This is a genomic window from Candidatus Eisenbacteria bacterium (assembly GCA_018831195.1).
In the GTDB taxonomy this organism is placed as follows: domain Bacteria; phylum Eisenbacteria; class RBG-16-71-46; order CAIMUX01; family JAHJDP01; genus JAHJDP01.
In genome coordinates this window covers 1-47,772 of the sequence record JAHJDP010000116.1, presented here as the reverse complement: position 1 = coordinate 47,772, position 47,772 = coordinate 1, and the positions used below count along the sequence as shown (strand labels likewise).

The window sequence follows — 47,772 nt, the reverse complement described above, 5'->3', positions numbered from 1 at the left end:
TCCTCGAATTGCTTTAAAAGCCTCTGGCTTGGTAGTACTTTGGACATGATGTGTGGTTCCTTTCTGTCCCGTCCGGGACCGGTTTTGGGTTACCGAGGAACCATACATCATTTTCTTCTACAGGAACTTTAAGACATCACCTTCTTGTACTGGCTCTGCTTGTACTGGGTCTGCTTCGGCTGCTTCTGCTGAGGCTTCGAATACTGCTGCGTCCCAACCGTTTCCTTCCAGGCCTGACGGAAGCTCTGAGGGTCAACCATCAAGATCTTCCGGTTATCAGCCTTCCACCACACACAGTTAATCGAACTCTTGTTCTTCTGACAGAAATTGACAACGCCCTGCACTGTCTTGCAACCTTGGTATCCCCAGGCGGCAATCTGCGCAGGATGGATCAATTTGATATTAGTTCGTACCATTGTTTTTTACCCCCTTCCGGAACGAAACTTTTAAGAATATCGGTTGGAGGCGCAATGACTTGAGCAATCTATAGCTAAATTTGATTATTTTTTAATTTTTTTTCCGGTTCAGAAGATTCCAAATAGCAAACTCCGTAGACGGAACGGAGCCGAATATTCCGGGCTGGTGGGATCCTTCCACGATTGATTCATTGGGATTTTCATCTGATGAGACATTCCAGACCCGCAGCGATTCCTTCGATCCGTCTGCTTGAGTCACGATAAAGATAAGATCGGGTGTGCGATCAGAGGTGAGATCGTCAGCTTTAATTCGTTCCGGTTCGGCGAACGAGGCGAACCGGAGACGCGAGAGATTGGCGATGGCTGTTGAGAGGATTCTCTTCGGATCGGGAGCGCTAAGATTCAATTCCCCCTTCTCAAGGACCCACATCTCCTCTATCCGGCGAAAATGGATCGGCTCTCCGCCGGGGCGCCTCACCTCGATTTCAACCCAAGTCTTCTCATCGGTTCCAAAGAGAGACCGGTAGCGGAATGATGCCGCGGGCATGGAAAAAACGGCCCAGCTCTCTTCTTGGAGCCATGCCGGCGGGCGCTGATTGACCCAGACAGCGAGTCTTCCCTCCGAAGCCAGGTGCCGTCCAATGCGAAAGGTGTCGATTTTAGAACCGGCTGTCAAAATCCATTGAGCCAGCGGCGGATCAAGATCGAGATCGGCGGGTTCCAGCTCACCGGGCCCGTTGAGAAAGTGAATCGCCCGCATCCGCTGTAACGTGCCGACAGCCTTCTGGCAGAGCAGGGAATCGGCCCGTGACGATTGGGTCCACTGCGAACCGGCCCGTTTCTCTATCCACCAGGCGTGCTCCAAGAAGGTCAACCGGAAGCGGCGCTCGCCCTGGATGATTTCGGCGTGTTCAATCTTGCCGAGGGGGATCCGTCCCAGCTTGGGTTCACGGAGTTGGTCGTCCCGCGACATGACATACTGCTCTACAATATAGGCATCCAGAACAGCGGCGCTGCCCCCCAACCCTGACCAATAGGCGTAACAACCGCCGGCGACCGGCGTCCGGTTGCCGATCCATAATGTTTCAGCAACGGCCGTCGCTTGAATGACGAGCCCGGCCAGCGGACGATTTAAGCCGAAAAGATCACTTTCTTCATCGGGCGTCAGGATTCTCTTTGCCCTGAAGCGATTGAGTTCCTGGAGCATCTGTTTAACAAACCGTTCGTTGGCGAGATCCGTCCGCCACGCGGGTCTGGATGTCGAACCGCAGCGATAGATCCACTCTTCACCGGATCTTTCAATAAGCCTGAGTCCATCATCCCCGATCCAAATCAATGACCGTACCGAATCAGGTTCGATAGAATCAAAGGGACCGGGTTCTGGTAACAAATTGTTCGGGTGGTGCGCAATGTAATACCAGAGAAGCAGGATGCCGCCGGCTAATAAGATCTGTATCCAGATTCTTGATCTCATCCCCTTCCCACCGAGCGCCGTCTCAACCAGATAGTAATTCCCAGAAGGAGAAAGGCCAAAGGAAGCAAAATCATCATGATCAGCCAGAGGGTTCGAATGATGGTTTCATCCAGCAACAGCACCGGCTGTTGCTGTTTCGCCTCGGACCGCAGCAGGATATCTTCCTCGGCCAACCAATGTATAAAGGACATGACAACCTGGCGGTTCCCCTGTCTCTCAAGATAGCGGTTCGTTAAAAGATCGGAGTCACCCACCACAATGAGCCGCGCCCACGGGCGTTCCCGGAATCTGGTGAGATTATCATCGGGCGCATGGATTTGCCAGGCGGAAGCGACGGCGACGCTATAGGACGGATCAGCCGGCGCTTCTCCGCCTTGCCCGGCGAGAGTCCGCAATAATGTAGAAGATTCCGAGATTTGCCGTCCCGGTTCGGAACTCTCGACGGGACGGGCGCCCACAAGCAGGGCCCGCGTTCCGAGATAGGATGAGGCGGGATGGTCATTCGTCGGATCCGCCAGGATCTGGCCCTCATCAAGACCCAGTCGCTTCGACGTCGCTTCCGTCAACTCGATCGGGCCGTCACCCAGGATGATGCCGCTGGAGAGAAAAGGCTGTGAAAGTTCTGTTTTGACGCCCGGATCAAGAAAGATGGCGGCGCGCCCCCCGCGGTCAAGAAACTCCTGGAGATTTCGAATCTCACCGGGTATCAAGTCATGGCGCGGCCCGGCAATGACAACAACCCCCGGGGGATCGGGGAAATGGGCCGGATCAAGGAGATCGGTGACGCCGACCTGGTACCCATCATCGGACAGAAACCGGGTCAGTTTGGAGAGGCCGGTGGGATCGACGGCGCTCGGCGAAAGCTCTTCATGCCCCCGGCTGAAAAGGATGCTTCTCCCTTTGCCGCTGATCAGCCGGATAAGACCAGCGGTCAAAGCCTGCTCAGAGAGATCGGTGACACGCTCCTCGCGATCGCCGCTGCGGAGTAAAATAAGGCCGACTTCACCGACACCATATTTTCTCGCCGTGGCCGGATCCTGGTCAGGATCAACACGCCGCATCTCGATTTTCCGCGATGAAGCAACGTAGATTCCAAGAAGCTCGCCGGCCTCTCTCCAGGTCGAGGTCCCCTCTTTTAAGAAGGCGATCATTTCGACCTTGTTTTGTATTTCGTTCACAATCTCATGGGAGCCCGGTTTCAATGTGTAGATTTTTTGCCGTGTAAGATCCCAGCGCAAACCCGATCTTTCCACCGCGATCGATCCGAGGATGAGAAAACCGCAGGCCAGCAGAAGGGTGAGCATCAGACCAGGTTCGGAGAAGGATCGCAGGTGCAGGATAAAAAAGCGGATCTCATCCCCCGTTCTCACGAGGAAGAAAAGAAAACCTGCGCCGCCGGTGATCCAAAGGAGGCGGCCTGGAAATCCGGGATGGCCATTGTGCAAGGCCGACCAAAGAACGCCCAGCAGAACGATAACGCAGGAAATCAGCAAAAGAACGAAAGGGCGGGTCTGTTTCATGATCCGGCCCCCCGCCATCGAAGCCAATCAACGCCGCGCAGGGCGAAGGCCAGGGCGGCGGCGATTCCCGCGCCGTACGCCAGTAGGGGATCCAGTTTCAGAATCCCGCGACTCAATTCCTGAAAGTGCCCGAGCGGTGAAATGAATTGTAAGATCTGTCGCCAGCCCTCATTCGCCTGGGTGCCGCCGACGAGAACCAATCCGGCCAGCAAACCCAGCGTGAGAACCGCGGCTTCCAATGGGCCTTGGCTTAAAGCCGAAATAAAAATGCCGAGGGCGATCGCGGCGGCCCCCATAAAGAGCAGCCCCAGAAGACTGGCCCCAACCGTTCCCCAACCCGGATCGCGGAAGAGGGCAAAGAGCAGAATATGGATGAAATTCACCGCCAAAAGGCAGGCGAAGACCATCAAGACACCGAGGAATTTCCCCAGAACGATTTCACCGGTTGTCATGGGATAACTGAGAAGAAGTTCCAAATTCCCTGTCCGCCGCTCGCCGGCAATGCTGCCCATGGTAAGGAAGGGAATAAAGAAGATGAGGACTTGTGAAATATTTGAAAGATAGGGCTGTATCAGCCAGCTCTCGGTTGAGATCGGAATCACCGTATCGAGCGTGCCGTATGGGTTTTGTAAGGCCTGGAGGCCGATCGACTGAAAACGGAGAAGAAGGAGGACAAAGACAAAACCAGATATCAGGGAATAGACGCAAAGAAGGATGAACCCGATCGGCGTCCGGAAGGCCAGGGAAAGTTCCCGGCGTGCCAGTGTCCAGATTTTCACGGCTTGCCCTCCTGCGTCAGTTGGCGGAAGAGATCCTCCAATGTGCGGCCGCCGGCGGTCCATTCGACCAACTCACCCTTTGCCGCGATCAGCTCTTGGAGTAGGACATCGCGATCCTGCTCGGGCAAGGTTCCCTCAAGAATCCACTCATGGTCCGGATCTCCTTCCCCCTTGGCCGTTATCTTGAGGCCCCGGCGCCTCGCGATCTCGGCAAGCCTCGCTCCACCGCGGATCACAGCCCGCAGGGACCCCGAATCAGCGACCCTTTGTGTTAAAATCTGCCGATCTCCTTGAGCGACGACTTCGCCTCGGTGAAGGATGACCAGTTGATCGCAAAGGCTGGTTGCCTCCGCCAGAAGATGGGTCGAAATGAGAACCGCGCCGGTGGCGGCATGCCGCCGCAACGTGCCCCTCAGGTCGGCGGCCTGATTGGGATCGAGGCCGGTGGTCGGCTCGTCCAGGATCAGGAGGGGAGGATTGTTCAGGGTGGCCTGGGCCAGGCCGGTCCGCTGTCGGAAACCGCGTGAGAGCTGGGCCACGGGCCGGCGGGCCACTTCCCTCAGATTCCATATCTTAACCGCATTCTGAACCGAAGGCCCTATCTCGTATCCTTTCATGCCCTTGAGACGGGCGACAAACTCAAGATAACTGATCACATCCATCTCCCGGGCCATTCCTGGGTTTTCCGGCAAATAGCCGAGGAACTTCTTTGCTTGAGGCCCCTGGCGAAAAACATCGTATCCGGAAATCATCACTCGGCCCTGGCTGGGGACTTGAGAGCCGACGAGCATCCGGAGCGTGGTCGTTTTCCCCGCGCCGTTGGGTCCCAGAAGACCGACGATTTGCCCCGGGAAGATGCTCAGGGAGAGCTGATGTACCGCGCGAACTGTGCCGTAATACCGGCAAAGCTCGGTTGCTTCGAGAAGGGGTGGTCTAATGGATGTATGATTCGCGGAACCGGTCATAACCGGATGAGTCTCCTAAAGATTTGGGATCACTGAATGTCCCCGGCCTCCACGCCGATAGTGACATCAGAGAAAGAGAACACCAAAGAATTTCCAGAGCGATCTGAGAGAGTGGAGAGAATGAATCGGGGAAAGAGCAGAGCATCATTGATCCGCGCCTTCGGCCTCCCTGGCGACGGCCTCCATGCGGCCATGGGCACCCTCGTGAGCCTTTTTGCGCTGGCCATTTTCTCCATCACGACGCCGGCCATCGGCGCCTATCATAATTGGAATCTTGTGATCGATTCCCAGACCCTCCCCTATCCTGACGGATTTCTGCCCGATGTGGAATTCTGGAAGAGCGTTTTCGCCCATTATTCCACCCAACAAACACTCATCCATGATTCCGATGATCTAGGGATAATCTATGAAGTGCTGGATACATCGAGGACTCCTTCAGAAACGGAACGAACCCGATTGGTCCGTACGCGGATCCGTCATTACCAACATATTTTAAAATCCCTCGCCTCAAAACCATCCCCTCAATGGACGCGGGAAGAAAGACGGGTCGCCCGCCTCTTTGACGGATTGGAGCCCACGCGATTCCAGCAAGCCATCTATTCGGTGCGGGCGCAACGAGGCATGTGGGAGAATTTTAGAGAAGGCTTGATCCGGGCGGGATGCTGGCAGCAGGTCATGGTCGAGATATTCAGGCAATATGGCGTTCCTGAGCAGATCGCTGCTCTCCCCCATGTAGAATCATCGTTCAATCCCGAAGCGCACTCGCATGCCGGGGCTGTCGGCATCTGGCAGTTCACAGGCACAACCGGACAGCGCTATCTACGAATTGGGTATGACATCGATGAAAGAAAAGATGTCTTGATCGCCACACATGCCGCGGCGCGCCACCTCAAAGACAATTACGATACGCTCGGTTCCTGGCCGCTGGCGATTATCGCCTATAACCATGGGGCCGGCGGTATGAGCCGGGCGATTGAGCAGCTGGGGACACGGGATGTGGAGACGATCATCCGCCATTATAAGGGCCGGTCCTTTCAATTCGCTTCACGCAATTTCTATATCGAATTTCTCGCCGCTCTTGAGATTGCCGTCAATCCGGAGCTCTACTTCGGACCCTTGCCTTATCGGCAACCGATCAAGCAAACGAGTTTTATCCTCCCGCAATATGTCAATTCCAGGGCGTTGGGCCGGGCCCTCAAGGTCTCACCCTCCGAATTGGCTGTGCTGAACCCCGGACTCGGTCCTTCCTTCTGGGGCGGCAGACGCGCCATCCCGAAGGGATATGCGGTCAAGATACCGGCGGGGAGTGTTCCGGATCTTTGGGAAGCCTTTGCTGAAATCCCCCAAAACGCCCGATGGGACCAACCCCCGCGGCCGCCGACGTACCAGGTCAAAAATGGAGATACCCTCTCGTCGATATCCAATCGCTTTAAGATCAGCCTGAGCGATCTGAAATCCGCCAACGGCCTTCGGAGTGATCGGATTTACGTGGGGCAGACACTTTATCTACCAGATGACGCATCGCCGCGGCGATAATATTAACCGGCGGCCAAGCTGATTGACACCCTCCCTGTGCCTGTGGCATCCTGCCCACCGGTTCAAGCCCAGAAAAGAGGAGCGGATTATGGCAGAAGAGGGAATCACAAAAAGAGCGGATGACTTCTCCCAGTGGTATCTGGATATCGTTTTAAGGGCCCAACTCGCCGATTACTCGCCGGTCCGCGGGTGCATGGTCATCCGTCCGAATGGGTATGCGGTCTGGGAGCTGCTGCAGAAGGCTCTCGATACGATGATCAAGGAGACCGGGCATAAAAACGCCTATTTCCCTCTCTTGATCCCGGAGTCGTTTCTCAAAAGAGAGGCGGAGCATGTAGAAGGATTCGCCCCGGAGACAGCGGTCGTGACGCATGGCGGAGGGAAACTTCTTGAAGAACCCCTGATCATCCGTCCCACGTCAGAAACGATCATTTACGATATGTATTCGAAATGGATCATGTCATACCGCGATCTTCCGCTCCTCATCAACCAGTGGGCCAATGTGGTCCGTTGGGAAATGAGAACCCGCCTCTTTCTGCGAACGACGGAGTTTCTCTGGCAGGAAGGCCATACGGCCCATGCCACCGCCGAGGAGGGCGAGGAAGAGACTCTGAAGATGCTGGAGGTTTACAAGACCCTCTCTGAGGATGTTATGGCGATTCCGGTCTTGACCGGTCAGAAGACCGAGTCTGAGAAGTTCGCCGGCGCCCTGCGGACTTATGCGATCGAAGCGATGATGCAGGATGGGAAGGCGCTGCAAGCCGGGACATCCCATAATCTGGGTCAAAATTTCTCAAAAGTCTTCAATGTTCGATTCCAGGATGAACAGGGGCAAATGCAGTATTGCTGGCAGACATCCTGGGGTGTTTCGACGCGGCTTATCGGCGCGGTGATCATGGCCCATTCCGATGACAAGGGCCTCATCCTGCCACCCAAGCTCGCCCCGACTGAAGCGGTGATCATTCCAATTTATAAGACGGATGATGAAAAGCGCCTTGTCATGGAAAAGGCCCGGGCGATTGAGGCGGGCCTGAAGCAGCGCTTCCGTCTTAAGGTCGATGACCGCGACCAGTTCACGCCCGGATGGAAGTACGCCGATGCCGAGCTCATCGGCATACCGGTCCGCATCGAGGTCGGTCCGCGGGATGTGGCGAAAGACCAAGCCGTCCTGGTTCGCCGGGATAATCGGCAGAAATCATTCGTCGCCATTTCAGAGATTGATAAAGCCTTACGGGAGACCCTGGATCAATTGCAGGTCGATCTCTTCCAGAAAGCCTTAAAGCATCGGGAGGAGAAGACCCATCAGGTGGAAAGCTGGGATGAATTCCTGAAGACCAACACCGAAAAGGGCGGCTTCATCGAGGGCTGCTGGTGCGGTTCTCCGTTGTGTGAGGAGAAGGTGAAGGAAGAGACCAAGGCGACAATCCGGGTCCTTCCTTTTGGTCAGGACGACAGCAACAAAGGTCCCTGTCTCGTCTGCGGCAAGGATAGCCCCCATCGGGTTGTCTGGTCGCAATCTTATTAGAGAGCGGACGCTTCTATCATTCCAGCCGGGCTCGCGCGATAGCCGGGTGGCCGATGGCGTCGCGGGCGCGTACCGCTATGAAGCGCGGCAGATCCTTTCCGATTGAGATCCTTGCGCTAAACGATTCGATCCGGCTGTCGAGGATACCATCGCTGGGCGCGATCGATTTCCATCCCTTGCCGTCAAATGAGACCTCGAGAGCGGCGATCCGCTGACTCATATCCACGGCCCGCCCGCTGACGAGAATGGCGCGCCCCTCTTGATCAACGATGGATTGTGCCCGGACATTCTCGAGCGCCGGGGGCGTGTGATCTATTTCGAAGGGATGGCTTTCCGCGATTGTCTCCAAAGACCACTGTTCGGGGTTGCCGGGCAGGTCGGTGGCGCGGACCCGAATCTGATACTTGCCCTCCGGCCAAGCTGAGGCATCCCATGTATAAGCCGGCTCCATGACCTCCTCCTCCAGGAGGGTCCACTCATTGTCGTCAACGGGGCGGAAGGATATGTCATAGCTCAGCCGATCCCCATCGACATCATCCGCTTCCCACACGGCGCTTCGATAGATTTTTGCCCATGGTCCCATTAACTTGGCCGCCGGCAGGCTGTTCGTTCGATTCGCCGCTTCTTGGAATGTATAATCGATCTGAACGCCGCCCGGTAGTGTTTGCGAGACAGTGCCCGGACGAACGGAAGTTCCTCCGGTGAACATTGCCTCACTTGGTGAAACAATGATTTGGCGGATACGCGGCGGCCGGTTCGGCCTCAGGTAGGGTGTCCTTACTTCATAAACCTTCGGCCCTGTCTCTCCATAGACGGCCGATGAATTCAATACAATCTTCCATTGAAGAAAACGATTCGGAGGCGAATTGATCGCCGCGCCGGCGGAGCGGTCGATCGCCGACCACTCAGACCATCCGGCTTCGACATTGCTGGTCGCACCCGACCGCGTCAGGAAGGAGAGTTCGGCGCCCGGAGTCAATTCGATATTGAGGAAGGGTGTCCCCCAGGTGGAGGTTGCGCCGGCATCAAGAACTTGGGATGTATAAATTCCCGCGACTATTCCCTTTCCATCGAGGCGATAGATGCCGCCGCCATTCCCCGTCCCCAGAAGCAGGCCGGCGTCGGTGCTCAAAAGCGTGAGAATCTGATTCTGCTCCAGCACCGCAGTGCGCTCAGATGTCCCATCAGGATAGATGCGGTAAAGGACGCCGTTGGATCCGGTGCCGATCCAGACCGATCCCTCACCGGCCGGAGCCAGACTGAGGATGTCATCTTCGGGGCATCGCCAGAGATCGGTGATGAGACCCGATGCCTCCCGGCGGTAGACGACGGGACCCTCGGGTGCCGGACGGATATTTAAACTGAATTCGTTGACACCTTCTTCATCATTTTTCCTGCCCATGGCCGCCCCGCCATTGGCGGCGAAGATAATGTCGCCATTCTCCAGTGTCAAAATTTCGGCGATCTCCTCCTGATGCGCATCATAGAGCACCTCTGAATCACCCGTGGCCGGATCGATGGAGAGCAACAGGCCCTGGCTGTCGGTCCCCGCGATGAGACGACCGCCCGTTCCCCAGGCCATGGAGACGATATGCGTTTCGGGAGCTTCATAGATATATTTTGCGGTGCCGTCCTGCTTAATGGCGTAGATGCGGCCCCGTTCACCTGTCGAGGCATAGATGGTGCCATCATCTCCAACCACAAGGGTCCAAACGATTCCCTCAGGAACGTCGAAGAGGGTTCTGACCTCTTCATTATCCCACATTTGAATCGTGCCATTGGGCGCGCCGGCGAAAATGGGCCTGCCCTTTGCATCTAATGTTAAAGCGAAGATCTCATACTCATGAGAGTTGATCTCTTTCTCGATCTCGCCTTCGGCATTGAGCCGGTATAAAATCCCATCACTGCCCGTAGCAGCGTAAATCCTTCCTTCGGGGTCTTGGCATAGCTTCCAAACATAGGGAGCAAGGTTAACCGCCAGTGTCGTCGTGTGAGGCGCGAGGACCAGATAGTCTTTGGATGAAATTCCAAATCCTTCAGAGGTTCCCAGTAGGAATTCGGCTTCAGCCGAGGTTATAAATTCCAGGGTCTCGACGGCATCGATTGGAAGAGAGCCCAGAAGAAGCAAACCGATGAGGACAAAGACTCCCGGGCCCCAAGCGCGCTTTATTCCAAATCCCTGGAACTCATCCATATTCGCACTCACATGGTGGCTCATTTTACTCCCTTTCGTGTCACTTGCAGGACAACCCCGGATCCACCGAGAAGTTGATATCCCAGGGGAATCCGCTCTTCATAGACCAGCAGGCCGGATATTGGAGAAACCGTTCCCTGTGTTGAGGGATCTTGCAGAATCCGGAGGACGGAGCCGGGAAGGCTGCCGACCTCGCGGCCACGTATTAGAGCCCCCGCCGAGGGAGCATAAACACGGATGATCAAATCTTCTTGCGACGGCAAATCTCCGAGCAGATCGATTAAATGTTCAAAATCCTGGGGACTGTACTTTTCAGGGGCGCGTTCCTGATCCCACGTTAAAAAATCCTGGAATGATGAAGCGATGACGATAATGCGATCTCCTTGCACCTGTTTCGGAATCGGTACGTCATATTCCCGCCATGCAGCCTTCCCCTCATGCTGCCGCATAAAGACACGCAGCCGGACAACGTCGCCGGGTTCAATAGAGGATTGATCCGCCTCGACCTTCTCGAGAACGAGTCTCTTCAATCCCCATTCAATGCCGGCATCAAGGGAGATCGATTCAACGGGGAACGGAGCGAAGGTGCTTTGCAAGAGATACGTCATCATTTGAGTCGCGGAAAGCCCGAGGGACCCGGCGGGTTGTTGGGAGCTTATGAGATCCCGGAAGTGGAGCGTGCGTCCGTCGGTCAGATGAATTTGAATCCGGATATCGGCCGTCACCGCATCGGCTTCGGCCAAATTATAAGTAAAGCTGTTTGAAGCGGCCCAGGCGACAAGAAAGGGTGTCAGGAACTGCTGCCGGACCAGGTCAAAATGATACTCACGTTTCACACCGAGGGGATCGCGTATGGAGACCTCCATGGGAAGCGTCTTCGGCGGAAAACCGAGAACACCGGAGATACCGGCGCGCTGATCCTGGACCAGGGTGCCGACGGTCTCTCCCCCGCTTCCCATTTTGAACGATACATTCCGGCTGGGCATCACACCGTGGATCTCGGCTTGAACCAGCGGCATAAAGAGGGCGCCGCTATTCATCATCGGGTGGCCGAAGGCAAGGATTCGATTGCCGGAACGATAGGTCACCGTTCCTATAGCCGTGAGATCGGCGTCACCTCCCAGAAGCCGGGCGCCGATGGAGCTACCGGGGACAATGGGTCCCGGTCTTCCCTCTGACCCACCGGCGCCGGCGGCCGCGCTCAGAGGATGGGCTTGAGAGTCGCCCAGGCCACATCCGGCGGCGGGCGTCGCGTTTTCAATCAGTCGATCGAGTGTTGTCGATGGAATCGATTCAGAAGGGATCCATCCCAAGGCTTCAAAGAGAGGCGTCATCAGAGTTCTCGCATCAGGAGTCATGGGCGAGATCGATACGGGTGTTTGGATCGGAATCAGCGAAGTCGCGGTTGCCGTCGCCCCGGCGGTGGCGTAGGGGCCGACAAGCTTTTCAGCCCAAGCCTTTGGATCCTCACACAGGGAGCGCCAGGCGATGAGATCCCCCGGTCCCCCGTCCCGGGTCGTTCTGAAGTCGACATCGCCCTTTCTGGGCATCCCCGTTTTGGCTCTCAAGGTATCGGCGGGAAGATCAAGAATCGCCATCATCTCCCCGATCGGCGTAATCGCTCCGATCGGGTCCTTTGCAAATCCATAGGCGAAGGCCGCGGCGCCGACAAGCCGTCCATCAATCAAAACCGGGCTCCCGCTCATTCCGGATACAATGCCGGTCTTTTGGAGAAACTCACCCTCAGCGATGAAAAGAATCCGGCTGGAGTTGGGTCCCGTTCCCTTCATGACGCCAAGGATCTCCACACCGAAACTGTCCGGCTCCGATCCCCTGAAGACGGACCAGCCAACGCCCCTCAGACCGGGTTTAATCTCTTCCAGGGGGAAGATCGGCAGAGGTTTATCACCCCACTCGAAGGGTGTGGAGGCCTCTCCCTTCGCGGCGGCGAAAAAAAAGTGCAATGTAATCAAGCTGCAGAGAAGGCTGTAGTTGAGAGGCGGAATAGACCGCCTTAAGATAGGTCGCATGAAGGTCAGCGGATTTTCCATGGTCAGAAATGCACTCCTCCTTGATTACCCGATTGTGGAGGCCATCTGTTCTATCCTACCCCTGTGCGATGAATTCGTCATCGCGGTCGGCAAGGGGGAAGATGGAACTCTTGAAGCCATACGCGGCATCGGTGATCCCAAGATCCGCATTATTGAAACGGAGTGGGACTCCGCCCACTTCGTGCACGGTAAAATCAATGCGGTTCAGTCCAACATCGCTCTGGATGCTTGCACAGGGGACTGGTGTTTTTATATCCAGGCGGATGAGGTCGTCCATGAAGCGGATCATCCCATGATCCGCGAGGCCATGGAAAGATATCTTGACGATCCCCGAGTTGAAGGCCTGCTCTTCGATTACCTTCACTTCTGGGGAGACTATGACCGGTATCATACCGCTCGCAATTGGTATCGGCGTGAAGTCCGCGTGATTCGAGGAGGAATCGGGATCCGATCATGGAAAAGTGCTCAGGGATTCCGTAAGGATGAGAAGAAAATCCATGTCAAACACTGCAAGGCCCGCATTTTCCACTATGGCTGGGTCCGGCATCCCTCCTTCATGAAGAAAAAGACAATCGCCCTCGATCGGCTTCATCACGATGAGAGCTGGGTCAAGGACCGCCACCCTGATCCCAAGGAAGCCTTCCGCTATGGGACCCTGCAGCATCTAGCGAAATTCCGGGGCACGCATCCTAAAGTTATGTCTGAACGCATCGCCCTTAAAGATTGGAATTCTGATGATTGGGGGACCGATGATGCCGGGCATGAACACAATCGGCTTTCGACGAGAATTTTAACCTGGGTGGAGAACAAAATCTTTCATACCCGGTTCGGCGAATATAAGAACTACAGACTCCTGCCTTGAATTGAGGATTAGAAGAAGTAAAATCTCAACCCCACCTCGAACCGTGCCCCACTGAAATCGAGATTGAGATTGTCGACTACCTTTAGAGTGTTGATCGGTGGTCCATCGGCATTGGCGGCTTCTTCATCGTCCGGATCCGGTCTATTGCCGGGATCTTGAAGAAATGAGTGGAGCAGGAAGGCGTCGATGTCTCTATACGCCCAGAAGAGTTGCTCATCATCAGCGAAGGCATCGATGCCGCGATAGGCCTGATGATCGGCATGCCTGATCGCTATCGACCAATCGTCGTAGTCGGCGGTGGCGAATCGGTAGCCGGCATTCATCATGAATGTCATGTGATCGCCAATGAGGTATTCACCCAATATATCGAACTGGAAACCGCTTCCGGAGCCCTTGAAACTGATGATTTCTTTACGTTCGGGAACCTTTGCCTCTTCATCCCGCTCATGCCCGATCTCAAGAACGGCATCACGCAGTAGGACCCCTCCGCCACCCACAAAAAGGCGGCCATTCTCGAATGGCCTCCATGGAATGGCGTAGAGCAGCCGACCGAAGATGACGGTGGCATCGGCTTTGGCGGAGAGGATCTGGTTGTAAGAGACCTCCGAAAGAGCGGTGAGAGTCCCATACCCTAAAGAAATGTAAAAGGGGTCTTTGAGGGCGGTTTTAAAATCGCCGTAGACGTTGTAACCGGAGCTGAGCCTGTCCATGGTGGTCAGGCCCTTGAATCGCAAATAATCATTCCCGCGATCGATTTCCCGGTTCACATCATCCATGGCCAGGCCGGCGATACCGAAATTGACCCCGATACTGATCCGTCCCACAGGATCTTCCGCCATGACGGGCGAGATCATCAGACCCATAAGAAAAATACCTAGGACAAACCCGACAACTTGATAAGCTTTGGAAAGCAAATACCGCATGCCGTTCTCCACCTCCCGTCCGGACCTCCCCGGCCATTGCCCGCGGATGGGCTGTGCCTTCTGGGCACCGCCGGAAAACTATCATTCACCACGCCCTATGTCAACGAAGGGGCGATTGAATCTCTTATGTAGACCCATCATAGCCCTGGACCTATGGGTTCGGCACCGTCATTCTGTGCTAATCGGTCGCAAACTTATGGAGAGTGTTGCGTGACAGCACATCGGAAACCCACGATTGGCCATTGCGTCTCCCCATATCTTTTCCCCACTGGGAGTTGGGTCCATGGACAGCTCCGGCACGCTCAAACGACCCGGCCCGTCGTGTTGACACAGAGCCTCGAGCACCCCGAGGCTTTTCCCTTCAAGCCTGTCCATAGGGTAACAGATAGAATCTCCTCTGCTGAGAGGATGCTGGGGCGCTTCCAGCGCTGGATGGGATCATACTCGAGCCGGCCTTATCTGGAATTGATCCAGAACGAGAAGATCCGTCTGCTCCATGCCCATACCGGATGGGAGGCGGCTCGTATCGCACCGGTGGCCCAAGCCGCCGGCCTTCCCCTCGTCGCTTCATTCTACGGCCGCGATGTCTCAGCTCTGCCCCGCAGCCCCTACTGGCGCTGGCTCTATCGGCGGCTCTTCAAGATCGCCTCTCTTTACCTTGTTGAAGGTCCCATGCTCGGGAAAAGCCTCCTGTCGCTCGGGTGTCCGGCGGATAAAATCCGCGTCGTTCATCTTGGTGTTGATCTGGACAGAATCCCCTTCCATGAACGGAAACCTCATGAGGGTCCGGTCCGCATCCTCATCAGTTGCAGCTTGAGAGAGAAGAAAGGTGTGACCTATGCCCTAAGCGCCCTCGGGCGATGTCTTGAGACGACACCCTGGGTGCTACGGATTCTAGGCGACGGCCCGTTGCGCGAGCAGTTAACCGAGCAGTCCCGCAGCCTTGGTCTTGAAGAGCGGGTCTCTTTTGAGGGTTATCTCTCCTATACGGAACATTTGCAGGCTCTCGCCGAGGCCGACCTTTTCCTCTCCCCAAGTGTCACCGCATCGGATGGGGATACGGAGGGCGGCGCGCCGGTGGCTTTAATCGAGGCGCAGGCTTCCGGCTTGCCTGCGGTAGCGTCGACCCACTGCGATATCCCAGAAATTGTTAAAGATGGTGTCACCGGTTATCTGTTTGATGAAAAAGATGTCGATGGATTGACGGTTTGCCTCCAGCGATTGTTGGCGGATCAGGAATCCTGGGCTGCTCTCGGACAGGCGGGACGCCGGCATATCGAGCGGGAGTTCAATGTGATTCAGCAGGTCGCACGTGCTGAAGAACTCTATCAGCCTTTATTCCAGGATCTCTTTGAGATATTTCACTAAATCGATTTCTGCGATTTTAACCTGATCGCCGGATTCGAGCCGCTTCACCGAAACAACCTTCTCTTTTTGCTCATCCGGACCTTGTATAAGGACGACAGGAATTCCCTGGCGGTCGGCCCTGGCAAATTGCCTTTTTAACTTCTGCGCTCCATAGGCAATCTCAGTTCGGAAGCCCTGGCGCCGAACGAGACCGGCAAGCCTGCAGGCGCTCCGCATTGAGTCCTCATCAAAAACAGCGACAAAGACCTGTGTCTTGGAGGGGGCCATCTGGAGCCGGTTCGTTTGTTGAAGCGCGGCGAGAATCCTGTCGATCCCAATGGTCGTGCCCGTCGCCGGGATCTGTTCGCCAAGGAATATTCCAATCAAATTGTCATAGCGGCCGCCGCCGGTAAGGCTCCCCATGTGCGGCAGATCGTCATGGAAGGTTTCAAATATGGGTCCTGTATAATAATCGAGCCCGCGCGCTAATGAAGGCCAAAAGGCGATTCTCTTTTCGTCCACACCCAGCGCTTCCAGCAGCTGGAAAATCTCTTTCATTTTCTCCAGCCCTTCCGACCCGCCGAATTTTCTGACAGTCGACTCGAGCTTACCCATACGAGCCAGCGAAGATTCCTTCGGATCTTCATCAACGGAGGCCAGCAGTCGCTGGATCACCGCGGCATCAAATCCCTCGTTTTCCATCTCTGCTCGAACGCCGCCGGCGCCGATTTTATCCCATTTATCCAGACATCGAGAAGCCGTCATAAGGGCGTCATCGGGTATCCCGGCAGCCCGGATGATCGCTGCCAGAAGCTCTCTGTGATTAATACGCACGGTAAAGGGGCCGATATCGAGCCGAGTGAGCGTCTCAACCGTCATGGCAAGGATTTCCGCATCAGCGGCCAGGCTGTCACTGCCGACGATATCGACATCACACTGGTAGAATTCGCGAAAACGGCCCTGCTTGATTTGAGGCCGGTCGGCACGCCAGACCGGTTGAATCTGGTAACGCTTGAAAGGCTTGGGCAGATTGGGATTTTGCGCCGCCACGCGCGCCAGGGGAATCGTGAGATCATATCGCAGGGCGAGGACGTCTCCCCCCTTATAAGCCAGCTTATAGAGGAGTTTCTCCCCCTCATCGCCATATTTCCCCGCGAGGGTCTCCATATATTCGATGGCCGGCGTTTCCAGTGGCGAGAATCCATAGAGCTCGAACGTTCCCCGGATCCGATCGATCAGATCGCTTCGGGCCACCATTACCTCAGGAAGGAAATCACGAGTGCCCCGGAAGGTTTTCGGGGTAATGGGCGGCATCCCAATCCTCCTTAATCCCAGCTCAATCTACTGCTCATGAGGCAAATACTCATGCGGCGCCTCAAAGTACTTATTTACCGGATAGTTGAGAAAATTACTCACCCGGCTTGTATAAATGCAAGCGAAGCTGTGAACTTGCGCTCCAAAATGCGAGTTTTCGCGGCCCGCCTTGAATATCGGGCCCCAATGAGGATTGAAAGCCATGTGAAGATCGGATTCCAGACCTTCGATTTGCTCTTCCAAAGAAAGTATCTCCTTTTGGAGGACGCCAAGGTGGTATTCGAGGCCGCCCCGTTTTTCTTGGGTGGAGATATTAAGCCGGGATAAAATGGCTTCAGCCAGCTTCCGTCCCAGCTGACCCTCCTTTGAGCGCTCCAGGAAATCCCTCCATCCGACAAGCCGGTCTTTCCTTCGTTCCAGTGAAAGGAGTTTTTTCCGCATGGAAGTCGTTTGCTCTACCTTTGCCAGCCCCTCCTCAAGGTCCTGGATGATCATGGCGGTCCTCCATCCGCTGGAGTGTTTGGAACTGAGAATGTCTCCATAAGTGTGGTCGCCGAAATAGAGAACTTGATCGCCCCGGACTTTGAGGAATTTTTGCAACTCCTGAACCGATCCGCCAATGAAGATTCTTCTCCGGTTCTTTATGGGGACCCGGTTCTTGATATCGTTGACCGGCTGGAAGGCGAGCCGGTGCGTGAAGAAATCAGGTTTCCCCGCCTGCAAAACGACGGCGTCAAAATAATCGGTCCAATGCGGCAACCGGCGGAGTTTGTTGGAGAGCAGCTTTGACATGATAACGTCGGTATAGATCGGTTCGGAATTCGTCAGAAGAAACAAACGCTTTCTGTGAGCCCGAATCTGTTGGAGCGTTTGAGGAAGATCTGGGTCAATGTCGGTGTATTGCAGCGGATTTTTTATAATGACCTTTTTAATTGAGTCATCGGCATGCGCCTCATCGACGCAATCCCGGACATGCTCGTACAATCTTCGATATTCCTTACGGCCTCTCTGTCCCTTTTCTCCCTCTGCTATCTTATCGATCAGGTCGACCATCTGCGCGTAGAGACTGATTTCGGGGAGTGAGAAGAGCGTGTCGATAACAGAGTAATTTCCACTGGATAGGCGAATACGCCGATTTGAGTAGATCTGCTTTCTCACTTCATCGGATAGCGGCCTTGTTCCATGAGATGCGATTGAGACATAGCGGTGCTTGTCCATTTTAAGGATGTTTCCCAAGCGCTTGTCAACCACGAGTCCTCGGATTACGAAATCCTTGTCGTATTTCAGATCTTCGACGGATTTTGGATAACCCCATTTCACCATCAACTTCTGTTGTGCCTTCTCAAAGGCTAGCGTCTCGAAAGGTTTGGATTTGTAAATAGCCAGGGTGTGATCCATATCAAAACCGACAGCGGCGATGGAATCCATTCTGAGTGAGCGGTTGACGTAAATCCGGTCGATCGGTTCGACATCAACCTGATGTTGCAGCCACCGGCCGACAGGATTCTTGCGGTGCGACCTCTTTCTTTTTCTCTGCATCTTCATTTCTTTCAGACCTCAATCTGAGGAGACGGGCAGGGCCCGATGAATGACTCGATAAGCATTTTCCCAGCCGACCGCTTCAATATCCGCCTCTTGCCAACCGCGGTCTCTGAGTCGCTGGATCAGGAGAGGAAGATCTTCAACCCCTTTCATCCCTTTGGGGAGATGGGTAATACCGTCGAAATCAGTTCCAATCGCCGCACATCCTCTTCCACCGATTTTGATCATATGTTCGAGATGATCCGCGACGGTATCGAGGGTCACTGAATCCGGGGCGGTTGGGTCCAAAAACTCCGGGCAGAAGATGACACCGATGACACCGTCGGCCTGCGCGATGGCCGCTATTTGTTCATCCGTCAAATTCCGGGGATGATCAGCCAAAGAGGTACAAGCGGTATGACTCACCCAAACCCGGTCCGGCGCCATTGACAATGTCTGCCAGAATGTCTCTTGAGAGGCATGGGCGAGATCGATAATACACCCCCACTCCTCTAGAGCGGTGACAAACTCCCGGCCGAGGGCCGTTAATCCTGATGGCGTTCGGATTTCACTGCATGTATCGGCAAGGGAATTGGCATTATTCCACGTCAAAGTCAATGAACGGACGCCGAACTGGACGAATTCCGCCATGACCTCGAGAGAATCGGCGATGGCATGAGCTCCTTCGATGACGACGAGCAGCCCTACTTTATCCCCCAGATTTTCAAGTCGGCTTTTATCGGTTAGACAGCAGAACTGTTCGGGAGCCTCTTGAAGAAGTTTTTCGGTTTGGCGGATAAGTCTGCGGCAGCGCTCCGGGGCGGGATCCACGGGATCGGTCCAGAGACTCAAGCCTACGCATTGTACGCCTGAGGAGAGCAACCGCGGCCGGTCGATATGAGCTTGTGGCGTTGTCTCGAGGATATTCCAGCCCCCGTCGACCGATCGATGAATAGTATCGGCATGCAGGATCGCTGATCTCATCATGGCTTCCTCTTGGCCGAGCTCAGAATCAAAATCAATAGGATATTAGATGATGAATCAAGGGACGCAGCGCGGCAAGCCTCGTGATGAGTCTGAGGAGTGGGTGGCCCCAAGCCCCGTCAGGCCGCCTGCGAAGGTGTCACCAAGTTATATTGGAGTGGTTGCGATGCCAGAGATTTAAAAACCCAATGAGTCACGGTGGATCCCAAGTCATCATAATTATTTGATCCGCAGGATTCCGCCCGGCCGAGCAGGATCCTCCAACCCGAGGTGGTAAGTTGTTTTAAGCGTTCGATGGAGGGACTTAATGGCGGCTCAATCGCCAAGACCGGGTCATCAAAGGCTGCTCCTTGTTTCAACATCGCATCAAGGCTGTTCGTGTCCGCCCCCGGAACCCAGAGTGTCGGACCCTTTCTCGACTCGGGTCTGGCCGTGGCCCAAGGCGAGAGGAGGGCTCCGGCGTGAGTCCCAAAGGCTTCGGCATCCTGGAAAAGGGATCCCACGATCCGGGACGTCCCGAGTCTCGTGGAGGATTTGATACAGATGAGGTCTGAATCAGGATTTTCGAGATCCGAAAAGGAAAGGCCCAGTTCAGCCAGTGGAGGATATGATTGTTGTACAAATCCCAGTGATAGCAGCGCGGAACCCTTGCCTGATCGATTCCACCAGAGATCGCCCAATTCGGTTTCTACCAAACCGGCCAGCCCTTCCAGCAAGCGATCCTTCCGTGGGCCGAGGAGGCGCTCCAGCATCTTTTCACGGAATTCCAAATCGTGGTTGTATTTGTGGGTATTAGACACCGGTGATTCCAGCCAAACTTCTCCCCGTGGATCGACATGAAGCCGAGCGCCCCATTGATGCAGAATTTTAATCCATTCTTCAAGGGGCTCCGTCCGTTCCTGCAAACTCTGACCGGCATCGTGCCTTCCCAGGAGATGGGCCAGCTCTTCAGCCCTTTTCTGCCGATCTTCCAGTTCCGTTGGACCGGACTCTTGCCCCTCCCCTCTCTCATCCATAAGCCGGATAGCATCCAAGAGCAGCGAATCGGTCGATTCCTGAAAGGTATCGACAGGAGGAACAGGACACGTTTGAAAGCTGAACTCCCCGATTCGGAGGGCTAAGACGCTATGCAACGCCTCAAGACCTTGTTTGAGTGATGGGCCGACGGCTTCCTGGATCTGGCCTTCCAGAAATGTGATTTTATATCGTTCTCCACGAGATTTCGTCGCCAGAGCCCCAGTTCGCCTGTTGATCATGAGGAATTGGCAAACATCAAAAAGACTGATGGTGTCCAACCGTCCTTGCAGATCGGGCGCCAAGGCGTCTGTTCCGTCCCGAGTCTCTTTCATGCGGCGGGCCTTTGTGAGCGGGTAATCGTATTCATGACGCCATTCAGGGCGGCTGTCTCCGGTGAAATCTTCTTCGCCTGCAGGAGTTCCTCGACAGCCATGAGCATAGTCTGCATTCCGCTTTTGCGGCCGGCTTGCAATGTTCCCTCAAGTTGGTGCGTCTTCTTCTCGCGAATGAGATTTGAAACAGCGCGATTGCCGATGAGGACCTCAACAGCAGCGACCATCCCATCCTTGTCGGAACGCGGCAGAAGTTTTTGTGCAATGACGCCGCGCAGGCTCTCCGCCAGCATGGCCCGCACCTGATCCTGGCGATTAGCCGGGAAAGTGTCCAGAATGCGGTCGACGGTTTGAGGCGCACTCGACGTGTGCAGCGTCCCAAGGACCAATTGCCCCGTTTCTGCGGCTGTAATGGCGAGCGCAACGGTCTCTGGATCCCTCATCTCGCCAACAAGTATGATATTCGGATCTTCTCTCAGCGCCGCACGAAGGGCTGAAGAGAAAGTGCTCGTATGGCGGCCTACTTCCCGCTGATGCACCAAAGACAGATTGCTGGTATGCACATACTCCACGGGATCTTCGATGGTGATGATATGGCGGCGCTGTGTACGATTTATATGATCAAGTAAGGCCGCCTGCGTTGTTGATTTGCCTGTTCCCGGTGGACCCGTGACAACAATGAGACCCCTTTGGAATTTTAACAGGTATGAGAGCTGGCGAGGTAGTTCGAGTTCATCCATTGTAAAAACGCGATTCGGGAGAATCCGGAAAGCGCCGTTCATTCCACGAATATCCTCGAAGATATTGGCGCGCACGCGGAGAAGTCCTGGAACTTCATAGGCAAAATCGAGGTCATGATCCTTCTCGAATAATTTTGTTTGTTCGGAAGTTAGGATTTCATAAACCAACTCACGAACTTGGTTGTCATCCATGGGAGGACTGTCAATGGGATGAATTTCGCCATAGACGCGCAGACGGGGCTGGCTCCCCGCACCGACATGAAGATCGGAGGCACCTTGTTCATTGACAAGTTTGAAGATGGAATCAATTCGTGCCACGACGCTTCCTAATCTCCCAAGCTTTCGACCACTCTGCCGCAAACCGAGCCATGTCCCCCACAATAAGGCACATCTCTCTATAGTGATCGACCGCGGAAGCAGAGGTCTTGATCGGGAGTTGGGAATTATAACTAACGGCGAAATAGGCGGATATGGCGATGGGCGGATTGATTTTCCTTTCGCCCTAGAGCCCCAGCGTCTTGATCAACTGCGTAAACCTTCTTTGATCGGGCCGGGTCAGGTAGCCCTGACGGTTCTGGGGGACCTTCAATCCCTCCACGATTCGATTAAAAGTTCTTTGGGCCTGTCGCAGTTCATTGAGGGCGGTGGGACGATCCCCCCGGGTCAGTCGTGCGTGCGCCGAGACATACTCCAGCCGCCAGAGGAGCTCATAGAAACCCAATGTTCTGGCTGCTGTCATCATTCGCTTTAAATCACTCCAAATCATTTGGCCTTCTTGAGTATCCCATCGGTCTGTCGTCGACATCCAGCGCGCCAGGACAAGACCCTTCCAGATATCAACCCGGGGGACCTTGTCGCGTGGGAAATCGGCGGCACGATCCATCCAGATTCGGGCCTCTGCATTGTTCTCAAGCCGGAGTTCCTCCCAAGCCATTTCCAATGCAACCTCCGCTGCGACATCAGACATCCCCGCCTTTTCAAAGGTTTCATACGCCTTTAACATAAGTTCAGGCTCAATCTCCCGGTCGTCATCTTTGAGGTCGAGTGAGGCGCGGGCTGCGGCATCGAACGCAATGGCTCGATCAAAATCATAGTCTGTTTCTTTGAGGAGCGTCAGGGCCTCAGTCGCCGCTGCATGGGCCTCGCTCCGGCGGCCAACCAAAACAAGGGCTGAGGCCAGCACGGGAAGGACGGCGACCTTTCTTTCCCGGTCACTTGTTTTCCTGGCTAAGTCAACGGCCTCCGCCCCCATCTCAATGGCCAAATCGTAGAGAGCTTGAATTTGTCTATTTAAAGATAAATTGCGGAGCGCATTAATTTGCTTGCCAATATGATTGAGGGTGCGTGCAAATGCCAGATACTCCCTGTTGGCTTTAACCGCCTCCTCCCATTTCCCACTTTGAGCCGCAATATTTGCTTGATTTGATAGGGCAACCGTCAACCGATCCACTCGACCGGTACGCCTGGCCGATTCTGTCGCTTGCGAGGCGGCTTTCCATGCTTCCTCGAGATTATTATGGTGATAGTTGTAATAGCCGGTTGCAATTTTTATGGTATGTATAACATGGTTTTTGTAGGATGTGGATTTAAAGGATTTCAGTTGCTCCAGCGATTCCGTCGCCAATGTCTCGTCACCATCCCAGAGAGCGGATTGGACAATCCTCTGTAACAGCAGTGCGCGGAGATCGTCCATCCCCTTGGGTGGAAAAGATTCAAGGGCCTTCAGGGCTTCATCGCAGAAGGCTCTTGAACTCATGACATAATAAGAAACCAGAGCTTTCGCACACAGGACGAAGGCTCTTAATGGAGCTGGATATTCATCACAGGAGTACTCCGCCAGCTGATTCCAAGCTTCTTGTGTTCTCCCCTCCGCCGATAGCCCCCTGGAGTTTAATGAAATAACAATCGGATCCTTTAATGATAGATTCGATATTGTTTCTAACTGCCTGCCTTGCGGCCCTACTTCCCATGAGATCCTATAGTGAAGTCTTTGTGTCCATAAGTGACGTGACAGATCCCTCTGATCAAGATCTGCGTCTATTCGCCTCAGGATGTGCAGCGCTTCATCCTCCCTGCCCATTCGATAGAGCCGCATGGCCATCGCCAATCCCATTCTCGGCGTTTCCGCGGCCTTCCCGGCCAGGAGATGACCGATGATCGGCTTCCAATATTCAACCTGATCCGTCTTCTGTAACTTTTTTAGGACGGATGCCATGCGTATGTGATCCTCTTTCCGTGGAGAGCGGATAAGATAGCGTCCCTGATCGATGAGATCGGCATAATGCGTCTCCCAGCCCTTCAAAGAGCATCCGATGAGACCCAAATTTTGCAATTCGATTGAAATGCTCCGCAGATCCAGATTTCCCCCCTCACATAACTCCTCCCAAAGATCGAGGGTCAATGGAATTCCAGCCATTTCAAGCATCGAGAGGGCTCTCCTTGAGGAATCAGAGAGTATCCTTGTTCGGGCGGCCAGTAGGCCATGCAAAATGCTGAGGGGGCTTTCGATCTTGTCGTCTGAAAGACCGGTAATGGTGGTTTGGTGCCGCCGCTTCGCTTCAAGAAGACCACCCAGAATTTCAGGATAGCCCTGAGATTGTTTGACGATCTTCTCAATATCCTGTTCTGAAGAGAGGTGTCTCGCCGTATATGACCTCAGCGCTTCAGGGGATAGAGGGGCGAGAGAAAAGGATTGGATGTCAGCGGTTCGAAGTGGGATATCCGGCGTCTCAATATGGCTGCATAGAAGAACCAGGCTGGGAGTGCCTCTCCCCTTCTCGGAATGCGCCGAGATGGATGTCAGTTCCAGAGCGAGATCATTGAGCCATTTATTGAGCCAGCCGGGAGGGGTGGTTCCCAAATCCCAAACAAGAATCGGTGACTCATTCCAAAGAAAACCATTCAGTGACTGTTTGCGATTCCTCTGTTCTGAGATGCCGCCCAAATCGGCGGGAGAAAAGAAGGCGCAGAGAGCTGTGTCGGCTTCTTTGGCAGAGGCAAAGTGTCCTTGGGCTCCCATCAGCAGAGAAGCGTTAAAGCCGGCCATGGATAGGATGTCGGCCAAATTACGGGCGAAGGACTCTCGTCCCAATCCGGATGACACCGTCACGGGCAGGATTTTTAACAATGCCTTTGTCTCAGATGACAGAGAATCGACGATCTCTTGAGTCTCGGGCCTGGGAATCGGCGGCCAGGGCAAGGCGTTTTCGCGCTGCCAGCTATTCGGCACAATGGTGGGAGGATCCAAGCCCTCCAGAACGGAAAGCCGTTCCAAGACATTGATAACATCGGCCCCATTTCCAGGTCGTTTTTTAGGATCCGGATCCAGTAGGCCGTTGACAAGCTGGCAGAGCGGGGGCGGGAGACTCGGCTCACAAATTTCAAGGGGGGTAAAGGCTCCTCGAAGTGTTTGATCAATCACCTCATCCAGCGCCGGTCCGGCGAAGGCCGGCCGGCCCGTCAGAAGTTGATAGAAGATCCCTCCAAGAGAGAAGAGATCGGCCCGCTCATCCCACCCTTCCCTTTTCAATATTTCGGGAGCGATATAGCCGGGGGTGCCTCTGGGCTCAATCGAATGACCTGTCGAGGCCATGAGGCCGGCATCGAGAATGCGAAGAGGGGTGCGCCCCGTCTCTTCCCTCTTTTGAGAAGAGATGACAATATTAGCCGGTTTGAGATCGAGGTGCGACCAACCCCGCCGGTGCAGAGCCGAGACGGCGGAGGTCAGGGAGTAGAGGGCATTGAGCGTTGTTTCATTCCAGGGAAGGGGTTCGCTCTTTTGATCCAAGCTTTCTCCATCAATCCATTCCATGATGATGACCGGCCGGAGGTCGACATTTCTCCGAAAGGCATAGACTTCCGGCAGCGCCGGCTCCTGAAGATCCAGGAGAAGCTCATATTCCCGCTGTAGGATATCTTCTTCCGGCGTCCCGAACCGGTCGCGCCGCAGAAGTTTCAGCGCCGCCATCTTCTCCGAGATCCGGTCCCGTGCCTGAAAAACATCGGCATGGGCGCCGGAACCCACATGGCGCAGAATCGAGTATCGCGGCACCTTTAGCAGAGATTCTGTCATCGACTCCGATCGACATCCTTCCCAATGGTCGTGAACTTCCTCATCGTTCTTAGTGCCATCTCAGGCAGCATCTTATCAAGAGCTGATAAGCAATCCAAAGCCGAACGATACCTTGACTGAATTTCAAAAAAGAGGGACCCCCGGAGGGGGAGGACTCCGGGGGTCGGGGGTTTGCCATGGAGGAGCGGTTTGGGGAAGGGAAACTTATTTAATCCTGAACGTCACCTCTATCCTTTCCAAAGTCCAGAGGCTCTTCCTCATAGGAGGCGTCAGAGCCCGAGCAACCGGGATCGGACCAGGACTTTTGCGATGAACCCATCTCCGGCTCAGGAGAGGTAATACTGCTTTGGCCACATCCCACTACAAATAGAACGACAAAGGCGCTCAAGGCGAGTAGTGAGGCAAACTTGGTGATCCGCTCGGCCAGCTTTCTTGCGTTCTTGTTCATCTTTGACCTCCCTATTTGGCAGCAACTGGCCCTTCTAAATGCAGGGAGGGTGCCACAAGTGGCGACACTGTCTAAATTAATTTTCTATCAAAATCCAGACTTGTTATCCTTAATAATGACAAGGTGTTAGGAAACTTGTTCATCTTGATAGATGCAGGAGTCCTTAGAATTCCAGTCTGGGCGTATCCCCGACTTTGGGGTCATTGCCCCATGCGCTTTAAGGAAGTGAGGCGCTATCTTGAATAAATTAAAGAAGATATGGAGATTGGTCGAAATAGATCCCTCTGGGGCATTAAGCCCGCAGAGGGACCTATTGACCTGCAGAACTCGAGAAGATCAGAGGTGGGATGACACTTGTCTCCGCCATGATATGAAAAGCTCCCGGAATCGCGTGATAGCTGGTGCGTTTCTTGCGATTCCGGGAGCGGTGATACCTTGGCCAGCCATCTGGTTGATTGGCTTACCAGCCGGCGCGACCAAAGTACATTGCCATCAGCAGACCCAGTAGGATCGTGACATCAATCTGTAGAAACATGGTCAAACCTCCCTCCTCAATTCTCGTTTACCGCTTCGCTTCACCGGACCTGAGTCCGGTAAGTGAGAGGAGTTCTCGACCCGAACCCACTCTCGATCTAATAGAATTGCAGAATGCATGCCGGAATTGCAATTTGCATGATGGATAATAAATATTCAGATCCTGTTGTCCTATAACAAGTTATGAATATGTCTCGATTGAGCGGAATTCTGGAAGGATGAATGGACTGTCTCTATTTATTTACGTATTTTGGGAATATTCTCTAACGTGCTAAATAATAACACATTACAAGTTGTCACCCGTAATACTCTCTTTGTCGTCTCTTTTTGACGGCCTCTTCGCTAGAAGGACATAAAAACTCCCGAAATCGACTTGGCTTTGTGACCGTTCTCGACTCCGGGAGTTATTTTACCTTGACCAGCCTTGGCATCGGCGACTTAGGAAGTCCATCCCGCGCGACCGAAGTAGATAGCTGTCAGAAGGCTGATGAGGATCGGGACATCAATGTGAAATAACATGGTTAAATCTCCTTTTTGATCTGAGTTCTTCTCCGCCATTCCGGATTCGAGTCCGGGTGATGTGAGGAGTTCTTAACCTGAACCCGCTCTCGATTTAATAGAAATGCAGAATGCATGCCAGAATTGCATAATGCATTGCGATTCGCAAAATAGCTGTATCGCCCTGATATTCAATACATTAGGGGAGGATGAAATTATTGGTTCAATTTTGGAAAATAATGATGGTGTCTCTATATATAGACACTATTTCCTTGTAGCCCCATAACGACTTATATCCCAAGATGTTTTCAGTTGACATATAATCAAGTTGTTGGAAATTTACTGTGGCGGCAGCGTTGACGCCAAGAAATGACGAATGCATCCGGCTAACGTATTCTATATCAGCCTATTAGACTTATCTTTGTTGAACGGGCTTGAGAGTCGCTTCCGATCTATAGAAAATGTTGTCACATATCAATGACAGTTACACATCCGGATCTATCGTGGGCGGTTTATCTTTAGCTTTCTAATTCGATTATGCAGATGTTGCCGTGTGCATCGGAGATGACGGGCGCAATTCGAGATGTTCCATTCGACCTTTGAGAGTTCATCTTCCAGGATACCTCTTTCTGCGCTCTCTAGTTTCTCGCGCAGGGTCTCTCCTTGATAATCCCCCACGGTACTCGCCAGGGACCCCTTCAGTTCGGGGAAAAGGTGGGGGCCGAGGGGACTACCAGGATCCGCCAGCAAAGCAGCCCTCTCGAGCTTATTCTCCAATTCCCGCACGTTGCCCGGCCAGGCGTAGGAATAGAGCAGCCGATAAGTTTCCGGCGGAATCGGACCGATTTGCCGCTTCATCGATATGGACAATCTCTGATGGATATTTTCACAAAGGAGTCGAAGATCCTCTCCCCTTTCGCGAAGCGGGGGAACGGTCAACTTGATAACATTAAGACGGTAATAGAGATCTTCTCTGAACTTTCCTTGCGCTACCATATCCTCCAAATTGCGATGCGTTGCATAGAGTAGACGAGTATCAACCTTCCGCGGGCGCTGCTCCTCCCCGAGACGTGTAATAACACCGTCCTGCAGCGCCCGCAGCAATGCCGCCTGTATGCTCAATGGCAGTTCGCCGATTTCATCAAGAAACAGGCTTCCCTGATTTGCCAATTCGAACAACCCCGCCTTATCTTCAATCGCTCCTGTAAAAGAACCTCTGCGATGACCAAAGAGAGTGCTCCACATTAGGGTGTCACTCATGGCGCCGCAGTTCGCCGGAACAAATGGTCCGCCGGCCCTGGATCCATGGTAATGAAGCGCCTTTGCAATAAGTTCCTTACCGGTCCCCGTGTCACCAATGATTAAGACGGGGGTCGAAACCTCTAAAACACGCTCCATAACATGGAATAATTGTTTCATCGGAGCACTCTGCCCGATGATATTGTCAAAGGTACAGATTTGCTCGACTTCGCGACGGAGTACCGAATTCTCAAGTGCGAGTGAATCGCGCTGGGTTGCCGTCTGGCTGTGGAGCCTTGCATTTTCAATGGCAATGGTTGCCTGTGAAGCAAAGGATTTCAGCAGTGACAAGTCCTCATTTTTTTCGAGCTGGCCGGGCAGTTGACTATCGAGATAAAGGACTCCCACTGTCCCATGCGGTCCGACCAGGGGCACACAAATGACAGTTTCGAGTGATAAACGCGAGATACTCTCACCCGGCTTGTAGTCAATCCTTCCGCCCTTCTGGAGATTGTCTTCCCAAACAGGGCGGCTTGTATCGAAGGCTTGAGTGGCCAGAGAATGAGAAATTTGGACTCCGTCCGACGTCAAGTTTTTGTGGTTCCTATCGCGGCCCGCTACAAATTCCAACCGGCCGTCGGAATTGGCTAACAGCAATATACCTTGTTGGCAATTCGATATCTCTAGAACGGCATCCAGTATCTGATCGAGCAGCGGTGTGAGTTCCAAAACTTGTGAGATGCGGCCGGTAATAGAGAGAAGCTTTTCCAGTCTTTTTTCTCGAGAAGAAGATCCCGCTTCAGTTGATTCGGTTTGTTTAACATTTAAATCGTGGGATGCATGACGGATTTCAGTTGGGGATGGATCGGTAAGCCACTCCCTTTCGAGGCGACTCGTTCCTTCCTTGGGGGCGGGATTCTTCTTTTCCAGAGGGCGTTCATTTTCCTTCATTGGGTCCCGAATGGGTTCTGGCATCGGTCCTGAATTGGGCCGTTGATCTCCCATAAATTCCTCCCCGCCCAGTGCCCGCGTTCAGGCACGCGCCTCTTTTCAAAAAGGGATCTGATATGCGAATGACTGCACAGATATCTTATGAAATTTGGGGGAATCTGTCAATAGATTGTGACAGATTTGTCAGCAATGAAGTGGATACACAATGAAGTGGATATTCAAGTGGTTTGGGTATCGTGGGCCGCGTAGTTACCCCAATTTCCCTCAATAATATCGGATATTACATGGCTAATCGGTGAATCTGTACTTGATGATCGTCCAGAATGCCACGAATCCATCCCTCCAGCCGATTTTCTTTCCATCGGAATACCCCCTGCCATGATAGGAAATCGGCGTTTCATAGATTCTGCATCCCAGCCGGCTCACTTTTGCCGTTACCTCCGGCTCAAAGCCAAAACGGTTCGATCTGAGGGTCAGGCTCTTCAATATTTCGGTTCGGAAGGCTTTATAACATGTCTCCATGTCGCTAAGATTGATGTTCGTCATCATATTGCTGAAGAGTGTCAGGAGTTGATTGCCCACCCAGTGCCAGAAAAGATGCACACGGTGGGGGCCTCCAAGAAAGCGAGAGCCGTAAACGACATCCGCCAGCCCATCGACGATCGGGCGGATGAGATTCGGGAATTCCTCCGGGCAGTACTCCAAATCAGCATCCTGAATGACAATGATATCACCCGTGCAATGGGGTATGGCGGTTCGGATAGCGGCGCCTTTGCCCTGATTGACATCATGGCGAAAGAGGCGAATTTCCGGATCATTCAGCGATTCAACAAGATCCACGGTGCCATCGACCGACGCATCATCCACAACAAGGATCTCCTTTGGGATGGGAACGGCCTTCACGCGGCTGAGAATCTCTTCGATTGTTGATTCTTCGTTGTACGCCGGCATGATGACGGAGAGCTTAATAGGCCATTCCCTATCGGGTTCTAAGCCCAGCGCTCGTGGCTCGGTCATCGCATCACCTCTTTGTAGATGTCCAGGATTCTATCCACCATCTGGTCGAGTGAGAAATGGAGGGACAGATACTGGCGACCCTTCTCCCCCATCTTCCGCAGATGATTCCTATCCCAAGGTATTCTGGCCAATGCCCGGCCCAACGAAGATGCGTCACCAGGGGCCGCGAGCCATCCCCACTCTCCCTCTCTGATGAGATCCGGCAACCCTCCGACACGCGTCGCCAAAAGCGGTCTCCCCCAGCCCAAGGCCTCGAGTGCCGCATACGGTAGACCTTCCCAGATTGAGGGGAGCGCCACAAGATCCCAGCCTGAAATGTATCGGCCTATCGAGTCCAAGAATCCAATGAATCGAACACGTGATGTGAGATCCAGACTTTGCGTTACGGCTCGTAGCTCCTTCTCGAGGGGGCCGGTTCCGGCGATTTCGAGATGAAAGGGTCGGGAATGCTCAGAAAGGGCCTGCAGGAGATGAAGGAGTCCCTTCTCCTCGGAGAGGCGTCCCAGATAGCCGATACAAAGAGGCGCTCTTTCGTTCCCGGGGCTGCAAACAGGCTTTGAAAGGCATCTTTTCAATGGAAACTCATCCCGCGCAACCCCGTTGGGGATATGGAAGACCCGGTTCGCTTTCTCTCCCCGGAATGCGGCCAGGTAGTCCCTATCCGTCCTGCAGACAGTGATGATCGCGTCAATCCAGGATCCGCCGACAATCTCCCTTATCCCCTCTCGCGAATCCGGAGGATCCGCCCCGGCTCTTCTCGAGCCCAGCCCATGCCGTGTCTCTACGACGGCGCTGACGCCTGCGGCCCGAGCTGCAAGAGCCGGCAGGCGACCCGAATGCACATGAACCAGTGAGGGCGGAAGCCTCCTCAGCGTTTCTCTGAGGCGGAAAAGGTAATCCAAAGGAATTCTGGAGCGTCGGATGATCTCGAGGGGGATCTTTTGCTCCCGCACCCGCACCGCCGTCACCCCCTCATGAGACAGGATGATCTTAACGGGATAACCCCGCTGAAGGAGATTGGTTGAAAGGTCGAGGAGATGCCGTTCCGTCCCCCCCCAGTCGGCCCCATGCGCGATCTGGATAAATGTCCCGTGCTCGGGCATTAGGGAATGTTCCCGAAGGGATGGGGGGTGAAGGTCAGGAAAAAGATGATCAACGCCAGAAAGCCCATCCAGATTCGGCTCTGTCCCAATTCTTCAGTATCGGCAACGGGAGGATGCCGCAGGCCGATAAAAAAGACCAGGATCACGACAAACCACCACCCAGAGAAAAACCAGGCGGTGATGGCGAGACCTAGCAAAGTGAGCCAGGATATCTTGTGACTGAGCTTGGGAGTCATGGCATGGATCACATGCCCTCCATCAAGCTGACCTGCGGGCAGCAGATTGAGCGATGTCACGAAGAAACCGGCCCACCCGGCGAAGGCCATAGGATGAAGCACGACGTCCGCATCGGCGGGCAATGGTCCCAAGGCCAGATGACTTAACCATTGAAAAAGTAAGGGTTCGCCGAGAGTGAGAACCCCATCAGGAAGACCGCCGGTTCCCCGCACTTCCGACAATTGCAATCCAAAATAGGTGACCGGCAAGGTTATGAGGAGCCCGGCCAAAGGGCCGGCGATTCCGATATCAAAGAGAGCTTTCCGTCCTGTAATCTGTTTCATTCGGATCACAGCGCCCATCGTACCGAAAATACTAAGCGGAAAAGGTATAAAATAGGGCAATGTCGCTGGAACCCGGTAACGACGGCACATGAGATAATGCCCCATTTCATGACAGAGGAGAATGACGACTAATGGTATGCCATAGAGCAAGCCCATCCCCCAATTGGGTGGCCATCCGGCGACAACAAATGTCGCAGAGACAAGCGTGACGATGAAAAGACCAAGATGCAGCCAATACCGGTTCCGCATGTGGGGTTGCGGCGGCGCGGCTACAAAGAAGGGATCCCGGCCATCGCTCGGCCACTGTGGGTATTGAGAACTCATCGATCCGTAATACCTCTCCTGCTCCAATGATCACAGCATCTGCCGCAGAACCAAGACCGGCCGTCGTTCTTGAGCTGACTTTATCAGAGGAACGGGGCGACTCCCAACGGAAGTTGCGGCCCATCAAACTCTGTTGGATACTCCGAACATCGGTCGGAGCAGGCCGTCGAATGCCGCATTATAACCTTGGTGACGAGGGAAAGAATGGCAATTTTAGAATGCCGTGAAATAACGAAAAGATTCGGATCTTATGCGGCTGTCGATCACCTGACATTTCGAGTTCGCCCCGGTACTATCTTCGGCTTGCTGGGGCCGAATGGTTCGGGAAAGACCACCACGATCAGGATGATTCTGAGGATTCTATTGCCGGATCAAGGAACGATATGCGTCTTCGGTTCTTCATTGAATGAAAATAGCAAACTCCGTATTGGTTATCTGCCCGAAGAACGCGGTTTGTATAAGGATATGAAAATCCTTGACCATCTTGTGTTTCTTGCCCGGCTGAGAGGTTTGACTTCGAATGAGGCGACGCGCCGTTCATTAAAGTGGCTTGAACGATTCAATATCGGCGACTGGTCGCAACGGAAGGTTGAAGAGCTTTCAAAGGGAATGCAGCAAAAAGTTCAGTTTATCGGCACGCTGCTTCACGACCCGGAACTTATCATTCTTGATGAACCTTTTTCCGGCCTCGATCCCGTTGCCAGCCAGCTCCTGAAAGATATCATGCTGGAGCTTCAGCGCCAAGGCCGCACCGTTGTCTTCTCGACACATCAGATGGAGCAGGTCGAACGAAGTTGCGACGAAATTCTTCTTATACATAAAGGCAAGGCGGTTCTCTACGGGCCTCTAAACGATGTCCGGGCCCGCTACGGCTCGCCTACCGTCAAGGTGGAATATGACGGAGATATCACAACGATCCTTCCATGGGATGGGATATTGAGCATCGATGATCAGGGCCGCTACGCGGAAATAATGCTCAAAGAAAATGTGCGGCCCGGCGAACTTCTCCGTAGACTTGTGAATCATGTTGACATTCGGCGTTTTGAGACTTCTGAGGCCAGCCTTGATGATATTTTTATTCGACAAGTAAAGGATATTGACGCCATGATGACAAAGGTGGAATGATGCGCCAGATCTGGATCATTCTTCTCCGTGAATACCTAAGTCGCGTACGGAAACGATTATTCCTCATCGGGACTATTCTTGGCCCGGTTCTCATGTCCGGCTTCATGATTATTCCCCTTTTGCTTGCCGGCTCTGAAATACAAACGCCCTTGAGAATCACCGTTGTGGATCCTTCGAGAGTGTTATACCCGATGCTCTATGAAGCGCTGAATGACACCCTCAACGATGGGGGCCGGCGTTTCGAGCTGGACAGGGCTATAAATAGGGATGCTTCGGTTGATTCCCTTTCACCATACCTCACCTACGCCCTGGAGGAAGATTTAACAGATATCTGCCTGGTGCTGCCGCTGAATCTCTACGACGGCGGTTATGGAAAAATCTACAGCCGGAAAGTCGGCGATTTTGATATCATCAGCAGGCTGAGCAATGAGATCACCGAAGTTATAGTTCATTCCCGTCTGGAAGAACACGGATTTGATTCACAAGAAATAGGTGAATTGACGCGGCCGATTGAGTTGAAAACTTATAAAATTGAGAAAGGTGGCGCTAGAGAGGGCGGTTTCATGCAGGATTTCATGGGCAGTTGGATCTTTGTTATGATCCTCTATAGCACCATTCTTCTTTATGGAAACACAATTCAAAGAAGCATTATTGAAGAAAAGGGGTCGCGGATCATTGAGGTGATGCTTTCGACAACAACAGCGTATCGGATGATGTGGGGGAAAATTCTCGGCGTTGGTCTCGTTGGGATGACTCAGTACGCGATTTGGGGGATCTTCGGCGTCATCATTTCAACTTATGCCGGAGGACGAACCGGGGTCTGGGCCGAAATGGGCCAGGTTCCGGTTTCAACATTCATTTACTTTATTCTATTTTTTGTATTGGGGTATTTCCTATACTCATGTTTGGCCGCAGCCATTGGAGCAATGGTCAATTCTGATCATGAAGCCCAGCAGCTTCAGTGGCCGATTGTACTTCTTCTTGTGACGCCTGTTATGATCGGCACCGTTGTCGCTAAAGACCCCTCCAGCAATGTGGCGACGGTCACCTCGCTCATCCCCTTCTTTACTCCTCTTCTCATGTTTATGCGGGTGAATCTTTACACACCGCCCGCGCATGAGGTTGTTCTTTCTATTATATTGACCGTGGCCACCATAGTGATTCTCGTTTCGTTCACAGCTCGCATTTATCGTGTCGGTATTCTCATGTACGGCAAGCGACCGACGTTGAGAGAGTTGGCGAGATGGACTCGGCAAGAGTAATCCTTCGACCATAGCAAAACCCCGGACACCGTTTCACCGGCGCCCGGGGTCTCACATTCATCACCGACAATACTTATGTATGCTTGTTAACCTCTTGCGCCTCCGCCACAGCAACGGTCGTCATATGGAGAATATCCTGCGTCTCCGATTGCGGCTGCAGCATCTGCAGGGGTTTGCTTGGTCCTACAATGATGGGACCGACTGTTTCGGCCCCGGTCAAACTGTGGATCAGCTTATACGATATGTTCGCGGAATTCAAATCCGGGAAAACGAAGACATTGGGTTGGCTCCCGACAAGGCGGCTGAAGGGATACAAGCGCTCGAGTTTGTCGGGCATCAGGGCCAGGTCGGCCTGAATCTCACCATCAACAATCAAATTCGGATTCCGCTCATTCAGAATCTCGACGGCTCTCCGAACCTTTTCTGTGGTCGGATGGCGCGAGTTTCCAAAGTTGGAGAAAGACAGCATCGCCACGATCGGCTCCTCATTAAATTCCTTCGCCACCGAGGCGGCCAACAAGGCGATATCAGCCAATTCTTCCGCTGTCGGATCCACCGTCATAACTGTGTCGGCGAAAAAGGCGACCCGATCCTTCGTCATGACCAGCTGAACCCCTGCAACCTTTTTCACGCCGGTCCGGAGGGGGATGATCTCAAGTGCAGGGCATAGTGTACTTTCCAGATTGCCGCTGATCCCGACCACGATGCCATCCGCGTCGCCTTCTTGGACCATCATGGTCCCGAAGATGATGGGATTCAGCATCTGCCGGTCGGCGCCGGCCGTACTCATACCCTTCCTCTGTCGCGCCTTCAGATAAGCCTTCGCGTATTGGCTCTTCCGCATATCCTTCCTGGGATCGACGATTTCCCAACGATCCTCTGTGATACCCAATTCTCTTGCCGTATCAGTAATCATCCGGCGTGAACCAATCAGGACCGGCTTGACCATTCCCTCTTCCAACATCTGATGGGCGGCGCGAATGATTGTCGGATTTGTGCCCTCAGGATAGACAATCCGTCGGGGATCCCGCTTCGCCTTGACGACCACTTTCTGCATAACCTGCCACCGGCGGCCGAGTTTTCTTTCTAGTTTGTACTTGTACTCATCGAGATCGAGCTGTTTTTGGGCGACGCCGGTCTCCATCGCCGCCTTGGCGACAGCGGAGGCTTCCCACAGGAGGACTCTATAGTCAAATGGAGTTGGGATGATGTAGTCTGGACCGAATTGGAAAGTACGGCTCTGATAGGCGCGGCACACCTGCTCGGGAACATCTTCTTTTGCCAGATTCGCCAAGGCGTGGCATGCGGCCACTTTCATCTCCTCATTGATCGACCGGGCATAGCAATCCAGGGCGCCGCGGAAGACAAAGGGGAATCCCAACACATTATTGACCTGATTCGGATAGTCACTGCGGCCGGTCGCCATAATAATGTCAGGCCTGGCGTTCTTGGCATCAGGATATGTGATTTCTGGATCCGGATTCGCCATAGCAAATACAATCGGTTTGGCGGCCATCGACTGGATCATTTTGGGCGACACAAGATCTTTAACGCTAAGACCGAGAAAGACATCGGCATCCTTCATGGCGCCCGCAAGATCTTTGGGCCCCGAGCCTGAAACCGCGAAAGCGGCTTTGTATGGGTTCATTCCCTCAGCACGTTCCTTGGTAACCACACCCTTGGAATCGACGAGTGTGATATTTTCCCGTTTGACGCCGAGACGAATATAGAGATTGGCGCAGGCGATGGCGGCGGCGCCGGCCCCGGAGACGACGAGCCGAACCTTGGAAATATCTTTCCCGGCCAATTCAAGGGCATTAAGCAAGCCGGCGCCGGAGATGATCGCGGTACCATGCTGATCATCATGGAAGACGGGGATATCCATCTCTTTCTTCAGTGTTTCCTCAATGTAAAAACACTCAGGGGCTTTTATATCCTCGAGATTGATTCCGCCGAATGTCGGCTCGAGAAGTTTGCAGACCTTGATAATCTCATCGGGATTCTCGGTATTCACTTCGAGATCAAAGACGTCGATATCGGCAAATCTCTTGAATAGAACGCCCTTCCCTTCCATGACCGGCTTTCCGGCCAGGGCGCCGATATTTCCCAATCCCAAAACAGCCGTACCGTTGCTGACGACGGCGACGAGATTGGCGCGGCTTGTATATTTATACGCCAAGGCCGGATCCTTCTCGATTTCAAGACAGGGCACGGCGACGCCGGGGGTATAAGCTAAAGACAAGTCCCACTGGGTCAGGCAAGGTTTTGTTGATGTGACTTCAATCTTTCCCGGCACAGGAAAGGCATGATATTTCAAGGCTGCATCACGCATCGATTTGCTCATTATTCAACCTCCTCCCTTTCGGGAGCCGCAGGCTTTCCAGCGTACAAAATATTGTGGACAGCTAGCTGTCTGGGTTCTTCAAACAACGCGATCCCTTTGATGGGTTGAACTGGAGATGGGGATGTCATGATGAAGCGCAAGCCAATAGATCGCTTGCGTGGCTCAGTCCCCTCCCGACACATTGGACCCAAGCGAACCTCCGGGGTCCCACAGCCTCCCTCCCGAGCACTGAACGATGGGCCGTCCAATCCAGGGGTCGATGACTTTCAAACCCATCCTTGGCATTTATAGCATGATAAGACGGAACGGGCTAGATGATTTCGCATAAATTCCATTTGATTTCCGACAAATTCATTCAACTCCAATTATTCAAAGGTGTTCCCGGAATAAGCCGGCTGTAAGAGAGTACCCTTTCAGAAGATTCACTTAATCAGAAATTGAAATATCCTGTAAATCGAAAATCGCTGGAGCGGACATGCGCCTCGGTGCTGTCCTCTGGACGCTGCTCCCGGCAGGGTATATCTTTGTTCTATTGTCCCGGGGAAACAGGGACCTAAGCATTAACCAGACCAGGGTTTGGAGATTGGATATGTCGACATTTCATAAGGCTCTCAAGATGGTCATTTGCCGACTCATTTCTGGCGTTTTTTTCTTCTTGATTTTGGTGGGACTCGGCGATGCCGCGATTCAAGCGGCTGGAATACCGGTGGGGATTATCGCCGCCGGCGATTCACTTTGGATTATAGAGCCCGACCGGCCGGAAATTCTCCCGCCCCGCCCCGGCATCCCTATTGGAGCTGAGGTTCGGGATATGGCCTCGCAGACAATAGTTCGCCATCCCGACTATTTTCGCGATGTCCGCGTCGGTGTGGCTACAGACAAGGGTCTGATGCTCTGGACTCCGAAAATAATGGAACCGGTTTGGCAGTTCAAAGATGATATTTTGGCGGTGGCGGCAAATGATAGCGCTTGGGTCGTGGTCAAACGCAAATCCGGAGGTGCATCACCCCCGGTCTCCCAGCTCCTTAGCGCAAAAACATCTCAGTTGAGTGAAATGCTGCTGGATGAGACATGGGTGGCCGGACGCGAATTTTCCGCGGATTCGCCGCACCTCTTCATGGGAATGATGCAGGGGACATGGTTTCGCGAAATCGACCCGAATGTTAAGTCATGGACACATCTAACTAAGGACGACCTCCTACCGATGGCCATGGTCACCAATTTGATCGGGAATGATGTCTACCTTTTCACAATGCCTCCCTATGGCGGCGAGTCGATGCTACACTTACCGGCCGTACCCGGCGGTATAGATGATGTTCTGGTCAACCGAAATTCAGTCCTCTTCATGAAACAGGCTGTTTGTGTTTTGGATCAGGCCAAACCAATGAGTCCCTCGATTCAGGTTCTCGGACTTGGTGATGCGGGAAATGGCCTATTGAAGACAAATGTCCTATCAGAAATCCGGGGCTCGTGTACAACCGGACCCCAAGGAAGGGCATATGAATGGCTTTTAGCATCAGATGATAAGCTCACTGTACTCGAAGTCCCCACGCCGCGTACGTGGCAGAAGACGCCGCCAAAGGCAGGTATCATGGCCACTCGCAAGCTTCCGGGGATATTTTCTGCACTCTGTACGAATGGGAAGGGATGGGCGGCCATTGCCTATTGGGTTGATGATTCGTACACAGTTATAGATATTTTTGATCCTAGTGATGAGACTTTAACGACTCTCTCGACCAGCATTGTTTGGGGCAAAGTTAAAGCAATGGTGCTCGTGCACACCGACGCAACTTTGACCGTGGAAGAATACGCGACGCATTAAACCATTTTTCCAGATGGGAGCGCGAGATGACAAACCGAGATGGTATCCTGCAGGCTCTACAAGGCGTCAAGTTTCCCGAAAGCGAAACAGACATTGTAACCATGGGATGTGTCAAAGAGATAAAATCGCTTGAGGGCGGCTTTACAATTATCCTGGATTTCGTGACCGGAAAACCGGATACCACCTCTGTACTGGAAGAAAGAATCCGCAAGGTATTGGATCCACTCGATTTCTCTTATGATCTTAAATTCAATGTTGTTGAGATGGCGCCGCCGCCCGGCGGAGCGAAAACAGCCCCAGCCTCCCCGCCGGTTACGAACGAGGATCTTCTCGAGAAAATCCCCATGAAACTTGCCGTAGCCAGCGCGAAGGGCGGTGTCGGGAAAAGCACCATCAGCGTTAATCTCGCCTTGGCCCTCGCCCGGTTGGGCTTGAAAGTCGGCCTGCTCGATGCTGATATCCACGGGCCCAGTATCCCCATGATGCTGGGGATCCAGGGACAATATCCCAAAATGGACGGGGATCGCTTGGTTCCCCTGGATGTCTATGGCATCAAAGCCATGTCTATCGGGCTCCTTTTGGATCCTGACGCCGCCGTGATCTGGCGCGGACCCATGATGGGCAAGGCCCTTGAGCAGCTCATGACCGATGTTAATTGGACCGGTGTCGATCTCTTGCTCCTCGATCTCCCCCCGGGTACTGGAGATATTCAGATTACTCTTACGCAAAAGACGAAACTGAATGGCGGAATCGTTATATCAACCCCCCAGGATGTTGCCCTCGCCGATGCGATCCGGGGAATTACCATGTTCCGGAAGGTTGAGGTTCCTGTCCTTGGGCTTGTCGAAAATATGAGTACTTTCATCTGTCCTCATTGCCTCAAGGAAACCCCCATTTTCGGCTCCGGCGGCGGCAGGCGGGAGGCGGAACGATTGGGTGTGCCCCTCCTTGCCCAGATTCCGATTGATCCCCGGATTGTCGAAGGTGGGGACACCGGACATCCGCTCGTTGTCAGTTATCCCGATTCCCCAACCGCAAGAGTCTTCGGGGCCTTGGCCCAGATGACACTGGAAATACTCTCATCCGGATTAAAAGATCGGAAAACCCTCAGCTGAAATAGGCCATATCGCACTTTCGGCCCGGTCCCTCATGGGACCGGCGCCGAAACAAATACGACTCCAGTTCTAATGAAACAAGTCCTTTAAACCGATAGGATTATCGGGGCACTCCTTGAATCAGGAGATTATTAAAACGCAGCCTGGGCCATGTGCATAGAGGATGGAAGACAGAATGAATGCAAATCCAATCAACGCATCCAAGAATAAGAATATCCAACCGCCGCCTTATTATATTCTTTCTGTAGCATGTCCTCTCTGTGGCAAATCATCAGAACAAATCCTGGTTCGACCGCGGCGCGTTCGACGGGCAAAAATAGAAAATGATCTTTTTCAGTGGGTCCCCATTTGGACAGGAACAAAGAATTCTGATCAGTTTCCCAATGTGCGGCCGTTCGATCTGGGAGTGCTTCATTGCCCTGCCTGCGGGTTTACAGAAACCCAACAGACATTCCGTTCATTAGACAAGGTCAAGTATCCAAATGCTCGAACGCTAAAACAGATCCTTGTTTTAAAAAAGCTGATTCAACGAGACGGCCCCCTTCGCGCCTTGGTCAAGGGTATTAACCCCATCGATCCGACCCTTTATTCAGCTTTTATGATTCAGGTTGCGGCATTGGCCATTCAGATGCTGCCGCATCCGGAGATTCGTGATTTTACACGGATTGGGAATTGCGCGGTGCGCATCGCTCGCTTTCATCTCGATCGTCTTCATTATGGGGGGCCCTGCTGGGAAACACCGGAAAGTGTCGCATTGCCGGCCGTATCACCGTTGGCTTCGGCCTTCGAGAAGATCCTAGAAGATTTGAAGCCCATCAAGGAAGCCTGGTCATTGATACCCCAGAGCTATAATGAGGCCCTGAAGATCGCCATCGATGCTTTCGGTGTCGCCCTCGACCGGGGATTTCCGGGCGAAACGTCACTCAAGCGAATTGAACTCTCAAATCAGAGGGCTCACTTGGTTGGTGAAACTGGAGATCATTTGAAAGCTCAATCTCTCCTCGAAGATTTGGTGATTCAGATCGATGAACTCAAGGAGAATTGGGAAAGCGAGACCGGCCATCCTAAAGAGACGATGGATGATTTGGATCATACATGGAGTCTCCAGGATCAATTACTGAAGTTGGATCATTTCAGGAAGGTCACAACAGAATTGCTAAAGATTCTCGGCAAAAGGCTCTCTGAAGCCGCTTGAGCCAATGCAAAATTTCCGCCGCGGGATGACGCCCCTTGCCTTTGCACCGGACACACCTCAACATACTTTCCATGCATGAGGAAAACCACCGCCTGGAGCGTATGACATCCGATCCCCTATTGGATCTTACAAAACACCAGCCACCCTTTTCCTGGTCTCTGCTCTTCTCAAATGAGAATCCTGTGGAGATGGAGATCGGATCGGGCAAGGGCCGTTTTGTTCTGGAGGCGTCGATGCGATGGCCCCAAACAAATTTTCTGGGCGTAGAGATCGCGAACCGCTATTTCCAAAGCTCGATGAAGAGAATCGCCAAAAGAGGTATAAAAAATGCCCTTTTTGTCAGAACAGATGCTCGAAATCTTCTGACACGGTGGATTCCAAGCCAGACTCTCCAGCGGATACATATCTATTTCCCTGATCCGTGGCCCAAGAGACGACAACAGAAGCGAAGGATGCTCAATCCGCCTTTTCCGGAGTGGGCTGCAAGAGTCCTGATACCGGGTGGTGAGATTCTGATCGGATCCGATCACGAGGGATATGTGGAGCGGATTCAGGAGGTCATGGGAACAGAACCCACGTTTGAGCGACGCTTTTGGAATCCACTGGAAGAGAACTGGATCCTTACCAACTATGCCGTGAAATGGGCGGCGCAGGGGCGGCGTCTCTATTGGTTCCGTTACCGGCTGAATGTGGTAGATTAACCGGTTAGGCGGTCCAGTTGAGGTTCACCGTGAAAACAGGGATAGATCCATAAGGTGTTATATGAGAGCTAGTTGGGATGAATACTTCATGCGGATTGCGATACAGGTTGCCACCCGGGCGACCTGTGATCGGAACCGGGTCGGCGCCGTGATCGTCCGGGATCGGATGATTCTCTCGACCGGATACAATGGGAGCATTCGCGGTCTCCCCCACTGCGACGAGGAGGGTCACATGATGGAGAATGGTCATTGCGTAGCCACCGTGCATGCAGAGGCTAATGCCATCATCCAAGCAGCTCGAAACGGCATACGGATAGATGGGGGGGACATCTACACGACTGCCAGCCCCTGCTGGAATTGCTTCAAACTGATCGCCAATGCCGGCATTCGCCGCATCTGTTTCGGCAAATTCTACCGGGAAGAGAAAATCTTTGATGTCAGCCAGCGGGCCGGGATTGAGTTGATTGACCTCTCAAATGTCATAATTCTTGCTCAAGGGAAGCAGCGGGAGGACAGCGGAGACTCCAGGACACCCCCTGAAACGCCGACAGTTTAAAGCGTAGGCCCTATGGGGATGGTATCGAGGCGAGTTGGAAAGGAGAAGGAGTTATGTTGGAGAATTGGGCGCGGCTCGAGGATGATGATGACGATGATGACGACGAGGAAATGGAAGAAGAAGAAGGCAAGGAATCTGAAGCGTCAGGTGAGGAAAGCCGGATGATTGAGCGCTTTCTCAAGACCAGGACTATCCTAGCCTGTGAGCCGATTAGCGATAAACTGGCCCGCCGGATGTACCAGGGCCTGCTCCTACTCGAGGATGCTGATCCCGATAAGGTGATCACCATAATTGTGAACTCGCCGGGAGGGGACGCCGATTCCGGTTTCGGCATTATGGATATGATTCGCTTTGTGAAATGTCCGATCCGGACGCTGGTCGCTGGTCTGTGCGCAAGTGCCGGCGTTCTGGTGGCGCTTGCCGCGGATAAAGACCAGCGGTTCTCACTCCCCAATTCCCGATTCTTATTGCACCAGCCGATGACGGCAACTTTTGGGCAGGCTTCTGATTTAGAGATCGCTTCGATGGAGATCCTCAAGCTTCGGGATGCCTATAATCAGGTCGTTGTTGAGGTGACGGGGAAAGATCTCGCGCAGGTCACACGGGACGCCGATCGTGATTTCTGGATGTCAGCCCAAGAGGCTCTGGAGTATGGACTTCTCACACGTGTGATCACGAGTCGGCAGGAATTGGAATAATTTCAGGATTTTCAAAAGAGATAGACAGCAAAGAGGCCCGGTCAATGCCGGGCCTCTTTGTAAGGTGCGGTGGAGCCAAGGGGGGTCGAACCCCTGACCTCATGACTGCCAGTCATGCGCTCTCCCAACTGAGCTATGGCCCCAACAGATCGCAACACTACGGTGTCGGGATGCCCCTGTCAAGTGGGCCTCCCCATGCGAGATCCAGGGTCTGGAAAAGAAGTTCGGTGGTTGATCTTCCTGCCATCCTGGTCCATGATATGCAGCTGAGATGCCGGAGTGGCGGAATGGCAGACGCGCACGACTCAAAATCGTGTGGGTACCCCCCGTGAGGGTTCAAGTCCCTCCTCCGGCACAGTCTCCCTGCCTTTGTCCCGCCTCCTATTCCTGATACACCGCCTTGATGCGCCCCCAGGTCGTTATCCCACTCGCGGATCCGGTGGCTGTCGGCGGATAGCAGCCGACGGGCAAGGCGCCGATAAGGTCGCATTCCTCATTTGGAGGTGAGAAAGGCGCGCAGTGTGAATCGGCGCGGATATGGAGGTCGGCTATCTCAGGATCGCAGAAGATGGGATCAGAAGAAATATTCCCATTAATGCCATATTGCCAGGCTATCCCGCCAACCCAATCGCCTCCCTCATTCCCGTAGATGTCGCAGCAGTTGAGCGTCGCGGTTCCCTCCCCGGTAACGGCCGTGCCCATTCTATTGAAGGCGATGATCGTATTGTCCAAGTATGCTTGTTGCTCCTCGAAGAAGAGAACGGCGCCGGGCGCTTCATTATCCCAAAAGGTACAATTTGTGAATCTCATATCTGAGCTCTTTGTCATGGAAATCATGCCCCAAGATTCATTGGAATTCCCCAGAAACAGACACCCCTCAAAGCTCGTATGGATCATCCCATGACCGTCCAAGGCGCTACTTTGATGCGCCTCGTTCTGCAAAAATGTACAGTCGACAAAATGTCCTCCACCGCCGTAAATAAAACCGGCGGCCCCTCCGATCTCAGCGATATTTTCTTCGAATAGACAGCGAGTAAAGCTGGGGTCCGCGGCATGGCCATAGACGCCGCCACCACTTGTGCTGGTGTTTCCTATGAACTCACAGTCATTGAAAGTTCCATTGGCTCCACGAATATAGACCCCACCACCCCTAATGCCCTGATTTTGCGTAAAGAGACACTCCGTGAAGACCGGATGGCTTTGGCTCTCACAAAATACCGCGCTATTCTGATTTTCAGTGAAAATGCAGAAATTGATGCTGGGTGTGGCGCCGTCGGCGCACTTGATGCCACCACCCTCGTCATCTAAGGCGCCCCAGCCGTTTCTTATGGTAATACCTGATAGGACAGCGCTCAAATCTTCCGCAAAGAATAGACACCCGCAGTGTGGTTCGGTTTCGGTGCTTTCACAGTCCAGAATACAAGATTCGGCGCTCCCGGATTGCGAAGCGACTGTGATACCTTTTCCGAGATAGACGATATCCCGATTCCCTTCCCCCATAAAAATGCCATCCGTCAGGAATATCGTATCCTCATCCGCGGCAGCATCGATGGCTTCTTGGATTGTGGCATAATCACCCAGTCCATCCGGGCTGATAGTGTAGATAGTCGCCGAGACCGGAAAAGTCATGGCAAAAATCAAAAGAGCGACACAGATAGTGTGCACCACCTGAACTTTCATACAGATGCCTCCCCCCTATTATTTCTTGCGACGCTTCCAGACCCTTTCTAACACGCACGTCATCCGCAGTGAGCATATTTTACCATACAGAACAGCACCAGGCCAGGACATCCAAAAAATGACCGGGATCCTCAATGAAGAGGATCCCGGTCCAATAGAACCATATATGCATGACGCGCCGATTATTTGATGAGGAGCACCCGCCGCGTTTCACTCCTATCATTCCATCGCAATTGATAGAAATAAACGCCATTTGCGACCGGCTTCCCCGTTTGATCTGTGCCGTCCCAGGAGACATGATAAATGCCTGCAGAACGTTTGGAATTGATCAGTGTCCGGACCAGACGCCCAGAGGGACCATAGATGCTCAGGACCATCTGATGCAGGCCGGCGCCATCCGGCAATGAGTAGGTGATCTCTGTAAGAGTGCCGAAGGGATTGGGCGCGCAGGGGGACAAGGTGAGTCTATTGGGAAGTGAGATCGGCTCAACATCGGCCCCTGCGCCGCATGAAGAGCATCCCACATCATAAGCCCCGATCTGCATCCCGCACGGGCTTTGGCCCGATGCGCAAGGGGAATCAGCGCACTGTTGAAAATCCCCGCCGGCCATATCGCAGAAGAGGGGTTCCAGGGCGATATTGTTGTTTGTTCCGATCCAGGAACCCGCAGCACCGGGACCGCCGGCATTGCTAAAAATATCGCAACAGCTGAAGGTGGGAACAGAACCTGTATCTGCACAGTGCACAGCATTTCCGGCCGTTCCCAATGCAATGATTGTGTTGGTGATGACCGGTGACGAGGATGTCAAAAGGTGGATGCCGCCGCCGTCGGATACTGCGGAATTTTGCAAAAATGTGCAGTAGCTGATATCAGGAGAGGAGCTCCGGCATTCGAGAGCGCCGCCTTTGCCGTCTGTGGAGTTCCCGTCAAAGACACAATAATTTAATGATGCATCTGAGTTTCTAATGCGAAGCGCTCCACCGCTGTTGGTAGCGGAATTCTGCGTGAAGCGGCAGTTATTGAATGTCGGATTGGCGCCGTTGTTAACATATACAGCCCCGCCCCAAGAACTCGTGTTATTCGAGAAAACACACCCCGACAAAACAGGTGTGGCGATACCATCAATGCTGACCCCGCCGCCCCCGCTGCCATCATATCCGTTTGTGATTGTTATATTTTCAATAACGCATTCGGAATCCTCACCCATACTGAGGACAAGACCCCGATGCGGGTTTTCCACGGTGCCTTCGCAATCGATGATACAAGCCGCGGGGTCTCCACTCTGGGACCGGATCGTAAGGCTCTTCCCGGCAAGGACAATATCTCTGTTTCCGTCGCCGGAATAGACGCCGTCCGCGAGCTCAATAATGCAGCCGCCGTAGAGATCGGAAACAGCTTCCTGGATTGTCGGATAGTCACCGAGACCATCGGCCGAAAGTGTCACAGATATGGGTTCAGGAGAGATATTCCGGATAATTCTTTCACCTCCGGTTGCGCCGAAGATATCATCAACCGTGTACCAGGCGGTATGTTCATCCCCCCACCCGTAATTGATATGATACTGACTGAAACCAAGCTCATCCAACCAGCCATCGCAAACGACGGCATGGCCGCTCGTCCCTGAATTGAAGCTATAGAGCATGGGCCGCCCGTTGTTGATCTCATACTTAATCATTTCAAACCAGGCTTCCGCTGTGTAAGATCCCCGATATTGCTGATTGATTGAATTATCATAGAGAAAGTAGCCCGGCATAATCGTGATGGCTTCACTCGTATAGGCTCCGGATCCGCAATTCCCAAAGTTCATATTAAAAGCGACAGCGACTTCGTAGCAAAGCTCGGCCAAGGCATCTTGGGCTATCTCCCCGCAGATGGGAAAACAACCATTGGGCATATTCTCCCATGCATACGGATCAGAGAAGTCCGCATAGAGCGTTTCACCGGGTGTTGATCCACCACAGGATGTATCACCGGGCCAATAGTAGGAGTGATCGCCGATACCGGAAGGAGGCCATTCAAAATATTTCATAACTTGGGAGACTGCAGTGGAGACACATCCAACAATACATCGCCCGCCGTCACCATCAGGACACAAGTTATTATAGGGTGATCCCTGATGCCAAACCGTTGATAGCAGCGGACCCACTGTGCTTCTTGAACTGGAGCCATCTGTGGCCAAAGTATTGAGAAAGAGCGCCGGATCTGCTGAGCATTGAGCCCACCGCTCCTTCTGCGCGGGATTAAAAACGATATCCCCCGAAAGCGGCTGAATCGCTTCGAGATTTCCATATTTATCAGAAAATGTCTTTGTGTAAATGTGAAGACGCTCTTTTAGGAGTTGAGGGAATCCAACCGTCTGATGCACGTCAAAATGGCTGTCCATGGAATAAGCTTTGATCGGCATCATTTCTTTGAGAATTGGAACAATGATATAGCCCATAGGTGCGATTGAGTAACAGCGGGCCAGCACCACTCCATCAACGACAATATCCTGAGCATCCACGATACCCGGATTTTCGGAACCCGCCCAGCTTCCATTCTGTTCAACCATGAAGGATAGCCAATTATGGCAGACCCTCTCCATCTCAAACGGTGTGGCTGTTTCGGCCCTCAACCCGATGGGACCTGCTGCCAGAATTCCCAAGGCCAAAGAAACCATCATGGCTATTATCGTGGCGACACGCATATTCTTCCTCCTCGATTCGAATGTGGGCACCCCCCAAAATGGCGATGCTATTTCATTCCACAATAATATTTTAGCAGCAACTAATCTGATTGTCGAGGTAACACAATGAGTCCAGCGGGTGTATACAATCATAACCAATTATTAATAATGTCGTTATAGTAGGTTGTGCTTCTGAAATTGCATCTGAGGGGGTCAAGCGCCCGGCGGTCCCTACGGCCGCCAGGCGCTTTTCATGCTCGCCGCGGCTCTAATAGGCGTATTTCAGCTCATGAAGGCGGTTCTTCGGGATGCAGCGGGTCTCAATCGTGCGGTTGTAATATTGTTTGAGCCTGCGCGGTAAG

35 protein-coding genes and 2 tRNA genes are annotated in these 47,772 nt (G+C 53.3%); 14 read left to right on the top strand and 23 right to left on the bottom strand.

What is annotated here, in order from left to right:
- Nucleotides 1-128 precede the first annotated feature (128 nt).
- The 5 genes from KJ970_19840 to KJ970_19820 all read right to left on the bottom strand — a co-directional run bounded on the left by KJ970_19840 (nt 129) and on the right by KJ970_19820 (nt 5,154).
- Nucleotides 129-416 carry a hypothetical protein gene (locus KJ970_19840; GenBank protein MBU2693174.1) on the bottom strand — a complete coding sequence of 96 codons (288 nt, stop codon included), beginning with the start codon at nt 414-416 and terminating at the stop codon, nt 129-131.
- 91 nt (nt 417-507) lie between these two features.
- A complete protein-coding gene (locus tag KJ970_19835; GenBank protein MBU2693173.1) occupies nt 508-1,890 on the bottom strand; it encodes a DUF4340 domain-containing protein in 1,383 nt (460 codons plus the stop codon).
- On the bottom strand, nt 1,887-3,410 hold the full coding sequence (locus KJ970_19830) for a GldG family protein (protein ID MBU2693172.1): 1,524 nt from the start codon (nt 3,408-3,410) through the stop codon (nt 1,887-1,889). The genes KJ970_19835 and KJ970_19830 overlap by 4 nt, the downstream gene beginning before the upstream one ends.
- Nucleotides 3,407-4,189 (bottom strand): ABC transporter permease, encoded by a 783-nt coding sequence (locus KJ970_19825; GenBank protein ID MBU2693171.1) that lies wholly within the window; start codon nt 4,187-4,189, stop codon nt 3,407-3,409. The genes KJ970_19830 and KJ970_19825 overlap by 4 nt, the downstream gene beginning before the upstream one ends.
- Nucleotides 4,186-5,154 carry an ABC transporter ATP-binding protein gene (locus KJ970_19820; protein MBU2693170.1) on the bottom strand — a complete coding sequence of 323 codons (969 nt, stop codon included), beginning with the start codon at nt 5,152-5,154 and terminating at the stop codon, nt 4,186-4,188. The genes KJ970_19825 and KJ970_19820 overlap by 4 nt, the downstream gene beginning before the upstream one ends.
- Nucleotides 5,155-5,274: 120 nt before the next feature.
- On the opposite strand from KJ970_19820, the gene KJ970_19815 reads away from it, so the two are divergent.
- The gene (locus tag KJ970_19815) at nt 5,275-6,690 is read left to right on the top strand and encodes a transglycosylase SLT domain-containing protein (GenBank protein ID MBU2693169.1); all 1,416 of its coding nucleotides are present in this window, start codon (nt 5,275-5,277) and stop codon (nt 6,688-6,690) included.
- An 88-nt stretch (nt 6,691-6,778) separates the two neighbouring features.
- Nucleotides 6,779-8,215: a proline--tRNA ligase gene (gene proS / locus KJ970_19810; protein ID MBU2693168.1), complete on the top strand. Its 1,437-nt coding sequence runs from the start codon at nt 6,779-6,781 to the stop codon at nt 8,213-8,215.
- Nucleotides 8,216-8,231: 16 nt separating this feature from the next.
- On the opposite strand, the gene KJ970_19805 is transcribed toward proS, so the two are convergent.
- Nucleotides 8,232-10,433 carry a hypothetical protein gene (locus tag KJ970_19805; protein MBU2693167.1) on the bottom strand — a complete coding sequence of 734 codons (2,202 nt, stop codon included), beginning with the start codon at nt 10,431-10,433 and terminating at the stop codon, nt 8,232-8,234.
- Entirely contained in the window at nt 10,430-12,460 is a 2,031-nt protein-coding gene (locus KJ970_19800) for a hypothetical protein (protein ID MBU2693166.1), read from the bottom strand. Before KJ970_19800 ends, KJ970_19805 begins: the two co-directional genes overlap by 4 nt.
- Here KJ970_19800 and KJ970_19795 point away from each other — a divergent pair.
- Nucleotides 12,438-13,322 (top strand): hypothetical protein, encoded by an 885-nt coding sequence (locus KJ970_19795; protein ID MBU2693165.1) that lies wholly within the window; start codon nt 12,438-12,440, stop codon nt 13,320-13,322. The genes KJ970_19800 and KJ970_19795 overlap by 23 nt on opposite strands.
- Nucleotides 13,323-13,330: 8 nt before the next feature.
- Here KJ970_19795 and KJ970_19790 read toward each other — a convergent pair whose 3' ends face one another.
- A complete protein-coding gene (locus tag KJ970_19790) occupies nt 13,331-14,245 on the bottom strand; it encodes a hypothetical protein (GenBank protein ID MBU2693164.1) in 915 nt (304 codons plus the stop codon).
- 210 nt (nt 14,246-14,455) lie between these two features.
- Between KJ970_19790 and KJ970_19785 the strand changes: the two genes are divergently transcribed.
- Nucleotides 14,456-15,613 (top strand): glycosyltransferase, encoded by a 1,158-nt coding sequence (locus KJ970_19785; GenBank protein ID MBU2693163.1) that lies wholly within the window; start codon nt 14,456-14,458, stop codon nt 15,611-15,613.
- On the opposite strand, the gene hisS is transcribed toward KJ970_19785, so the two are convergent.
- The 11 genes from hisS to KJ970_19730 form a co-directional block, all read right to left on the bottom strand.
- A complete protein-coding gene (gene hisS, locus KJ970_19780; GenBank protein MBU2693162.1) occupies nt 15,581-16,906 on the bottom strand; it encodes a histidine--tRNA ligase in 1,326 nt (441 codons plus the stop codon). The two genes, KJ970_19785 and hisS, sit on opposite strands and share 33 nt — an antisense overlap.
- A gap of 27 nt (nt 16,907-16,933) precedes the next feature.
- Nucleotides 16,934-18,445 (bottom strand): HAD-IG family 5'-nucleotidase, encoded by a 1,512-nt coding sequence (locus KJ970_19775; protein MBU2693161.1) that lies wholly within the window; start codon nt 18,443-18,445, stop codon nt 16,934-16,936.
- 18 nt (nt 18,446-18,463) lie between these two features.
- Entirely contained in the window at nt 18,464-19,414 is a 951-nt protein-coding gene (locus KJ970_19770) for a membrane dipeptidase (protein ID MBU2693160.1), read from the bottom strand.
- Nucleotides 19,415-19,530: 116 nt separating this feature from the next.
- The gene (locus KJ970_19765) at nt 19,531-20,760 is read right to left on the bottom strand and encodes a DUF4388 domain-containing protein (protein MBU2693159.1); all 1,230 of its coding nucleotides are present in this window, start codon (nt 20,758-20,760) and stop codon (nt 19,531-19,533) included.
- Entirely contained in the window at nt 20,757-21,818 is a 1,062-nt protein-coding gene (locus tag KJ970_19760; protein MBU2693158.1) for a PilT/PilU family type 4a pilus ATPase, read from the bottom strand. Before KJ970_19760 ends, KJ970_19765 begins: the two co-directional genes overlap by 4 nt.
- Nucleotides 21,819-22,002: 184 nt before the next feature.
- On the bottom strand, nt 22,003-25,572 hold the full coding sequence (locus tag KJ970_19755) for a serine/threonine-protein kinase (protein ID MBU2693157.1): 3,570 nt from the start codon (nt 25,570-25,572) through the stop codon (nt 22,003-22,005).
- 208 nt (nt 25,573-25,780) lie between these two features.
- Nucleotides 25,781-26,020, bottom strand: coding sequence for a hypothetical protein (locus KJ970_19750; GenBank protein ID MBU2693156.1), 240 nt, complete (start codon nt 26,018-26,020; stop codon nt 25,781-25,783).
- 1,530 nt (nt 26,021-27,550) lie between these two features.
- Entirely contained in the window at nt 27,551-29,242 is a 1,692-nt protein-coding gene (locus KJ970_19745) for a sigma 54-interacting transcriptional regulator (protein MBU2693155.1), read from the bottom strand.
- A gap of 288 nt (nt 29,243-29,530) precedes the next feature.
- Nucleotides 29,531-30,211 (bottom strand): glycosyltransferase family 2 protein, encoded by a 681-nt coding sequence (locus KJ970_19740; protein ID MBU2693154.1) that lies wholly within the window; start codon nt 30,209-30,211, stop codon nt 29,531-29,533.
- Nucleotides 30,212-30,255: 44 nt separating this feature from the next.
- A complete protein-coding gene (locus KJ970_19735) occupies nt 30,256-31,362 on the bottom strand; it encodes a glycosyltransferase family 4 protein (GenBank protein ID MBU2693153.1) in 1,107 nt (368 codons plus the stop codon).
- The gene (locus KJ970_19730) at nt 31,362-32,246 is read right to left on the bottom strand and encodes a site-2 protease family protein (GenBank protein ID MBU2693152.1); all 885 of its coding nucleotides are present in this window, start codon (nt 32,244-32,246) and stop codon (nt 31,362-31,364) included. Before KJ970_19730 ends, KJ970_19735 begins: the two co-directional genes overlap by 1 nt.
- A gap of 204 nt (nt 32,247-32,450) precedes the next feature.
- Here KJ970_19730 and KJ970_19725 point away from each other — a divergent pair, with 204 nt between their 5' ends.
- Both KJ970_19725 and KJ970_19720 read left to right on the top strand, forming a co-directional pair.
- Complete coding sequence (locus KJ970_19725) at nt 32,451-33,371, top strand: ATP-binding cassette domain-containing protein (protein ID MBU2693151.1); 921 nt, start codon at nt 32,451-32,453, stop codon at nt 33,369-33,371.
- A complete protein-coding gene (locus KJ970_19720) occupies nt 33,368-34,633 on the top strand; it encodes an ABC transporter permease (protein MBU2693150.1) in 1,266 nt (421 codons plus the stop codon). Before KJ970_19725 ends, KJ970_19720 begins: the two co-directional genes overlap by 4 nt.
- A gap of 73 nt (nt 34,634-34,706) precedes the next feature.
- Here the strand turns inward: KJ970_19720 and KJ970_19715 are convergent, their stop codons facing one another.
- Nucleotides 34,707-36,977, bottom strand: coding sequence for an NADP-dependent malic enzyme (locus tag KJ970_19715; GenBank protein MBU2693149.1), 2,271 nt, complete (start codon nt 36,975-36,977; stop codon nt 34,707-34,709).
- A 589-nt stretch (nt 36,978-37,566) separates the two neighbouring features.
- Here KJ970_19715 and KJ970_19710 point away from each other — a divergent pair.
- From KJ970_19710 to KJ970_19685, 6 genes are all read left to right on the top strand, one after another.
- Nucleotides 37,567-38,799, top strand: coding sequence for a hypothetical protein (locus tag KJ970_19710; GenBank protein ID MBU2693148.1), 1,233 nt, complete (start codon nt 37,567-37,569; stop codon nt 38,797-38,799).
- A gap of 26 nt (nt 38,800-38,825) precedes the next feature.
- The gene (locus tag KJ970_19705) at nt 38,826-39,914 is read left to right on the top strand and encodes an Mrp/NBP35 family ATP-binding protein (GenBank protein ID MBU2693147.1); all 1,089 of its coding nucleotides are present in this window, start codon (nt 38,826-38,828) and stop codon (nt 39,912-39,914) included.
- A 175-nt stretch (nt 39,915-40,089) separates the two neighbouring features.
- Complete coding sequence (locus KJ970_19700; GenBank protein MBU2693146.1) at nt 40,090-41,109, top strand: DUF2225 domain-containing protein; 1,020 nt, start codon at nt 40,090-40,092, stop codon at nt 41,107-41,109.
- 71 nt (nt 41,110-41,180) lie between these two features.
- Nucleotides 41,181-41,810 carry a tRNA (guanosine(46)-N7)-methyltransferase TrmB gene (gene trmB / locus KJ970_19695; GenBank protein ID MBU2693145.1) on the top strand — a complete coding sequence of 210 codons (630 nt, stop codon included), beginning with the start codon at nt 41,181-41,183 and terminating at the stop codon, nt 41,808-41,810.
- Nucleotides 41,811-41,871: 61 nt separating this feature from the next.
- Nucleotides 41,872-42,366 carry a dCMP deaminase family protein gene (locus KJ970_19690; GenBank protein ID MBU2693144.1) on the top strand — a complete coding sequence of 165 codons (495 nt, stop codon included), beginning with the start codon at nt 41,872-41,874 and terminating at the stop codon, nt 42,364-42,366.
- Between the two features lie 110 nt (nt 42,367-42,476).
- Nucleotides 42,477-43,064: an ATP-dependent Clp protease proteolytic subunit gene (locus KJ970_19685; protein MBU2693143.1), complete on the top strand. Its 588-nt coding sequence runs from the start codon at nt 42,477-42,479 to the stop codon at nt 43,062-43,064.
- A gap of 70 nt (nt 43,065-43,134) precedes the next feature.
- Here KJ970_19685 and KJ970_19680 read toward each other — a convergent pair.
- Nucleotides 43,135-43,207 (bottom strand) — tRNA-Ala (locus KJ970_19680).
- Nucleotides 43,208-43,337: 130 nt separating this feature from the next.
- Here KJ970_19680 and KJ970_19675 point away from each other — a divergent pair.
- A tRNA-Leu gene (locus KJ970_19675) sits at nt 43,338-43,419 on the top strand.
- A 26-nt stretch (nt 43,420-43,445) separates the two neighbouring features.
- Here the strand turns inward: KJ970_19675 and KJ970_19670 are convergent.
- Both KJ970_19670 and KJ970_19665 read right to left on the bottom strand, forming a co-directional pair.
- Nucleotides 43,446-44,744, bottom strand: coding sequence for a right-handed parallel beta-helix repeat-containing protein (locus tag KJ970_19670; protein ID MBU2693142.1), 1,299 nt, complete (start codon nt 44,742-44,744; stop codon nt 43,446-43,448).
- 182 nt (nt 44,745-44,926) lie between these two features.
- Nucleotides 44,927-47,296 carry a C10 family peptidase gene (locus KJ970_19665; GenBank protein ID MBU2693141.1) on the bottom strand — a complete coding sequence of 790 codons (2,370 nt, stop codon included), beginning with the start codon at nt 47,294-47,296 and terminating at the stop codon, nt 44,927-44,929.
- On the opposite strand from KJ970_19665, the gene KJ970_19660 reads away from it, so the two are divergent.
- A complete protein-coding gene (locus tag KJ970_19660; GenBank protein MBU2693140.1) occupies nt 47,295-47,540 on the top strand; it encodes a hypothetical protein in 246 nt (81 codons plus the stop codon). The two genes, KJ970_19665 and KJ970_19660, sit on opposite strands and share 2 nt — an antisense overlap.
- Nucleotides 47,541-47,772 lie beyond the last annotated feature (232 nt).

Bases quoted from the DNA above. Each gene is read 5' to 3' on its own strand.
- proS (MBU2693168.1), top strand. From the start codon at position 6,779: ATGGCAGAAGAGGGAATCACAAAAAGAGCGGATGACTTCTCCCAGTGG.
- KJ970_19710 (MBU2693148.1), top strand. From the start codon at position 37,567: ATGTCGACATTTCATAAGGCTCTCAAGATGGTCATTTGCCGACTCATT.
- KJ970_19840 (MBU2693174.1), bottom strand. From the start codon at position 416: ATGGTACGAACTAATATCAAATTGATCCATCCTGCGCAGATTGCCGCC.
- KJ970_19790 (MBU2693164.1), bottom strand. From the start codon at position 14,245: ATGCGGTATTTGCTTTCCAAAGCTTATCAAGTTGTCGGGTTTGTCCTA.
- KJ970_19815 (MBU2693169.1), top strand. From the start codon at position 5,275: ATGAATCGGGGAAAGAGCAGAGCATCATTGATCCGCGCCTTCGGCCTC.
- KJ970_19700 (MBU2693146.1), top strand. From the start codon at position 40,090: ATGAATGCAAATCCAATCAACGCATCCAAGAATAAGAATATCCAACCG.
- KJ970_19725 (MBU2693151.1), top strand. From the start codon at position 32,451: ATGGCAATTTTAGAATGCCGTGAAATAACGAAAAGATTCGGATCTTAT.
- trmB (MBU2693145.1), top strand. From the start codon at position 41,181: ATGCATGAGGAAAACCACCGCCTGGAGCGTATGACATCCGATCCCCTA.
- KJ970_19775 (MBU2693161.1), bottom strand. From the start codon at position 18,445: ATGCAGAGAAAAAGAAAGAGGTCGCACCGCAAGAATCCTGTCGGCCGG.
- KJ970_19750 (MBU2693156.1), bottom strand. From the start codon at position 26,020: ATGAACAAGAACGCAAGAAAGCTGGCCGAGCGGATCACCAAGTTTGCC.
- KJ970_19720 (MBU2693150.1), top strand. From the start codon at position 33,368: ATGATGCGCCAGATCTGGATCATTCTTCTCCGTGAATACCTAAGTCGC.
- KJ970_19685 (MBU2693143.1), top strand. From the start codon at position 42,477: ATGGAAGAAGAAGAAGGCAAGGAATCTGAAGCGTCAGGTGAGGAAAGC.
- KJ970_19660 (MBU2693140.1), top strand. From the start codon at position 47,295: ATGAAGGATAGCCAATTATGGCAGACCCTCTCCATCTCAAACGGTGTG.
- KJ970_19805 (MBU2693167.1), bottom strand. From the start codon at position 10,433: ATGAGCCACCATGTGAGTGCGAATATGGATGAGTTCCAGGGATTTGGA.
- KJ970_19755 (MBU2693157.1), bottom strand. From the start codon at position 25,572: ATGACAGAATCTCTGCTAAAGGTGCCGCGATACTCGATTCTGCGCCAT.
- KJ970_19735 (MBU2693153.1), bottom strand. From the start codon at position 31,362: ATGCCCGAGCACGGGACATTTATCCAGATCGCGCATGGGGCCGACTGG.
- KJ970_19705 (MBU2693147.1), top strand. From the start codon at position 38,826: ATGACAAACCGAGATGGTATCCTGCAGGCTCTACAAGGCGTCAAGTTT.
- KJ970_19745 (MBU2693155.1), bottom strand. From the start codon at position 29,242: ATGAAGGAAAATGAACGCCCTCTGGAAAAGAAGAATCCCGCCCCCAAG.
- KJ970_19795 (MBU2693165.1), top strand. From the start codon at position 12,438: ATGAAGGTCAGCGGATTTTCCATGGTCAGAAATGCACTCCTCCTTGAT.
- KJ970_19820 (MBU2693170.1), bottom strand. From the start codon at position 5,154: ATGACCGGTTCCGCGAATCATACATCCATTAGACCACCCCTTCTCGAA.
- KJ970_19665 (MBU2693141.1), bottom strand. From the start codon at position 47,296: ATGGTTGAACAGAATGGAAGCTGGGCGGGTTCCGAAAATCCGGGTATC.
- KJ970_19670 (MBU2693142.1), bottom strand. From the start codon at position 44,744: ATGAAAGTTCAGGTGGTGCACACTATCTGTGTCGCTCTTTTGATTTTT.
- KJ970_19730 (MBU2693152.1), bottom strand. From the start codon at position 32,246: ATGAGTTCTCAATACCCACAGTGGCCGAGCGATGGCCGGGATCCCTTC.
- KJ970_19765 (MBU2693159.1), bottom strand. From the start codon at position 20,760: ATGAAAGAGACTCGGGACGGAACAGACGCCTTGGCGCCCGATCTGCAA.
- KJ970_19770 (MBU2693160.1), bottom strand. From the start codon at position 19,414: ATGATGAGATCAGCGATCCTGCATGCCGATACTATTCATCGATCGGTC.
- KJ970_19835 (MBU2693173.1), bottom strand. From the start codon at position 1,890: ATGAGATCAAGAATCTGGATACAGATCTTATTAGCCGGCGGCATCCTG.
- KJ970_19800 (MBU2693166.1), bottom strand. From the start codon at position 12,460: ATGGAAAATCCGCTGACCTTCATGCGACCTATCTTAAGGCGGTCTATT.
- hisS (MBU2693162.1), bottom strand. From the start codon at position 16,906: ATGCCGCCCATTACCCCGAAAACCTTCCGGGGCACTCGTGATTTCCTT.
- KJ970_19690 (MBU2693144.1), top strand. From the start codon at position 41,872: ATGAGAGCTAGTTGGGATGAATACTTCATGCGGATTGCGATACAGGTT.
- KJ970_19715 (MBU2693149.1), bottom strand. From the start codon at position 36,977: ATGAGCAAATCGATGCGTGATGCAGCCTTGAAATATCATGCCTTTCCT.
- KJ970_19830 (MBU2693172.1), bottom strand. From the start codon at position 3,410: ATGAAACAGACCCGCCCTTTCGTTCTTTTGCTGATTTCCTGCGTTATC.